At 50.0% G+C, this 57,671-nt stretch carries 46 protein-coding genes and 1 pseudogene (1 of these 47 running past the window's edge); 32 read left to right on the forward strand and 15 right to left on the reverse strand.

Annotated features, from left to right (window positions below):
* The first annotated feature begins 110 nt into the window (after positions 1-110).
* Positions 111-347 (forward strand): hypothetical protein, encoded by a 237-nt coding sequence (locus FD07_RS04725; protein WP_020089083.1) that lies wholly within the window; start codon positions 111-113, stop codon positions 345-347.
* A 319-nt stretch (positions 348-666) separates the two neighbouring features.
* Complete coding sequence (locus tag FD07_RS04730) at positions 667-1,644, forward strand: linear amide C-N hydrolase (RefSeq protein ID WP_020089082.1); 978 nt, start codon at positions 667-669, stop codon at positions 1,642-1,644.
* 117 nt (positions 1,645-1,761) lie between these two features.
* On the opposite strand, the gene FD07_RS04735 is transcribed toward FD07_RS04730, so the two are convergent.
* Positions 1,762-2,748, reverse strand: a complete 987-nt coding sequence (locus FD07_RS04735) for a YdcF family protein (protein WP_020089081.1) — start codon at positions 2,746-2,748, stop codon at positions 1,762-1,764.
* A 116-nt stretch (positions 2,749-2,864) separates the two neighbouring features.
* Here FD07_RS04735 and FD07_RS04740 point away from each other — a divergent pair, with 116 nt between their 5' ends.
* A complete protein-coding gene (locus tag FD07_RS04740; RefSeq protein WP_020089080.1) occupies positions 2,865-3,488 on the forward strand; it encodes a glycoside hydrolase family 73 protein in 624 nt (207 codons plus the stop codon).
* Positions 3,489-3,619: 131 nt separating this feature from the next.
* Here FD07_RS04740 and FD07_RS04745 read toward each other — a convergent pair whose 3' ends face one another.
* Positions 3,620-4,939 carry a serine hydrolase gene (locus tag FD07_RS04745; RefSeq protein ID WP_020089079.1) on the reverse strand — a complete coding sequence of 440 codons (1,320 nt, stop codon included), beginning with the start codon at positions 4,937-4,939 and terminating at the stop codon, positions 3,620-3,622.
* Between the two features lie 410 nt (positions 4,940-5,349).
* On the opposite strand from FD07_RS04745, the gene FD07_RS04750 reads away from it, so the two are divergent.
* The 3 genes from FD07_RS04750 to FD07_RS04765 all read left to right on the forward strand — a co-directional run bounded on the left by FD07_RS04750 (position 5,350) and on the right by FD07_RS04765 (position 8,650).
* Positions 5,350-6,117, forward strand: coding sequence for a TerC family protein (locus tag FD07_RS04750; RefSeq protein ID WP_020089078.1), 768 nt, complete (start codon positions 5,350-5,352; stop codon positions 6,115-6,117).
* Between the two features lie 216 nt (positions 6,118-6,333).
* Positions 6,334-7,158 carry a hypothetical protein gene (locus FD07_RS04755; protein WP_020089077.1) on the forward strand — a complete coding sequence of 275 codons (825 nt, stop codon included), beginning with the start codon at positions 6,334-6,336 and terminating at the stop codon, positions 7,156-7,158.
* A gap of 628 nt (positions 7,159-7,786) precedes the next feature.
* Entirely contained in the window at positions 7,787-8,650 is an 864-nt protein-coding gene (locus FD07_RS04765) for an NAD(P)-dependent oxidoreductase (RefSeq protein ID WP_020089075.1), read from the forward strand.
* 150 nt (positions 8,651-8,800) lie between these two features.
* Here FD07_RS04765 and FD07_RS04770 read toward each other — a convergent pair whose 3' ends face one another.
* Complete coding sequence (locus FD07_RS04770; RefSeq protein WP_020089074.1) at positions 8,801-9,103, reverse strand: type II toxin-antitoxin system RelB/DinJ family antitoxin; 303 nt, start codon at positions 9,101-9,103, stop codon at positions 8,801-8,803.
* 320 nt (positions 9,104-9,423) lie between these two features.
* Here FD07_RS04770 and FD07_RS04775 point away from each other — a divergent pair, with 320 nt between their 5' ends.
* Positions 9,424-9,849: a hypothetical protein gene (locus FD07_RS04775; RefSeq protein ID WP_020089073.1), complete on the forward strand. Its 426-nt coding sequence runs from the start codon at positions 9,424-9,426 to the stop codon at positions 9,847-9,849.
* A gap of 76 nt (positions 9,850-9,925) precedes the next feature.
* Here FD07_RS04775 and FD07_RS04780 read toward each other — a convergent pair whose 3' ends face one another.
* The 4 genes from FD07_RS04780 to trpX are packed head-to-tail and all read right to left on the reverse strand — an operon-like array spanning position 9,926 to position 13,025.
* A complete protein-coding gene (locus FD07_RS04780; protein ID WP_020089072.1) occupies positions 9,926-10,357 on the reverse strand; it encodes a GNAT family N-acetyltransferase in 432 nt (143 codons plus the stop codon).
* Between the two features lie 10 nt (positions 10,358-10,367).
* Positions 10,368-11,138, reverse strand: coding sequence for an ABC transporter ATP-binding protein (locus tag FD07_RS04785; RefSeq protein WP_020089071.1), 771 nt, complete (start codon positions 11,136-11,138; stop codon positions 10,368-10,370).
* Positions 11,131-12,030: an ABC transporter permease gene (locus tag FD07_RS04790; RefSeq protein ID WP_020089070.1), complete on the reverse strand. Its 900-nt coding sequence runs from the start codon at positions 12,028-12,030 to the stop codon at positions 11,131-11,133. Before FD07_RS04790 ends, FD07_RS04785 begins: the two co-directional genes overlap by 8 nt.
* On the reverse strand, positions 12,030-13,025 hold the full coding sequence (trpX, locus tag FD07_RS04795) for a tryptophan ABC transporter substrate-binding protein (RefSeq protein ID WP_020089069.1): 996 nt from the start codon (positions 13,023-13,025) through the stop codon (positions 12,030-12,032). The genes FD07_RS04790 and trpX overlap by 1 nt, the downstream gene beginning before the upstream one ends.
* Before the next feature lie 1,343 nt (positions 13,026-14,368).
* On the opposite strand from trpX, the gene FD07_RS04800 reads away from it, so the two are divergent.
* The 7 genes and pseudogenes from FD07_RS04800 (at position 14,369) to FD07_RS04830 (ending at position 22,907) form a co-directional block, all read left to right on the forward strand.
* The gene (locus FD07_RS04800; protein ID WP_027825939.1) at positions 14,369-15,256 is read left to right on the forward strand and encodes a DegV family protein; all 888 of its coding nucleotides are present in this window, start codon (positions 14,369-14,371) and stop codon (positions 15,254-15,256) included.
* 676 nt (positions 15,257-15,932) lie between these two features.
* Positions 15,933-16,904 (forward strand): ABC transporter substrate-binding protein, encoded by a 972-nt coding sequence (locus FD07_RS04805; protein ID WP_020089067.1) that lies wholly within the window; start codon positions 15,933-15,935, stop codon positions 16,902-16,904.
* A 19-nt stretch (positions 16,905-16,923) separates the two neighbouring features.
* Complete coding sequence (locus FD07_RS04810) at positions 16,924-17,892, forward strand: ABC transporter permease (protein WP_020089066.1); 969 nt, start codon at positions 16,924-16,926, stop codon at positions 17,890-17,892.
* Entirely contained in the window at positions 17,822-18,592 is a 771-nt protein-coding gene (locus FD07_RS04815; protein WP_020089065.1) for an ABC transporter ATP-binding protein, read from the forward strand. The genes FD07_RS04810 and FD07_RS04815 overlap by 71 nt, the downstream gene beginning before the upstream one ends.
* 1,006 nt (positions 18,593-19,598) lie before the next feature.
* Entirely contained in the window at positions 19,599-20,936 is a 1,338-nt protein-coding gene (locus tag FD07_RS04820) for an APC family permease (RefSeq protein ID WP_020089063.1), read from the forward strand.
* Positions 20,937-20,994: 58 nt separating this feature from the next.
* Complete coding sequence (locus FD07_RS04825; protein ID WP_020089062.1) at positions 20,995-21,777, forward strand: cyclase family protein; 783 nt, start codon at positions 20,995-20,997, stop codon at positions 21,775-21,777.
* 20 nt (positions 21,778-21,797) lie between these two features.
* Positions 21,798-22,907 (forward strand): annotated as a pseudogene (locus FD07_RS04830) (5-methyltetrahydropteroyltriglutamate--homocysteine S-methyltransferase).
* 429 nt (positions 22,908-23,336) lie between these two features.
* On the opposite strand, the gene FD07_RS04835 reads toward FD07_RS04830, so the two are convergent.
* Positions 23,337-24,029 carry a CPBP family intramembrane glutamic endopeptidase gene (locus FD07_RS04835; RefSeq protein WP_020089060.1) on the reverse strand — a complete coding sequence of 231 codons (693 nt, stop codon included), beginning with the start codon at positions 24,027-24,029 and terminating at the stop codon, positions 23,337-23,339.
* A gap of 673 nt (positions 24,030-24,702) precedes the next feature.
* Positions 24,703-25,086, reverse strand: a complete 384-nt coding sequence (locus FD07_RS04840) for a VOC family protein (RefSeq protein ID WP_020089059.1) — start codon at positions 25,084-25,086, stop codon at positions 24,703-24,705.
* Positions 25,087-25,301: 215 nt separating this feature from the next.
* On the opposite strand from FD07_RS04840, the gene FD07_RS04845 reads away from it, so the two are divergent.
* Both FD07_RS04845 and FD07_RS04850 read left to right on the forward strand, forming a co-directional pair.
* The gene (locus FD07_RS04845; RefSeq protein ID WP_033388736.1) at positions 25,302-26,825 is read left to right on the forward strand and encodes an ABC-F family ATP-binding cassette domain-containing protein; all 1,524 of its coding nucleotides are present in this window, start codon (positions 25,302-25,304) and stop codon (positions 26,823-26,825) included.
* 90 nt (positions 26,826-26,915) lie between these two features.
* Positions 26,916-27,509 carry a L,D-transpeptidase gene (locus FD07_RS04850; protein WP_020089057.1) on the forward strand — a complete coding sequence of 198 codons (594 nt, stop codon included), beginning with the start codon at positions 26,916-26,918 and terminating at the stop codon, positions 27,507-27,509.
* Positions 27,510-28,106: 597 nt separating this feature from the next.
* On the opposite strand, the gene FD07_RS04855 is transcribed toward FD07_RS04850, so the two are convergent.
* The 3 genes from FD07_RS04855 to FD07_RS04865 form a co-directional block, all read right to left on the reverse strand.
* A complete protein-coding gene (locus FD07_RS04855; protein ID WP_020089056.1) occupies positions 28,107-29,018 on the reverse strand; it encodes a proline-specific peptidase family protein in 912 nt (303 codons plus the stop codon).
* A gap of 577 nt (positions 29,019-29,595) precedes the next feature.
* Positions 29,596-32,034: a Xaa-Pro dipeptidyl-peptidase gene (locus FD07_RS04860; RefSeq protein ID WP_020089055.1), complete on the reverse strand. Its 2,439-nt coding sequence runs from the start codon at positions 32,032-32,034 to the stop codon at positions 29,596-29,598.
* A gap of 362 nt (positions 32,035-32,396) precedes the next feature.
* Positions 32,397-33,797: an APC family permease gene (locus tag FD07_RS04865; RefSeq protein ID WP_020089054.1), complete on the reverse strand. Its 1,401-nt coding sequence runs from the start codon at positions 33,795-33,797 to the stop codon at positions 32,397-32,399.
* Between the two features lie 716 nt (positions 33,798-34,513).
* Here FD07_RS04865 and FD07_RS04870 point away from each other — a divergent pair.
* From FD07_RS04870 to FD07_RS04915, 9 genes are all read left to right on the forward strand, one after another.
* Positions 34,514-34,939 carry a bis(5'-nucleosyl)-tetraphosphatase gene (locus tag FD07_RS04870; protein ID WP_020089053.1) on the forward strand — a complete coding sequence of 142 codons (426 nt, stop codon included), beginning with the start codon at positions 34,514-34,516 and terminating at the stop codon, positions 34,937-34,939.
* Positions 34,929-35,489, forward strand: a complete 561-nt coding sequence (locus FD07_RS04875) for a nucleoside/nucleotide kinase family protein (RefSeq protein WP_020089052.1) — start codon at positions 34,929-34,931, stop codon at positions 35,487-35,489. Before FD07_RS04870 ends, FD07_RS04875 begins: the two co-directional genes overlap by 11 nt.
* Before the next feature lie 84 nt (positions 35,490-35,573).
* Positions 35,574-36,041 (forward strand): Fur family transcriptional regulator, encoded by a 468-nt coding sequence (locus FD07_RS04880; RefSeq protein WP_020089051.1) that lies wholly within the window; start codon positions 35,574-35,576, stop codon positions 36,039-36,041.
* Positions 36,042-36,727: 686 nt separating this feature from the next.
* The gene (locus FD07_RS04890; RefSeq protein WP_020089049.1) at positions 36,728-37,261 is read left to right on the forward strand and encodes a hypothetical protein; all 534 of its coding nucleotides are present in this window, start codon (positions 36,728-36,730) and stop codon (positions 37,259-37,261) included.
* 20 nt (positions 37,262-37,281) lie between these two features.
* A complete protein-coding gene (locus FD07_RS04895) occupies positions 37,282-38,229 on the forward strand; it encodes a DUF6681 family protein (RefSeq protein ID WP_020089048.1) in 948 nt (315 codons plus the stop codon).
* Positions 38,230-38,766: 537 nt separating this feature from the next.
* Positions 38,767-39,507: an amino acid ABC transporter ATP-binding protein gene (locus FD07_RS04900; protein WP_020089047.1), complete on the forward strand. Its 741-nt coding sequence runs from the start codon at positions 38,767-38,769 to the stop codon at positions 39,505-39,507.
* Positions 39,508-39,527: 20 nt separating this feature from the next.
* Positions 39,528-40,364, forward strand: a complete 837-nt coding sequence (locus FD07_RS04905) for a transporter substrate-binding domain-containing protein (RefSeq protein ID WP_020089046.1) — start codon at positions 39,528-39,530, stop codon at positions 40,362-40,364.
* Positions 40,361-40,999, forward strand: a complete 639-nt coding sequence (locus tag FD07_RS04910) for an amino acid ABC transporter permease (protein ID WP_020089045.1) — start codon at positions 40,361-40,363, stop codon at positions 40,997-40,999. The genes FD07_RS04905 and FD07_RS04910 overlap by 4 nt, the downstream gene beginning before the upstream one ends.
* A gap of 19 nt (positions 41,000-41,018) precedes the next feature.
* Positions 41,019-41,672 (forward strand): amino acid ABC transporter permease, encoded by a 654-nt coding sequence (locus tag FD07_RS04915; protein WP_027825936.1) that lies wholly within the window; start codon positions 41,019-41,021, stop codon positions 41,670-41,672.
* A 686-nt stretch (positions 41,673-42,358) separates the two neighbouring features.
* Here the strand turns inward: FD07_RS04915 and hflX are convergent.
* Positions 42,359-43,636 (reverse strand): GTPase HflX, encoded by a 1,278-nt coding sequence (gene hflX, locus FD07_RS04920; RefSeq protein ID WP_020089043.1) that lies wholly within the window; start codon positions 43,634-43,636, stop codon positions 42,359-42,361.
* A gap of 568 nt (positions 43,637-44,204) precedes the next feature.
* On the opposite strand from hflX, the gene FD07_RS04925 reads away from it, so the two are divergent.
* The 7 genes from FD07_RS04925 to FD07_RS04955 all read left to right on the forward strand — a co-directional run bounded on the left by FD07_RS04925 (position 44,205) and on the right by FD07_RS04955 (position 54,887).
* Entirely contained in the window at positions 44,205-45,836 is a 1,632-nt protein-coding gene (locus FD07_RS04925; RefSeq protein WP_020089042.1) for a peptide ABC transporter substrate-binding protein, read from the forward strand.
* A 566-nt stretch (positions 45,837-46,402) separates the two neighbouring features.
* Positions 46,403-48,028: a peptide ABC transporter substrate-binding protein gene (locus tag FD07_RS04930; protein WP_020089041.1), complete on the forward strand. Its 1,626-nt coding sequence runs from the start codon at positions 46,403-46,405 to the stop codon at positions 48,026-48,028.
* Between the two features lie 998 nt (positions 48,029-49,026).
* The gene (locus FD07_RS04935) at positions 49,027-50,655 is read left to right on the forward strand and encodes a peptide ABC transporter substrate-binding protein (protein WP_020089039.1); all 1,629 of its coding nucleotides are present in this window, start codon (positions 49,027-49,029) and stop codon (positions 50,653-50,655) included.
* 192 nt (positions 50,656-50,847) lie between these two features.
* Positions 50,848-51,777, forward strand: coding sequence for an oligopeptide ABC transporter permease (gene opp3b, locus FD07_RS04940; protein WP_020089038.1), 930 nt, complete (start codon positions 50,848-50,850; stop codon positions 51,775-51,777).
* Between the two features lie 11 nt (positions 51,778-51,788).
* Positions 51,789-52,814, forward strand: coding sequence for an ABC transporter permease (locus tag FD07_RS04945; RefSeq protein ID WP_020089037.1), 1,026 nt, complete (start codon positions 51,789-51,791; stop codon positions 52,812-52,814).
* A gap of 13 nt (positions 52,815-52,827) precedes the next feature.
* Entirely contained in the window at positions 52,828-53,928 is a 1,101-nt protein-coding gene (locus FD07_RS04950) for an ABC transporter ATP-binding protein (protein ID WP_020089036.1), read from the forward strand.
* Complete coding sequence (locus FD07_RS04955; RefSeq protein WP_020089035.1) at positions 53,928-54,887, forward strand: ABC transporter ATP-binding protein; 960 nt, start codon at positions 53,928-53,930, stop codon at positions 54,885-54,887. The genes FD07_RS04950 and FD07_RS04955 overlap by 1 nt, the downstream gene beginning before the upstream one ends.
* A 663-nt stretch (positions 54,888-55,550) precedes the next feature.
* Here FD07_RS04955 and FD07_RS04960 read toward each other — a convergent pair.
* Together FD07_RS04960 and FD07_RS04965 are read right to left on the reverse strand one after the other, a co-directional pair.
* A complete protein-coding gene (locus FD07_RS04960; protein WP_020089034.1) occupies positions 55,551-56,210 on the reverse strand; it encodes a histidine phosphatase family protein in 660 nt (219 codons plus the stop codon).
* Between the two features lie 613 nt (positions 56,211-56,823).
* Positions 56,824-57,671 carry the final stretch of a cation:proton antiporter domain-containing protein gene (locus tag FD07_RS04965; protein WP_020089033.1) on the reverse strand. Its footprint extends 1,009 nt past the window's final position, so 848 of the gene's 1,857 nt are visible here — the last part of the coding sequence; its start codon lies beyond the right edge, outside the window; the stop codon is at positions 56,824-56,826.

The following is a 57,671-nucleotide window of genomic DNA, read 5'->3' on the forward strand; positions in this document are numbered from 1 at the left end:
CACTTCAATTTTAAATCGGGCAAGTTTAAGAAAGCCTTATGGTTGACTCCCACAACCATTGCGGTAAAGTAGAAGACCTCATAACTAACTAAAAGAAAGAACGTGAATCCATGACAAAGCACCATCAAGCCTACCAGAGTCCCTACGCAGCCATGTTGACGCCCGAACGATTCGACTTAGCCCTCAAGCTGGCGGCACAGTATCATCTCGATGCTAGCCAAATTATGTTTGCTTACTTAGAGATTACGGCAAACGTCGCTGAACCGGCGAAGGCTGTCACTGACCGCCAAAAAGAAATCGATGAACGGTTTCAAGCTTTCTTAGAGGATGCAGCTAAGCCACTTTAATTGCTGTCGCAGTCGTTTTCACGTAAACTTAATTAACTAGATTAATCTTGTTTTGAACGATTAGTTGACTCAGATTGCGCCTCCGAGCCGGTAAAAATCGGACTGGGACGCTGAAGGCGGACGCCTAAAGCCGTAGAGCGGTCTTTAGGCTTGTGGTTAAGCCGCTGAGAATCGCGTCTTGACCGCACCAGTTTCCTAACCGGCGTAAACTCCCACAGCTGAGTCCATTTTCACCACCTGGTAGGGCGCAGTTAACATCAATCATGGCCATTTCAAACTAACATCATGCAATTGATTAAGGAAAAGGAGGGGATTTACCATGTGTACCAGTATCTTGCAAATTGCCAAGGACGGCAGTCACATCTTAGCGCGGACCATGGACTGGTACGCCCTCTACGTTCAGCCGTTGTTCGTGCCCCGTGGCTTTCAGTGGCAGAGTGTCTTTGACAATCACTGGCACACGAACCGCTATGCCTTGATTGGTGGCGGGGGTGCTCACCATAACGAAATCGACGTGTCCGATGGCGTCAATGAGATGGGCTTGAGCGTGCAAAAGTTGACGTTTGCCAATGGTTCTCAACTGGTCGAAAAGCCTACACCAGGGCAAGTTCACCTAGCACCGTACGAGTTTTCCTTTTATCTGCTGGCGAACTTTGCTTCCGTGGCCGATATCGAAGCGCATCTGGATGAAATTCAGCTGATGAGTGGCGCATACGCCGTGAATAACATCGGCGACTCCGAATTACACTTTGCCGTGGTTGATCGCACCGGTCGGACCGTGGTGATTGAACCCACGCACTTTCCTATGCGCATCCGCGAGAACCCATTAGGCGTGGTCACCAACAGTAAGGACTTCGAATTACAGCTCGAACGTCTCGGTCAGTACGTTAACTATACCGATGATTTTGAAGCCGGGACGGTACCGCTGAACGAACCCCACGTTACGACCGGCCGTTTCTCCGGAAAGCCAGTGCCCAGTGGGTCGTTTACCCCTGGTGGTCGCTTCGTCCGCGCAGCCTATTACAAGGAACGCACCGATCTCCCAGCCGATGAGAACGAGGGGATTATCAGTGCGTGGCATCTGCTGGACAGCGTGGCGGTACCTAAGAGCCACCGCTACCGGCCAACCTATTCCGTCTATCGTGCGGCGACCTGTAGTGAATCGCTGACGTATTACTTCCAGCCGTACAATCGCTTGGATGTGGTCCAATTGAAATTAACGCCAGAAATGTTGACGTGGACGGAACCAAAGTTTTATAAAGTTAGTAATCAGCTTAGTGTGACGCCGTTAAATTAATGGAAAGGTGCTGTGATTAGTCGTCACAGCACCTTTTTGATTTTTAAATTTTCCATCGGTGAAAGGATAACTAGTTCAGCTTTAATGCTCGCCAGCCAATCGTCTTTTGGTGCACGCTTAAATCAGCATCCACAGTAAGTTCGTCGCGACCATTCCAATCAGCACGCTTCTGTGGAGTCGCGGATGCAACATGATTAGCGCTAGAAACTCACGGGCCCAGCCAATTGGTAGGTAACCCAGCCGCGTGGGTGCCGGGTAGCCACCCACGTGTAGGCGAAGGTGTTGGGCAAGTAGACGGGTGCGAAAGAGGTGGTAGCCGTTAGTGATTAGCACTACTCGGCCTCCCTGGTTGGGCAGTTGCCACCAGAGTTTTTGGCTGTTCAGCAGATTAGTTCGCGTATTTGTGGCCGCCGTCTCTTGGATAATTAGGTTGGCCGGATAGCCGTGGCGTTCGAGATAGTCGGCCATCGCAGCGGCTTCACTGGTCGTTTCATCCGCGCCCTGGCCCCCACTGACAATGAGGGTTACCGGGTGATTCTGCCGACTGGCAAAGGTGAGGGCGGTATCAAGTCGTGCTCCTAGGACGCGGCCAATCTGGTTGCCGTTGCGCAGCCCAGCTCCCAGAATCACGAGAGTGTCGGCGTGTCGGGCACGAAAACAGATGGCCCGCAGGTAACCGATGGCGCTGGCTCCAAAGAGTACGCCCAAGTAGAGGCTAAAGGCGGGGATGAAGCTCAGCCACGGCCAAATGGTATTGTCGAAGGTACCGTGACTCACGGCGTACAGCCACGCACCGCCAAGGATTAGCCAGAGCCAGATACCGGCGATGAGGCCAAACGTCAGGCGTTCTCGTTTGCGCACAATCAGGCTGGGCGTACCAATAATTAGAAACAGCGTGAAGAGGCCCCAAGCACCGATGGCCAGAGTGATTAGTTTACCCAGATCGGCCAGTGGCACGGCCCAAGAATGCTGTGATAACGTGGCCAGTAGCGTCATTAAACCGCCACCCAACACGGTGATCACTGCACTGTTCAGACCGTGGGGATCCCAAATAGTCAGTAAAATGATTAGAAAAATTATAGCAGCACTGGCACTCAGTAACATGGAAATCTCCTTTCTGGGTAAAGTTTAAGTTTTGTTGAGGGTTTGGATAATTAATTCCATCTAACGAAAAACTCGTTATAATTGAGAACATTATAACTGAGATTGGAGGAATCCGGGTGCCTAAGCGTCGAAGAACGAAAAGAAAATCGACTCATAACCCCGCGACCGCTACCTGGATCTTCGTCATGGTCCTGTTGGTTCTCGGTGGCGGGCTGTTAGTGCGCGGTAAGATCAAGACTGAGATTCAGTCGCAACGCATTGCTCAGACGGATACGGGCATCACTGACAACGAGACGGCTGCTCAGAAAAAGTTTATCGCAAAAATGGCGAAACCAGCAGTCAGGGTTTACCGGCAAAATGGTCAGGTCTTACCCAGTATCGTCATTGCCCAAGCCATCCTGGAATCCAGCTGGGGAACATCTGGCTTGTTCCAGCAGGCCAATAACCCGTTTGGGGTGAAGGGGGCTTATGAGGGCAAGTCAAAGTCGTTTTGGACCAATGAATACGTCAACGGTAAGAAGATTTCGGTCCGGGCCAACTTCCGTGACTATCCCAACCTGACGGCGGCTATTTTAGACCACGATGCGTTGCTCAAACGTAGCTACTTCAAGCAGACGGTGACCGATTACAAGACAGCGGCCACGTTATTGCAGAATAACGGGTATGCCACCGATCCGAGCTACGCCAAGAAGTTGACGAACTTGATCGCCACTTACAATTTAAATGACTATGACACTTAAATGATACAACAAACGAGGCAGTACCGGCATTGACGCTGGTACTGCCTCGTTTGACGTTACTTGCCAAATGGATTGAAGTCTTCTAAGCAACCGATACTTAACGCGGCTACCGCCATAAATGATACGCCACGTTAGTTTTCGTCGTAGTATCGTGCAAGGTCGTAGAGCGTCTCGGCCAGATTGTTCATCGGCGTGGTTGGCGCCTGGTTGGCAAAGAGGATGACGCCGGATTTGTTGCCTTCCGATCCGTACAGCGCGGTTTCGTAGCCCGCACCGCTAAGGGTTCCGCGGACGCGTTTGATACTGTGCTTATAGTGATACAATCCACCGGCATAGTTTAGCTTGTAGTCGTTGGAGAGATCGTAATACTGATTAGTCGTCAGGATCTTGCCATTACGCAAGCCTTGTTGAATCTTATAGTAGTCGGCTGGTGTCGAGTAGTAATTACCAGCGCCTAACAGCGATGAAACCAACTTCTGTGAGGCGTTGTTGGTGTTATTACTCTTGCCATTGGTAAAACTGTAGCCGGTCGCGATAGATCCACTGCGCGGCAGGTTATCCCAAGAATAGGTGTTTTTGAGCCCCAGTGGCGCAATGATTCGTTTCTGGACCAGCTGGTCATAGGTTTGACCGGTCACCTTGGAAGCTATTCCGGCGAGCAGGGTATAGTTAGCGTTGGTGTAGTTAAAGCTCCCATTGCTGCCAACTCTGAGCTGATTCAAGGTGTAGTTGATCTCGGCGGATTGCGTCTTGAGAACGCTGCTGGGCGTGGACTCATCCATGTCGATGCCCGACCGCTGATTGAGCAGCTGGCGAAGCGTCATCTTGTTGCTATTCTTAACACCAGGGTAGTACTTGCTGAGCTTGTTGTTCAGCGACAGCTTACCTTGGCCAGCGAGTTGTACGATAAGCGCGCCGGTCATCACCTTTTGAAGCGAGGCGATGGGGTAAATGGTGTTGGCTGAGTTCAGTGTCTTCGTGGCGGCATCGGCGTAGCCGACATTGACGTTGCTGGCACCGTTCGTGTAGTTATTGAATAGCATGGCGCTACCTTGGAAATGAGCATTGTTCAGCAGTACCTTCGCATTTTGACTGCGACTGAACTTCTGCAATGCCCGTACGTCGACCCACCCAATTTTGTCACCATACCACGAGAACTTGGCAAACTGCACGCCATTTGAGAGAGTTGCCACCTGGCTGACTTTCACAAACCGGTGTTGCCAGTTCTTACCACTGGCGTCACGGGTCTTAGCCGACCGTTGGGTGTAATAGGGTGCGTAGTAGTAGATACCATCGTTACGACTGCCTTGATTGACGAAACGTGCGTTGTAACTGGTGTTCTTGGTGCTCTTGATCCCCAGGTAGCTGCTAGCGTCGGCGGAAATCGTCGGCAGGCTACCAGCAAACGCACACGCGAGAGTTAACCCCAAAATTGTCACAATTTTCTTCAAAATTTATCATCCATTCCCTTAAAGTCGGTCTAAGTTTCCCCAAATGCCAGTCTCATATTAACGCGCCTCGGTCATATTTTCAATCGTTTATTTGATGAACGAGTTAAGTGGCCTAACCAACAGATTAATTGGTTATGGGGCACAGCGAATAAATGAGTCGCAAGTTAAGGGGGAGTGTGGTAAACTTATCCAGATAAAAATAAGTTTATAATCAGTGTCGATGTGTGTGGCTGGTGGGTTTTGACTCGCTGGCATGCGCCGGTCGACCCACGCGTGGACTTGTTTTTGCCAACTGCTGAGGACCAAGTAGCGGAAATGGTTGTGGCTATTAATGGATTCCTAGCAGAAACAATCTTAATAACTTTCAAGCTAAGGAGCTGAAGCTAGCGTTGTTACACTTTATAGGCCAAATGTATGGCCCATTCTTTGATCTTCATAACTGGGAAACCGTGATTACTTCTGGTAATGACTGGCTGATTATCTTCTCACTGGTACTGATTGAGTGCCTGTTGTCCGTCGATAACGCCGTAGTTCTTGCAGCGCAGACACAATCGTTACCGACCCGTAAGCAACAGGAAGAATCTCTGTTCTACGGGATCTGGGGGGCGTATATCTTCCGGTTCATCATCATTGGGCTGGGTGTATACCTCATTAATTTCTGGGAAATCAAGGTCGTTGGGGCACTCTATCTGGTCTTCCTGGTCTTCCAATACTTCAGTAAAACGCGAGTCAAGCACACGCGTAAACTGGTTAAAGACAAAAAGAAACGGCTCTTGCCGTTGTTCTGGTCGGTCGTATTGCAGATTGAAATGATGGACATTATCTTCTCCGTGGACTCCGTGCTGGCATCGCTGGCAATTTCCAACAATCCGGTCATCGTGTTGATTGGGGGCTTGATTGGGATTCTTGCCATGCGGGGTGTCGCAGAGGTGATTATGAAACTCATGCGGCGGATTCCGGAGCTGGAACCGATGGCGTATATCTTAATCGGCTTGATTGCCGTTAAGTTGTTCATCTCGATTCCCGCTATCGACATCGAGATTCCGGCAACCTTGTTTGGAATCGTTGTGATTGGCGCCATTATCTTGACGTTGATTATTCATGTGATCCGCAAGCGGCAGCAACCACAAACCAAGGCTGAGGGCGAAAAGAAACCATCAAATTCAACTGAATCTTAACAAACGTGGACCTGAGATAAATTCTCGGGTCCTTTTTTTTTGCCATTGAAACGGGTGATACCAAGGTATTGGCTGGTTGCAGCGATTTTTGTAAGGTATTTGACACATGCTTTTAAAATTTACAGTGTATACTGAATTTTGGAACAGAGTAGAAAAAGGTTCTTCAGGGGTACGTGTTACATCGATTACGTTAACAATCATACGGGAGGAAGCAAGATGAAAGTACATGTGAAATGGTGGCTGGCCGCAGTGGTTGGTCTGACCATTGTCGGCGTTGGAGCAACTACGGCCAACGCTGCAACTAGCAGCAAGTATTTAACGGGGAACGTCGGCTACGTGCGGACCAAGAAGGCCATGTACGTCGGCATTTATAAGAAAACTAATGGTAAATACAAGCAAGTTAAGGTTAAGAAGAACACACTGTTGAATGCCGAGAGCATTATGTCGATGGATGATGGTCACGGTGGTGTGAAGACAACCGCACTGTTTACGTATGGTGTGGTCAACTATAAGCGAGCTAAGGCACTCAAGTATAAGAATATCGCGACAATTCCGTTTACCAAGGCTAACTTCAAGTACGTGACACTGAAGGCACCGATTCGAACGCAAGTCTTCTTGAACGGTAAGGGGTATACGGCCAATAGCACGAATATGGCGGCCGAGCCAACACCAGGGTTCTATCTGACGCTGGACAACTACTTGCAGTACTACAGCAAGACGGCGATGGCTAAGGCGCCCTTTCTGTTTGGCGCACGCTGGGCAGGTTCGACCAAAGTATACAAGCCGACACGTTCAGTGAAGGTGTCGAAGGTGACGGTCAAAGGAAACACAACTAAGATCGACTACAACAAAGCGTTAAAGGGGCTGCCTAACAAGAGGCTCAGCAAGGGACACTACCGACTGACAATCACCAATAAGAAGACGACGGGGAGCCTGGGAATCAATCCCACTGACGATACTTTTGATGCGTTTGCCAGTTGGACGAACTACACGGTTAATGGAAAGGCCTATCACTTCGGCGAGGTTGAATACGGGAACTAACTGGTTTTGCTCGCCTGCGGTTGCCAGAGATTCTGCCGCTGTGGGGAACGCCTGCAGCCGAAGGGCGGGCTTTCGGCTCGGTTTGAAACCTCGCGAGGTTCATGCGAGTTTCCAAACACGTCCCACGCTGTAAGGCCGGGAAGAAACAAGCCCCGGTCTAACAGCGACGTCACGGCTGGCGCCATCTCTGGCCTCCTCCGGCTAAACAGTTTGTTTCCCTAACGGCAGAGGCTAGTTAGCAAACTCTTAACTTTGAATTAGATGTCACCCAGCAAGTAGTTACGTTGGGTGATTTTTTTCGTATGCAGATGTGCTTTCGAGAAGTTGGCCTGATACTAATACCAATGTAAATTTCGATGATTTTGTCTCAGTTTTTCAGCGGAAAACTTGGAAAATCGTATTAACCATTAATTAGATAGTAGGATGATATAAGTGAGAAGGCAGACATGATTGTTGTGATATGAGGGAATTGAGAAGGTAGAAGCTACTTTTACTCGGGAGATTTGACTTGGCGATAAGTTGTCAATTTTCGTAGGATTCGTGGTTAAATGTGACCGACCGTTTCTTACCCGGCCCAGCTGACAACGTGGTACCATAGACTTCAAATAGCTCAAGGAGGCAACCGCTTATGCAAATTGGATTTATTGGCACCGGCGTCATGGGGACTGGCATCGTATTGAATTTACTGAAGGCCGGCCAGTCGGTAGTCGTGTACAATCGAACGAAGGCCCACGCCGCAACGGTTTTGGATGCTGGGGCAACCTGGGCAGAGACGCCCGCCGCTGTTGCCCAGCAATCCCAGTTGGTGATGACCATGGTTGGCTATCCCAGTGATGTCGAGGAAGTCTACACTGGAGATCAGGGTATCTTCACTGGCATTCAGGCTGGGAGTATCGTGGTAGATATGACCACGAGTACCCCAGCGCTGGCGGTAAAATTGACTGGTTTGGCTCACGAACACGACGTGCAGGCACTGGATGCGCCCGTCTCCGGTGGGGATGTCGGTGCCAAGAACGCTACCCTGACGGTGATGGTTGGCGGTGATCAAGCCGCTTATGATCGCGTATTGCCCGTCTTTCAACAGGTAGGACAACGCGTGAACTACTTCGGTGGCGCTGGTAAGGGGCAACACACTAAGATGGCCAACCAGATCATGATTGCCGGAACGATGACCGGCCTGACGGAAATGCTGGTTTACGCCAAGGCGGCTGAGCTGGACTTGCCACAGGTCTTGGAAACCTTAAGCAGTGGCGGAGCCGACAATTGGAGCATGGACAACTATGTGCCACGGATTTTAAAGGGTGATTACACGCCAGGGTTCTTCGCCAAGCATTTCCTCAAGGACTTGCGGATCGCGCTGCAGGAGGCCGACCGCATGGGACTGGATTTGCCAGCAACCAAGCAGGCCAAGTTACTCTACGAGGCGATGGTCGACGACTTTGGCTTGGGGAACGATGGGACGCAAGGATTGATTAAGACTTATGAACATTAGGTTTTGAAAGGGTGGTGCAACGGGCTTCGGCCTGTTGCATCTTTTTTCATAGCGTCGGTTAAAATCCAATCAAAAAAAGTTCTCTGTAATTAGAGGACTTGTCTTGATTAATATAATTCTAGAGTGGGGAATAATTGTGCAGATACGCTTCTAGGAGTTGTCGGATGAATCGTCGTTTTCGAGCTCGTAAAGGTGCTTCATGAATTCATCAGCCGAGTTAAACTCCGTTACGTTGCCATTCTTAACATCTTCTAGTGCGCCAGCTAAATCGATGGCTACAGAATCATTGGTTGGCTTGAAAGGTAGACCGTTTTCTTTAATCATTTGGGAAATGAACAGATTGACTGCTGTGGTGAGGTCGATACCCATGTCGTTTGCGACCTGTTCGGCTTTCTTTTTCTGGTCGGGGTCCATACGAATAGTTACTAACACCTGTTCTGACTTTTTCGTCATCTAATTATCTCCAATCCGTGGCATATAGTTTGAGACTATCACCATTTGACTTGGAAACATAGCAAAAAGATCTAGCAGGATTGGTGAAATATCTTTCGGTTTCATAGAATAATCGAATGTCCAACAAATGGTTTAATCATATTGTTAATTAAGGGCGTAGATGGTACTCTTAATTTAAGCAGTCCGTATGGGTGGACTAGATTAAGTTACGAACCGCAATTTAATGAATTACACACCATGAGGCGGCAGAAATCCAATAACGTGGTATAACATTTTGCCAGGATAACACCTGGTATTTCAGACGGAACAGGGGTGGTCGTATGGTGAGAAAGTATCTTTTGGGAATCTTCCCGTTTGCCTTTATCTTTTTCATTCACAATCTCAATACGCAGACGGGAGCATGGTCGATAGCCCTTTCCTGGTGGAATGGGTATCTTGTGTTGAGCTATCTCGTTTTCTTCCCACTCCTGTACGATCGGGCACGGCAAATGCTTAACGGATCGGTCGATATCGGCAAGAAAATCAAGAAGACAATGAACGCCGATCAAGAGGCGATGAAGATGGGGTCCAATTACGGGAATACGGGTCACATGGGATTCGCTCGGATCGGGGATGCCGATGCCAAGGAAGGCTGGTTGCTCCGGTGGGGGATGAGTCTGATTATGCGGCTCTTTCTGATTCTGGCGGGACCGTTTGTCTGGGCTTTTCTGTGGGGCAAGCGTTGGTGCCAAACGCGCAAACACTAAACACTATAATAAATCTAAAAATGGCGTCGATGGATTTCCTACTGCTGGAAAAGTCATCGACGCCATTGTGTTTAAATTATAAGTCTTTATGCAGGATAACTACGGGTGCTCCATCTTCATCGAACGGGCCTTCATTGACCGCGTAGCCGCACCGTTCGTAAAATGCCTGGGCACTGACCTCACCGTGGATAACGCCGGTCGAGAAACCATGCTCGCGCGACCAATCCTCGGCGGCCGTCAGCAGGCGTGTGCCTATGCCTTGACCACGCAAGTCCTGACGGGTGCAGACCCGGCCGAATCGCATCTCAGTTGGCGATTGGGGCTCTAACCGCAGCGTGGCAATGGGGTGAGTGGCGTCCTGGTACAGCGTCACGTAGACCCGGTCGCTGGTATCGCGGTCGTCAAACTCAATGTCGCGGGGAATCCCCCGTTCGGTGACGAAGATGGCTTGGCGTAGCGACAGGGCGGCGGCCCGGTTGAAGGGTTCGTTTGAAATAACGAGTTCCATGCAAGGCCTCCTATTCGATCTCAGCGAAGAAGCTGTAGAGTTTCTCCGTGGTCAGAGCGTCCTTTTCGGCACCGGCGACATCGAAGGTGACCTTGCCGTGGTGGAGGACAATCAGTCGATTGCCGTAGGTCAGGGCGTCTTCCAAGTGGTGGGTGATCATCAGGCAGGTCAGCTGTTCCTCTTGCACCCGCTCGTTGGTGAGGTGCATCAAGTCTTGGCTGGTCTGCGGGTCGAGCGCCGCCGTGTGTTCGTCCAGCAGTAAAACCTCTGGACGTTTCAACGTCGCCATCAGGAAGCTCAGCGCCTGGCGTTGGCCCCCGGAGAGGTTCCCGGTCGCTGTCGTCAGTCGTTCATCCAAGCCGTTGTGCATGGTGGCTGTGATCTTCTTATAGCGGTCGAGTTGCTTGTTCAGGTGGCGCGGCGCTAACGTCCGGCGTTGTCCGCGTCGTTCAGCCAGCAATAGGTTTTCGGCCACGTTCATTCGCGGAGCGGTCCCTAGCTTGGGATCCTGGAAGACCCGCGCCAGAAAACGTGTGCGTCTTTCCACGGATTCGTGAGAAATGTCTTTGCCGTTGAGCAGAATCTGACCGCTGTCAATACTGAGGTCGCCCCCGATAGCGTTGAACAGCGTGGACTTTCCGGCCCCGTTAGACCCCAACACGGTGATAAAGTCGCCGGCATTGATCGTCAGGTTGAGGTGGTCAAGAATCATGATTTCTTCGGGCGTGTTGCGGTTGACCTTCAACACGACATTTTTCAATTCGAGTAATGGTTTAATCATTAGTATCCAGCCCCCGTTTCAAAATATGCTTGAAGTTAAACGTCTTCTTGAAGACTGGCAACATCATGCAAAGTGCCAAGATGATGGAAGATAACAGGTTAAGATCGTTGGCGCTGAAGCCCAATTTGAGGACAATCAGCAGGACGAAGCGGTAGAGGATACTCCCGAGGGAGACCGCTACCAGTCGTTGATTCAGCGTTAAATCACCGAAGGCCACTTCCCCAATGATGATGGAGGCGAGGGCAATCACGATGATTCCAATCCCCATGTTAACGTCGGCATACCCGTTGTTTTGGGCAACCAGTGCGCCCCCAAAGGCAATCATACCATTGGAGACCATTAGGCCCATGATCTTCATGTTATCCGTGTTGATTCCAAGGGAGCGGGCCATCGTCTGGTTATCTCCGGTAGCGATGAAGCCTTGGCCCAGTTGCGTTTGCAGGAAGTAGATGACAAGTCCCGTGATGATGACCATGACCAGCGTGCCTAGAAAGACACTGTCAAAGTATTGGGGCAAGGAGGCGAGAAAGTGGTTCTTAAATAATGTGGATTTTCCCAGTAAGGAAACGTTGGCCCGACCCATGATCCGTAAGTTGACGGAGTAGCAGGCGGTCATGACCAGGATTCCGGCCAGTAATATTGGAATATGACCCTTGGTGTAGAGCAACCCAGTAATCAGGCCGGCAATGGCACCAATGGCGAAGGCCAGGAGTGTTGCCAGTAGGGGATTCATCCCGTTACTGATGGCGGCGACCGCGGTGGCCGCACCCAGTGGGAACGTCCCTTCAACGGTCATATCGGCAAAGTCGAGAATTCTAAAGGTGAGGAACAACCCTACACCCAGGACGGCCCACAGCAGGCCCTGTCCAATAGCAGATACAATTAAACTCATTAGCGGTATACCTCCCCGTGTTGTTTGGCTTCCTTAACGACCGAGTCCGGCAGGGTAATCCCTAGCTTCTGTGCGGTCTTCAGATTGATGGTCATTTCACCCTTACGTACGAAGTGAATTGGCGTATCGGCGGGCTTCTTGCCCTTTAAAATAGCGGCGGTCATCTTACCCGTGGTCACGCCCAACTTGTATTGGTTGATGCTCAACGTGGCGAGTCCACCAGCCTTGACCATGGTGTCGACGGCTGGGAAGACGGGTACCTTTTTCGCAGTAGCCGTGGCGACCAGCGTTTGCATGGCGCTCGCAACGGTGTTATCGGTCGGCACGTAGACGGCGTCGACCTGACTCACCATTTCCTGGCTGACCTGGTTCAAGTCGTTGGTGTTGGCGATGGAGTAAGCCTTTAGGTCAACGTGTTCCTTCTTGCAAAGGGCGGCGAACTGGTGATACTGGGCCGTTGCCGAGTCATCAGACGAGGTGTAAATGATCCCCAGCGTCTTCATGTTGGGCATGATCTTCTGGATCAATTTGAGTTGCGCAGCCAGTGGCGCTTGGTCGGAGACCCCGGTGACATTGTTGCCAGGGTGATTGTTGTTCTTAACCAGATGAGCACCCTCAGGATCGGTGATGGCCCCCAGAACGACGGGGGTGGTGGAACTGGCGTTAGCCAATGCCTGAGCGGCCGGTGTGGCAATTCCAATCATGGCGTCGGCGTCTTCGTTGACGAAGCGTGCGCTCATGGTTTTCAGATTACTCTGGTCGTTTTCGGCGTTTTGAAAATCAATCTTGATGTTCTTACCCACGTGATAGCCCTCTTCGGCTAGCCCGTGGATGATGCCCTTATGAATGGCATCTAGCGCAGGGTGGGAAAGCAATTGGAGAATTCCGACAGTGGGAACCTCTTTGGTGGTCGCCGCTTCCTTGTGGCTTTCGCTAACAAAGGCGAAGCCGAGAAAAACCACGAGGATGGCGATGAGTCCGTATAGTCGTTTCATGGTGCAATCAACCTCAATTCTCTATAGTAGGTGCTGGTTTAGGGTACTTTTGTTTTTGTAGATAATTATTGACGAAAAATAGCGTTAGCTTTCATCTTGGCAGAGATGGTTTGACGATGGAAGGATTCTGCCTGTGTGAGTCAAATTACGTAAAGTTGTCGTGAGTCGGATGGTGACTGTATGTAAGTTGGTGGGACTGAGCTTGATTAGGGCAGGTGGTACTTGATGGTGGGATTGGTTTGAACCTTCTCTCTAATGCGACACAGCCGAAACGTGCTACGCAAGGCAGACTCCTGTGCTTAACCCCGATAAGGAAAAAGCCAAGCCCGGGCTTTTATCCTTATCGACGTTAATGCTCGGAGTCTAATCACCTTGCTCCGCACTCTTTTAGCCTCTAATGCGACATAGCCGAAACGTGCTCCAGAAGGCAGGCCCCTGCGCCTAACCCCATTAGACAAAAAATCCAGGCCCGGATTTTGTACCTAATGACGTTAATGCTCAGGACCTAAGCGCCTTCTTACGCACTCTTTATCAAAAAAAGAGCACCCAGTCCGGCTGGGTGCCCAAGAAAAAGGCCCGCATTGCCGGATAGAAGACATCCGTGCGGGCTATTGCATCAGAAAGTTAGCCGGCGCAGATGCGAAAATCGCTCTGGGAGCTCAAGTCGCATCTACAGCGATGACGACTTGATTACCGGCTTTGCCAACGTCCATTAAGTTGAATGCTAGACATTTGCATATAAACTTTCCTTCCTTCCGTTTCTCGAATAAATTTAGTGTACGGCATTGCTGAAAAACCGTCAACCATAATTTTCAATTTTTGGTATACTGGACTTTAACGATTGCGCAACTTAAAGCAGAAATTTCAGAGATTGAGAGGCTTGTTGTTGGTGAATCCAGGGCCGTTAATCACTTACCTTCGCAAGAATAGAAATTCTGGTGACAACACCATTGGTAGGATTCGAGAATGAAACTATCGGGATGGTGTGGCAATAGATTATTTTTAATGGTGAGCGATGGTATGGTTGGTGGCAGCTCCATATGATTGGAACAATATAAAAATGAAAAACTAGTGTAGCCGGAGGAGGCCAGGGATGGCGCCAGCCGTGACAGCGACGTTAGACCGGGCGATTGATTCTTCCCGGCCTTACGTCGCAGGACGTGTTTGGAAACTCGCGGAATTTTGCGAGGTTCCAAACCGAGCCGGAAGCCCGTACTTTGGCTGTAGGCGTTCCCACAGCGGCAGAATCCCTGGCAGCCGCAGGCGACAATTGTTAGCATGTATTCAATAAAGTAACTAAATCGTAAAAAGATGTTTGAACCTCAAGGAGGTTGCCAGAAATTATGAAAATAGCAGTTATGACCGATACTTCGGCCGGCATCGACTTTGCCGAAGCCGACCAGCGCCACATCACTTTGTTGCCGGCACCAATAATGTTTGGTAACCGCCAATACCACGAATATAAAGACCTCTCAACAGCGGATTACTATCGGTTAATGCGATTGGCGAAGACCAAGAAAGTGGTGCCGACCGCACCTCAGCTCTCGATGAAGACGATTGAAGCGGCCTGCCACGGCTTGGTCAAGCAGGGCTACACCGACGTGATCATCGTGGGCCCGTCACTGGGAATCTCCGGTTTCGTGAATACGTTGGCGGCGTTTGCCGAAAGTATCGAGGCCATTCATGTGTGGCCATGGGATTCACGCGGTATCTTAACCGTCATGGGCGATCAAGTCCGATTAGCGGCGGAGTTGGTTAACCGCGGTGCCACGGTCGATGAAGTTTTTAGTCAGCTGACTTTATTACGGCAGACGATTCACAGCGTTTTCGTGGTGGACTCGATCAAGCCGCTGCTGCGAACGGGGGAAGTCAACCCGACTGGTCCCGGCAGTACGCCACTACACGCGGGCAAGCCGATCTTGAGTTTTGAACCGTCCGGTAAGATGCGGTATGCCGGCAGTACTTTGCGGTGGCGTGGAGCCCGCGGAGACTTTCTCGACGATCTTGCGGTGGACTTGGCCGCAACGTATCCAGTCAGGGCCACTATTTTAAATGCGGACCAACCCGAGGCAACATCTCGGTGGTTGGCGGCCGCACAGGAACGGTTCCCCACAGTGAAATTTGATGTGGCGTTGATTGGTCCTAGCTTCGGTGTGCACGTGGGGGATGGCGCGATGGGAATGGCGTGGTCACAGGATTTTCAGAGCTTGATTCCTGATAATGAGAAATAGATTAGAAATTTAGGGTTGACACCGATATTTTTTAATGGTTAACTAGTAATTGTAAATTGATAAATGAAAGGAACTTCACTCATGAAGCAAAATAACCTCACTCATTTGAATAGCCAATTTGCCTTTAGCTTCTTCTTTAGATAGCGTTTGTATTCAGCATCCTTGGATACGAACGCGCCGCTCAATTGCGTTCGTATCTATCGATAAGCTAAAGTTTTTCAACATGACTTAAGCGCCAGATAGATACGGGTATAATCTATCTGGAGAAATAATATCGGGCCCGATAACACCAGGTAGATTCTACTTAGAATCTGTCTGGTGTTTTTTTGTTTAGAGCGTGAAGGCGGGCGGTAGGTCCTGAGCATTAACGTAGCTAAGTGCCCGCTCGGTGGAACCGAGCCGGTGCTTAGCTGGGTTAAGCGCAGGGACCTGCCCGACTGAACGCGTTTCAGAAGCAGCCAGGACCGACAAAGCGGACGCGCTGAGCCAGTCCAAGGCTTACCAGCTTCTAAACAGTCAGTTGATCTAATCCGTGGGCGGAATTTATCAGCACTACCGGTAAATTCCAGTATCATTTATCAACTAAATCCAAACATTTCTGATAACTATTAACACATACAAAAGCGCCACCACAACGGTCAGCACGGCTGGCCAACATACCTGGAGGGAATCGATTATGAAAAAATTATTACTGACGAGCATTGCATTATTAGGATTGGGCTTAACATTAGCGGGCTGCTCCAGCAAGTCCGATGCTAGCAGCAAGAGCACCTTGAACGTGGGGATCTTACAGGTTGTGCAACACGGTTCGCTCGATGAGGCGCGGCAAGGATTCAAGGCCGGTTTGAAGCAAGAACTCAAGACCCATCACAAGTCCGTGACCGTAAAATATCACTACTTAAATGCGCAGGGGGACCAAGCCAATTTAAATACGATGAGCCAACAATTGGTCCAACAAAAGAATGATTTACTGTTAGGTATCGCAACGCCAGCCGCTCAAGCACTGGCCAAGAAGACCAAGACCACGCCAACGTTAGTCACGGCCGTCACGGATCTGAAGTCAGCCGGGTTGGTCAAATCCAACAGCAAGCCACAGACCAACGTCAGTGGGACCAGTGATTTGACGCCGGTTGGTTTACAACTGAAGCTGTTGGCTAGTATGAGCAAGGGTAACAAGCCTCTCGGTATCATGTACAACTCTTCCGAAGAGAACTCCGTATTGCAAGTCAACTTGGCCAAAGCATACGCCAAGAAGCACCACATCAACGTCAAAGTCGTCAGTGCTACTAGCACCAACGATGTGACCAGCGTGCTGGCCGGCTTAGAGGGTAAGATTTCCGGCCTGTACCTGCCAACCGATAACCTGATGGCTAGTGCGATGAAGACCATCGGCCAAAAGGCTAAGGCCGCTAAATTACCCGTTGTGACCGGCTCGATTGAAATGGCGCAAGACGGTGGGACCGCAACTTACGGCATCAACTACTACGACTTGGGGAAGCAAACCGGGAAGATGGCTTACGCCGCACTGGAAAACAACAAGAAGCCCCAAACGACGGCCGTTCAAACCTCAAAGAAGCTTCACATGTACATCAACAAGGCCAATGCTAAGGCAATTGGCTTGAAGACCAGTCAGATTCAAGAACCGTAGACAGAAAGGGAGATCAGTTATGTTAATCACTAGTATTGGCCAGGGCCTACTCTGGGCGCCACTCGCTATCGGCGTATTCATTACATTTCGTATTTTAGATATTCCCGATTTGACCACAGAGGGGAGCTTTCCCCTTGGCGCGGCCGTGACGGTCAGTGCGATGGTTAGCGGCCAATCTGCACTAGTGGCCAGTCTGTTAGGCTTCCTGGCTGGTTGTCTGGCCGGGTGGGTGACCGGCGTGTTGGACACCAAGCTGCGGATGCCTTCACTACTTGCTGGGATTTTGACAATGACCGGGTTGTACTCGATCAACATGCACGTGATGGGGAAATCCAACGTGCCCCTGTTGAATCAGCGGGTGTTGACCAGTTACCTGCCGGCTACATGGTCCGTTGATTTACAAACGATTATCGTGGGTGCCGTCATTACCGGGGTAGTCATGGCAGCCTTGATTTGGCTGTTCAAGACCCGGCTCGGATTGTCCCTGATGGCGACCGGAAATAATTCGGCAATGAGTGCGGCCAACGGCATCTATACCGACCGAATGGTGATTATCGGTTACATGGTCTCTAACGGTTGCATTGCCTTGTCGGGGGCTTTGATCGCCCAGAGCAATGGGTACGCCGACATTGGCATGGGAATCGGCACGATCGTGATTGGGCTGGCCTCAGTCCTCGTGGGGGAGATCTTCCTCCGCGGTCGGCAAATGTGGGTGCGGCTGACCGCCATGGTCGTTGGGGCCATCATTTACCGGTTCCTATTGACCGTCGCCATGGGCTTAGGTTTCCCAGTCGACGATCTGAAAATTCTTTCCGCAGGCATCTTGGTCGTTGTGATCTGCCTGCCACTGATTCGCAATAAATACCAGACGAAGCAACAGTTGAAACGTTATCTCACACAGATTGGAGTCGATTCGCATGCTACAGCAAACAGCAGTCTTAGGCGTCAAGCACCTTCAGAAGGTCTTCTTTCCCGGGACGGCAAATGAGCGCCACGTTTTAAAGGACGTCAGTCTCACGATTGAACCTGGCGATTTCGTCTCCGTCATTGGGAATAACGGGGCGGGGAAGTCCACGCTGCTCAATACGATTGCGGGCACACTGACGGCCGATGCCGGAGAACTCACTTTGGCGGGGCACCGCATCACGCGCAAGCCAATTGCCTACCGATCACGTTGGTTATCACGGGTCTTCCAGGATCCTAAGATGGGGACGGCGGGGGAACTAAGCGTTGCGGAAAACTTAACGTTGGCGGCGAAGCATACGGGGAGCATGAGCCTTCACCGTTACCGTCATCGCGGCCAGACCGAAGCATATCAAGAGTTGTTGCGGCCACTGGATATGGGATTAGAGAATCGGTTGACGACGCAGGTGAAGTATTTATCTGGTGGGCAGCGTCAAGCACTCTCCCTGTTGATGGCAACGCTGAGCCAACCCCAACTGTTGTTGCTAGATGAACATACGGCGGCGCTGGATCCCCAGACGAGCCGCAAGGTCATGGACTTGACGCAAACTATCGTGGCAGAAAACCAATTAACCACGATGATGATCACCCACAAAATGAGTGATGCGTTGACCTATGGTAATCGGTTAGTCATGGTTCAAGACGGTCAGATCAAGCTCGACGTCCGTGGCGAAGAGAAACAAAACTTACGGCAGGAAGACCTGTTGTCGATGTTTGTGGAGTAATCGATGGCCTAACGTGGGGTGAAGCTGTCGCCTGCGGCTGTCAGGGATTATGCCTGCTGTGGGGACCGCCTACAGCCAAAGGTCGGGCTTCCGGCTCGGTTTGAAACCTCACTATGAAGCGTGAGTTTCCAAACGCGTCCCATGGCCTAAGAACGGAAGAACCTCCGTCCTAATGCCATCGTCACGGCCGGCGCCATCCCTGACCTCCTCCGGCTAGGATAGCTGCTATTCAGGATAGTCGATCGAAATGATCTGTGAGATTTTAAACGGTGGTTGGCCATACCAGCCTCAAGCGTTGTTGTTGACTCACTAAACCATAAGTTGAGGTAGATCATTGCTGGCGAAAGCCCCTAACCGGGACGAATAGGGAAAGCTTGTGTCCCATGACTCTCCTAGGTTAGAAACTGATGTGAAAATTGTCTTGACAATTAGAAAGGAACTCATTATTATCTAATGTATTGAGTCGTTGCGCAACGAACTTTAAAAAGAAAACAGTAAAAATGTCGCGAGAAGAAGAGTAGCCATCAAGTTTCCTTTCAAGAGAGCCCCCGGCGGTGTGAACGGGCAGGGAAGTACGTGGTGAAGATGAGCTTCGAAATGACCGGTGTTGGTGCAAGCTAACATCGCGGAAGGATCCGTTACCATCCCTGGTATCAGTAGTGTACCGTTGAGGCGTCAATACAGTTGACGCGAACAAAGGGTGGTAAAGCGATAGTTCGCCCCTTAAGCGTTGTTTTAAACAACAACGTTTAGGGGGCGAATTTTTTTGTCCGCTGATTCAGCCGGGGCGTCACAAAAGCCACGGTACCACGGTAGTAACGAAGAGTTGCTGGTGATGACCAACTGCAGTGGTGGTCACCGGATTTCCGTCTAGAGAGAATTGATTTGCGCGCTAATGGGATAGCGTAGGGTTGCTGAACTTCAGTATATCGGACTGTTTTGCTATTTCAGCGGCGGTGCTACATCGTTTAACCGCAATAAAAAATCTGCATAAGAAGATGACGTTATGGAAAGTACTACTTCAGAATTAAAAGTCAGTTTGTCCACGAAAGATTTAGTGATTTACGGGGTAACCTTCATGATTCCCGTCGCACCGTTGGCCTTCTATGGATCGTTCCTGACTCCGGCGAATGGGATGGTTTCGTTGGCCTACTTGGTGGGGATGATTGCCATGCTTTTCACCGGCTTCAGCTACGCGACCATGGCCGGAAGTTATCCGTTCTCCGGATCCGTGTACACCTATGTTCAGCAGGGAACAACGGCTGGTCTAGGCTTCATCAGTGGTTGGGGTATCGTCTTGGACTATCTGTTGATCCCGACGATTACCTACTTAATTACGCAATCGTTTGGTAAATCTCTTATTCCCGGAATCCCTGGTTGGGTGTGGATCGTGGCGCTAGTGCTCTTTAACACCGTGATTAACATCTTGGGTGTCAATATCGTAACAAAGATCAGTTGGGCCTTGATTGCTTTGCAGGCCTTTGTCTTACTGGCCTTCGTGGTGGGCACGGTGACCGCCTTGATTCAGGGAACAATTCATCCTAATGTGGTGGCCTTTTACAATCCCGCACACTTCAATTTCCAGGGAGTGCTGCAAGCTACAGGAATCGTTATTGTCAGTTACTTAGGTTTTGATGCCGTCAGCACACTGTCCGAAGAAGCTGAGAATCCTTACCATTCCGTGGGCCGCGCGATTATTCTTTCCATCGTCAGCATTGGTTTGCTCTTCGTCTTCATCACCGCGCTGGCTGGGTTCGTTGCTCCAGATTATCAGAATCTGAATTCCAATACGGCTTTCTTAGGCATTCTCGACAGAGTTGGTGGGGCTTGGCTCGTCAAATTAGCCGACATCACGATTATTCTCTCCTTTGGTTTCGCCAGTGGGCAGGAGGGGCAGACCGCCGTTTCACGAATTCTCTACGCCATGGGGCGTGACGGCGTGTTACCAGCCTCACTAGCTAAGTTGCACAAACGGTATCAGACACCGGTCGTGGCCATCGTCTTGGTTGGTTTGGTTTCCTTGGTATTGTCGTTGGCGCTGTCTCAGAATATGGTCTCCAACTTGGTGAGCTTCGGTGCCCTGTTTGGCTTCATGGTCCTGAACTTGTCAGTGATCTGGAAGTTCTATATCACTGGTCAGCACAGTACTGTTGGTGACTTTCTGAAGCACTGTCTGTCACCATTAATTGGTTTTGGTGTGAGTGCCTGGATTTTCCTGAACCTGTCGCTGGATGCCAAATTAGTAGGTGCTTCATGGTTAGCCGTGGGGCTCGTCATTCTTTTAGTGAAGACACGGTTCTTTACCGTTCGGACGCCTAAATTAGACTTTACTAGCAAGGATTAATGTGAATTTAAAGCTCCGTTAGCTTTGCAGTAACAATCAAATATTGGAGGACTATTCTATGACAAAAATTAATGATTCTAAAGTGACAGTTGAACCCGTAAATTCGCCAGTTTCTCAAGTGGTAACCGCACTAAAGGACTTTAAATGGGTAGATCTAACCCATACCTTTGGACCGGACAGTCCACGTTTTCCGTCATTTGCCAAGCCAAAATTCAAGACGATCTTTACTCATGCAGATGGTTTCTTCGTTAAAGAGTACACATTTCCTGGGCAATTCGGCACCCACATTGATCCACCCATTCACTTCGATGCTCATCAGGATAAGTACGTGGAAGATTTGGATTTGAAGGAACTCGTCTTGCCATTGATTGTGATTGACCGCTCAGCTGCCGTCACAAAGAGTGCCGACGCTTCACTGAGTGTGGCCGACATCAAAGCGTGGGAAGCTAAACATGGTAAGATTCCGGCAAATTCCTTCGTTGCCTTACGCACTGATTGGGGTAAACGTTGGCCAAGTCAGGAAAAGTTCGAAAATCTCGATGCTAAAGGGCAGGCCCATTATCCCGGCTGGGACCTTGATGCGTTGAAATTTATTTACGAACAACGCCATGTGACGGCTAATGGTCATGAAACCTTCGACACCGATACGGCAGTCAACCAGGAAGATGGGTTAGTCGGAGAATACTACGTCTTGTCACACGGCCACTATCAGGTGGAGTTGTTAGACAACTTGGACTTAGTTCCAGCCACTGGCGCCTACATTTTCATCTCCGTACCTAAGGCAGAAAAGGCTCCCGGGTTCCCTGTACGGGCATTCGCGGTGGTACCGGACGCTAAGTAAATTAGAAGGAGGGATGATTGATGACTGAGACAACGACGGTAAAATTTCCGACGCATTACGATGTTGTAGGGAGTTTGTTGCGGACGCCAGCGTTGAAGGAGGCGTTAGCTCAATTTAACCGAGGTGAATTGACGGCAACAGCATTAAAGGTGGTTCAACGCGCCGAAACCCAGAAGGTCGTGGCTAAAGAGGTTGCCCTAGGACTACGGTCTGTTACTGATGGCGAGTTCAATCGAAATTGGTGGCATCTCGATTTTTGGAAACACCTGACTGGTATCAGCGAGCATTTCAAGGAGTCCATTTCCTTTGCCGGTGGGGGTAACAAGCTCCACACCGCCCAGTTGGTGGACCGAGTGGCGTTCAACCCCGACCATCCATTCTTTGATGACTATCAGTATACACAGTCGTTAGTGCCAGCAGGGGTCAGGGTTAAACAAACCATTCCATCACCAACGTTATTGTTCGGAGCCAATTGGCACGATGTCTACGATGATTGGGACAACTACCTAAGTGACTTGGCTCAGGCGTATCACGAGACCATCCTGCATTTCTACGCATTGGGCAATCGCTATTTACAGTTGGACGATACCAATTGGGCGTACCTTATCAGCGAACTGAATGCGACCGAGGACAATCCGGAGGCTCATGCCAACTTCGAGAGCCAAGCCAAGGATGCTGTGGCTTTGGTGAATGCTATCCTCAAAGACTTGCCGGATGATCTGACAACGACCACTCATATTTGTCGGGGAAATTTCAAATCAACTTACGTCTTCTCCGGTAGTTACGATGTGGTTGCGGAATATTTGGGTCAGCTGAATTATGACGGCTTATTCCTCGAGTATGATAGCTAACGAGCCGGTGGCTTTGAACCACTTGATGCGATTTGGCAAAACAATGTTCATAAGCGCTTGATCTTAGGCTTGGTGACGTCAAAGACACCAGAGCTGGAATTAGCCTCATCACTGGAGTCACGTTTAAATGAGGCCGCGCAGCACTTACCGCTAGAGAATCTTGGCTTGTCAACGCAATGTGGCTTCGCGTCTTCTACGGTGGGTAACCTCCTCACACAAGAGGAGGAGTGGCAAAAGCTACGGCATGTCATTGCGGTGGCAGACCAGGTGTGGTCGTAATAAATGAGAATGGACAAAGGACAATCAGTTTTAAGCAGAACTGGCAATATAGATTTGGAGATACCCAAAGAGCCTGAGTTGCCTCAGACTCTTTTTGCGCGGCGTAACCAAAGCTATTAGTTTGTCTTAACTCGTGTACGGCACCTTCCCCGATATGTGGGAGTTTGCTTTCTATCACGCTGATAATGTTCTATACTATGGCCAGATTCTAAGGTAACCTAGTTTTAGGGAGCTTGACGGAATCCGCATGTAAAGTTGAGCGAAGCGTTTGTAACCTTTGAGGTGACTGGTCCCGCGAGACGGTCATCACTGGGTACAAGAAAAAACGTCAAGGACGCGCGAACCACGACTACTAGGAAATTGTGGGGAAGCGGCCGTACATAAATAAAGGACTGGGGCATTTGGCCTCAGTCCTTTATTTGTGTTGTGTCAGATTAAAGATAATGCATTGTTTAAAAAGTGAAGTGTCATGTCGTAGCGAACATCGCGGAAATGCAGGTAGCTATAGCCCAGCACCCAGCCCAACGCGGAGTACATAATCAACGTTGGCGTGAAGCTGGATACGTGCATGAAGCCAAAGATGATTCCCGAGATAAAGATGCCGAGAAAATTCATCAGCCGGGTATTCTTACTGAAGAAGTAGTTCAGGAAGATGCCACGGAAGATGAGCTCTTCAAAGATCGGCGCCAGCAGAATCGCATAGGCCAGGTTCCAAAATGGGAGTTGTGTGACCTGTTGGTTGATGGCCGTCTGGTTGGCGGGGCTAGGTAAAATGTGGGTGGCAATTAAGATTGACCACGAATACTGAATCGTCAGCATCAGAATGAAGAAGCCAATCAGCTGGCTTACGGTCTTCCCAGTGAAAGGGGTTCGACCGAAGTTGCGCGGGTTGTTTTGTTGCAACTGTTTCTGATAACGCCAGGTGATAAAGCCCAGCAACAGCCCGGAGTAGATCAGCATCATACCGATCGCTCGGTTGGGGCTACTCCCGTGGCTGGCTTGTTGGGTCGCCAGGGTGAGAAAAACGCTGTCGATGAGGTACAACAGTAGGAATCCTAGCCACTTGAGGTCACGTAGAATCCAGTCAAGCAGCCAGTTGATCCCCTTATTCCAAGAGTTCATTCAGGCAATCCTCCAATATTAGGTATTTCAGTTTTGCTTGGTGCGGTTAAGTTGGTCTTTGTCAGCGCCTTACCGGGCGACACAAATAGCCTGGAACGCCTGGGCGGACGCTTAAAGCCAAGGAGCAGTCTTTAGGCTTGGTTTTGAACCTCTGCGAACCGAGTTTCAAAACCACCAATTCTCTAAGCGACAAGTCGCTAAGTGAATTCCCACGGCTGAGGCTATTTGTGCCGCCCTCACGGCTTACGTAGTGGTCGGCGCAGATCAACAGAATTACATGTAAGATTGGCGTCGATCGACTTATTTGTGCGGTTCGGTGAAATTTTTGAATTCACAATTTAAGTAAGCCTATTTTAGTGAGTACGACGCCCATCGGAAATCACATTATCGCGGTAGCATGATAAATAACCGACTATCTTAATGGCTAACGACTACCAAGAGCCGGAGGAGGCCAGGGATGTAGCCGGCCGTGACGATGGCGTTAGGACGGGTGCTAGGTTCTTCCCGGGTTTACAGCATGGGACGAGCTTGGAAACTCGCGATTTTCAGCGAGGTTTCAAGTCGAGGTGAAATACCGATTCTCAGGATTTCACCGGTCCCCACAGCAGGCGGAATCCCTGGCAGCCGCAGGCGGCACGCTAAAGCTCACTGATCTCTAAAACAATGTTGCCAGTTATTTATCATATTTCCCGATTTCGATGAGGTTTTCGTCGGGGTCGCGGACGTAAACGGACGTCATTGGGCCCAGTGCTCCCTGCTTAGGAAGTGGTCCATCCACGATTTCCACCGCGTAGTTGGTCAAGTGGGACAGGATGTTTGCCAGTGGATCGGTCGCGATGATGGCGAAGTCGGCGCCACCAATCGTGGGGTGCTTGGCGACCGGCAAATGGGGGGCGTCAGTCTGTTGGAAATTGATCTTTTGTTTGCCAAGTTTAACACCACGGCGACCATCGTCAAATTCGATGATGGGCAGGTCGAAAACCTCGTGGTACCAACGGACGGAGCGCTCGATGTCACTAACAGTTAGGGTTAAATGGTCAATGTTACGAATATTCATGAAAGTTTCAGTCCTTAGCAAGTAAATTTTCACTATTATAGCATAGTTTTCAGGAAAGGCCCTAAGCGGTGAAGTTGACGAACCCGGGCGTTTCGTGGTAAGTTACTACTTATATATTAGGTTTGGGATGAAGCCTTGACGTCGTCGGGGCTTTTTCTGCGTGAGAGAAGAAGGGAAGGATACACGTGCCATTACTACAAGTTGACGACCTGAGCATGAGTTTCGCTGATAAGAAGCTCTACGAAGGGGCCAGTTTTACCCTAGAAAAGGGCGAACACATGGGTGTCGTCGGGCAAAACGGGGTTGGTAAGTCAACCTTAATCAAAATTATTACGGGACAAGAACTCCCACTGACCGGAGAAGTGAAGTGGCAGAAGAAGACCCACGTGGGTTATTTGGACCAGTATGCCGATATTCCAGAAGGCATGACGCTGATCGACTTTCTGCACACCGCTTACGCCGATCTCTATGAAATGAACGACCGGATGACGGCCATGTATACGGAATACGCCGAGAGCATGGATGATAAGCTCTTAGAACGAGCCGGCCGGATTCAAGAGGAACTCGATGCGCGGAACTTTTACGACGTTGAGACCGAGATTGAACGGGTTATTTCCGGGCTAGGCTTGGATGACATGGGTCGCGACCACGAAGTTGCCAACATGTCTGGGGGCCAACGGTCAAAGATTATCTTGGCCAAGCTGTTGTTGGAAACGCCAGATGTGATTCTACTGGACGAACCGACTAACTACCTGGATACGGCACACATCGACTGGCTGGAAGATTATCTGAACAGTTTCGATGGGGCGGCTCTGATTGTTTCCCATGATTACGACTTCTTGCAAGACGTCACCAACTGTATCATCAACGTGGCGTTCGGTCGGATCACCAAGTACCGAGGAAACTTCAAGCAGGCCATGCGGCAACGGGCTGAAAAAGAAAAGGCCCAACAACGTGAATTCGATAAACAACAGGTCGTGATTGAAAAGGCCGAACGCTTTATCCGTAAGAACAAGGCCGGGTCCAAGTCGACCATGGCCAAGTCACGGGAAAAGATGTTGAACCGGTTGGACCGGGTCGATCCACCTTCCACCAACATTCAAGCCCACTTCGATTTCCCTTATCAGGAAACCGGCTCGCAGAATGCCCTGGTCGTGGACCAACTGTCCGTTGGGTATGATCGGCCATTGCTGAAACCAGTGACCTTCTCCGTGACGACCGACCAAAAAGTCGGCCTGACCGGGTTCAACGGGGTCGGGAAGTCAACGCTGATCAAGTCCATCTTGGGCATCATCAAGGCCAAGGGTGGGGAAGCGTCCTTCTCACCATCCGCACGAATCAGCTACTTTAGCCAGGATTTAGTTTGGGATAACAATCGGCAGACACCTCTGCAGATTATCCAGGCGAAGTACGAAAAGCTACCACAAAAGGCTATTCGGACCAAGTTGTCCAAGTGTGGTCTGGATTCCGCCAATGCCATGAAACCGATCGGTGAGCTCTCCGGGGGCGAACAGACCAAGGTCAAGCTGGCGATGATGGAATTTGAACCCGCTAACTTCCTGATCATGGATGAACCAACGAACCATTTGGATGACGAGACCAAGCAAGCCCTGAAGGAAGCTATCAATACCTTCCCTGGCAACGCCATCATCGTCAGTCATGAGGAAAGCTTCTACACCGGATTGGTCGATAAGATCCTGAACGTGGAAAAGCTGAGTTTGAAGAATACACAAAACTAAGATTACGTTTCGGTAAAAAGCGTTCCCTTTTGCCGCTAAATCCGTTACAGTTAACGGTGGGTTGAAATTCAGTAAAAAGGACGGAAAAGCATGAAACGATTCAGACAATTACTCGTTATTGTCGTGTTGGTCGTTGTTGCGGCGGTGGGGATTAACCGCGTCATGCAACATACGTCGGCTGATAAAGCCGCGACCACACGGACGGTCAAGTCAATAGCGAAACCAAAGCCAAAGGCCAAGACGATTGATTGGCGTGCACCTTCCGAAGATAAGGCCTATCCAAACTTAAAGACTTACCCGAATGCTTGGCTGGATGTGAATACCAGTAAGCAGCGGGTCTACGTGAAAAACGGCAATAAGGTGCTCTATACCATGTACTGTTCGACAGGAACGGGCAAGGAAAATGGCACCCCACACGGAACGTATTACATCCAGGCCGAACGTGGCAAGTTCTTCTACAACCAGGGTTCTGGTGAAGGGGCGAAGTATTGGGTCTCCTGGAAGGATCATGGGATTTATCTCTTCCACAGTGTCCCAACGGATAAGGACGGCAATTTCATCGAAAGTGAAGCCAAAGAACTGGGCAAGACGGCCGCGTCACACGGTTGTGTCCGGCTATCGGTCTCCGATGCCAAGTGGGTTTACAATAACGTGCCTTATGGGATGAAGGTTGTGATTCACTAGTACGCTTGAAATCGTGTTGTTAAGCAAATAAAAATGTGATTGTGTTTCCTTCAGGGAGACCAATCACATTTTTTTGTTTGTCTGTTAAAACTATTTTTTATGACGAAAAAGTAACCAAACTAGTGTTATACCAGTCACGACTACGACGGCAATAATACTATAAAATAATAGTTCGCCTACTGCTAATGTACTCAGAAGATCTCCTCCGTATGACTATTGATTAACTAAATTCAAAATAATGATGTCCATGGTCTTACTAAATGTTTCTGTTATCACGGTAATTTTCTAGTTTTACTAGTATTTTTAAGAGTGCGTGAGCGCTCAATTAAATCTAACATGGAATACAGGGATAATCAGCCGTGTAAAATATTTATTTAATAATACTTTTGGCCCTGTATTATTTGCTTCCTAGCCATGGAAACTACCCAATAATCTGGTTTTAGTTAGTCTGTGAAGGCTTGTCCATTTCATTTTATCTGTTAATCGAGGTAGAGAATGTAATATTGCAACATAAACAGTCAGGGTTGGCTAATGAAATTAAAAAAACGTTCTGCGAATTTCTCTTAGAGAAGTCCGCAGAACGTTTTAGGTTAAAGATTAAGCATTAAAGTTGTCATTTTCCACATCGCGGATAAACGTTGCCAAGTGGTCGTAATAGACCGGTGCGTTATCGATCATGTGGTGATGACCACCCTCAGGCGTCGTAACGAAGCGAGAGTGGGGGATGAGTTCAGCCATCTTCTTACCAGTGGCGATTGGCATGGTTTCATGTTCACCGAAAGTCAACAGGGTTGGCACCTTAATTTCCTTCAAGTGGTCACGGAAGTTCCATTCCTTCAGCTTGCCTTTGATGACAAATTCGTTGTCACCTTGGAAGGCGCCGTAAACGTCGGTTGCCATCGTGCTGATCAAGTGGGAGATAGCAGCGGGCTTCTTACGGTCCACGTAGCCATCGTTTAAGATGTCCACGTAACTCTGGTACTTAGGATCGTCATAGTTACCGTCGGCTTCGACCTGCTTCATGTAAGCAACTTGGTCGGCAGATAAGACCGTTTCCCGGATATGGTTAATGCTTTCAACGTATTCGTCAATGTTATCAACCATAGAGGAAATGATGGCACCCTTTAAGTGTTGACCATACTTAGCAGCGTACATTTGAACTAATGCGCCACCCCATGATTGGCCAATCAAATAAAACTTGTCGATGCCTAATTTTTGCCGAACTTCTTCGACTTCATCCAGGAAGTAGTCGTAGGTCAGGTACTTCTTGGCCGTTTCAGGGTCGCTATAGTCGGGTTGGTCGGAATACCAAGAACCAAGTTGGTCGTACATGTGGACCTGAACGTTCAGGCCTTGTGCGGCGAGTTGCTTGGCAGTGTCTTCCCAGTATTCGTGGTTGCCACCGGGGCCACCGTGAAGGGCAAGCAGGTGAATGTCACCAGTCCCTTGGGTATTGGTCCAGAGGTGGTAGCCGTTGTCTAAGGTAATGATCGTAGTGCCTTGTTTCATGAGTAAATTCCCCCGTTTCTAATGAGTTATCCATCGTGCTGGTCAACGTGTTGAACTGCCTTCGGGCCGGTGAAAATGAACCGTGGCGCTGAGGGCGGGCGCCGAAAGCCAAAGAGCGGTCTTTTGGCTTGGCTTTAAGCCACTAAGAAGCGAGTCTCAAAGTCACCGATGCTCTAACCGGCAAATTCAGCCGGCAAGAGCATCCCCACAGCTGAGTTCATTCTCACCGACTCTACGGCTAGTTACGTGTAGACTACTAGCTATTAGCATTGGCCAGCACCGGACAGATGCGTTAGTTAATATTTTATCACTGTACATGTAAATTCGAAACCAAAGATAATTGTGTAGCGAGCAAGTGGTGAAGTTACTTGCCGTGTAAGCCGTGAGGGTGGTGGAAATAAGCCCAGCCGTGGGAGTTCTCTTAGTGACGATTCTTGTCGCTTAGAGAACTGGTGTCAGTGAAACGCGATTCTTAGCGGTTCACTGACAAGGCCAGAGACCGTTCTTTGGCTCTGGTCGTCCGTCCTGGCGTTCCGGGTTATTTCCACCACCCGGTAAGGCGATGCATACGCAAAGTTTACTTCTCAACGAAGGGGATGGTTAGGGAAGAAGCACCCAGCTGGATCGAGTACTGCAAGTCCTGATTTCCGCGGACAGTCATACTGAAGTCGGTCGCGTAGATGACCAAGCCCAGTTGGTGCCCCGCCAACAACCGGTAGTGGGTTGGTTGTAAGGTCACGGATAAATCGTAGAACTGGTTTGGCTTCAACTCGTCCACGTGGTAGGCGTTCGTCCGGTTTTGCAGGTTGCGGTGGCCCTTCGTGATCATCTTCCATGGCGTCGGCTTGGTCGTCTGGAACTCACGCAGGTTATCCTCGCGCCAACGGTAGCCTTCATCGAGGCTGACCCGCAGCGGTGTTGGACTCACGCCAAGGCGTTTAGCATCGCCGTAATCCACAATCTGGAAACTTAACATCCCGACTGGCTGGTTGACGGCGACTTGCAGCTTCACGGTTGGCTTGCCATCTAAGACCAGGTCGTCCTTTAAGACGGCGGACTTGAAAATCAAGCGGTGGCCGAACATGTCGTTATGTTTGTCACCGAGGAGGGCCGTTTGCCAAGCGTCAATGTCCTTGGTGTAGCGCTGGTATTGGGCGACGGGGAGCTGGTCGCTAAAGCTGGTGGCAAATTCCATCGGTTCATGCGTTGTCTCATCGACCAGCTCGTCGTGTTGGAGGTTGAAGACCCGAGTTGGGTTGCTTGGGGCGTCCCAATCGTCCGTAGCGTGCCAGGTCTCTGGGGTAACGTTGTCTTGGATAATGACGTTTGGCAATAACGTTTCCGCCTGGTTGTCGACGCCGAGCAGCTCGTGGGTCAACCAGAGATTGACGATGTCCGTGTAGTCGATCGACCGGAAGGCATTGATGTAGATGTGTTGGCCTTGGTGGAGAATCAACTTCTTCGTGACGGGTAAATAACGAACGGCATTCCACAGATTGTTGACGTTGCGTGGCTTGACGTTCCAGTCGTTTAACCCGTGGACGAGCAGGAGATCCGCCTTGATGTTTTTAACATTCTTCAGGTAGTTCCGGGCATCCCAGTAGGTGCTATAATTGCCAGTCTTGCGATCCTGACCGTGGGTAATAGCGGCGAGGTCAGCCTGCCATTTGGCTTGAATCCGGTGGTAATCGCCGGCCTTGAGCTGCCGACTAAAGGTTTCTTCGGCCAAGACGTCTGTGTCCTCACCGGGGAAGCCACCGGGGGCGATGACCAGGCCACCGTCACGGTAGTAGTCGTACCAGTTGGAAATGGCGGCTTCGGAAATGACCGTCTTGAGGCCTTCGACCCCAGTAGTAGCGGCGGCTGTGGCCAGCGTTCCCAGATAGGAGCGACCGGTCATGGCAACGGCGTGATTACTCCACCAGGCGGGGATGGCTTGGGTTGCGGCCCGGCTGGTGAAGGCGGTACGGTTCCCAGCCAGCCATTCAATGATGGCGATGGTCGAGGTCGTTTCCTCAGGGTCCCCGGTGGTGCGGACACCATCGGAATCCAACGTCCCGATACCGGCGGCGTAAACGACCGCAAAGCCCCGCGCCAGGAAGTAGTCGTTTAGCGTGTAGGATTGTTCGCGCGCAAAGGTTTCCTCGGCGGTCTTAGTGGTCGTTGTCACGGGCCGTGGGTCTGGAATTGGCGTGGTGTCGGGCTGTGCGGTGACATCAGCTAGCGTCAAGTCATTAGGTTGTTTAGGTTCCAAGGGAACGTTGACGTTGTGCATCATTTGATCGCCGGCCTCGTCGTTAGTCCCTTGGTTGTAGGGACTTGCGGTGTAGAGGACGGGGACCTTTAGGCCGGTTTCCGTTTCGGCTGGCCGAATGACCTCGGCTTTCAGCAGGTCCCGCTGGCCGTCATGGTCGGTATCTTGGGGGCTTTCAACGTAAACGACTTCGCGAATCAGCTGGGTCGTGTCGAAGACAGCCTGGGATTTGCCGTTAAAGATCAGAGGCTTCTCCACGCTGGCGTCGTGCACCATTGGGGCGAAGTAACCGTGCGTCGTCAAGTGGTCGAGGAAGGTCTGACCAGTCTTGGTGTGCGTCGTAAGTAAGAGATACCAAGCTTGCTTGAGTTCGGCAAGGGTGAAGTCATTGCCGGCGTGGTCGGCAACGGGGAGTTGAATCTTAGCCATCGCAGCCAGTGGATCAGTCAGCTGGAAGTCCAAGCCCGGTGTGAAACCGAGGCGTTGCAGGGCTAGGTTGTAGAAGCCAGTGACTGAGACCGTTTCGTGCTGGGCCAAGAAGGCCAGCCCATCGAGATCTGGTGTTGCCATTAAGTTACTGAGTTGTTGGTCGACCACGTTAGCCGTGGTATATTCCGGCCAGCTCTTGTCGTAGAAGTCCCGCAGTAAGGCACTGGGACTGGTCAACTGTTGATTAGCAGCGGTTAAGAAATGAATCTGTTCCAACTCGCGCAGGGCATTGGCCGGCTGCGTGGGACGAATAGCAAATTGTTGATTACGCAAATTGATCACCTTCCTGAATAAGTTAAAGGGTCATAGTTTAAGCTTACTTAGCTGACGTGATGACTTTGTCAGGTAAGCATGGTTTAAAAACGTAAAAGTAAAAAACAAATATTAAAATTCCCAAGCAGTTGCCAACCGGCGAAGTGCCAAAAGAACTAGTGTAAGCCGTGAGGGTGGGCAAAATGGACTCAGCCGTGGGAATTATCTTAGTGGTGGTTTTGGCCACTTAGATAATTGGTGACTTTGAAACTTGATTTTCAGAGGTTCAAAGTCAAGTCTGGAGACCGCTCTATGGCTCCAGACGTCCGCCCACCGCGTTCCAGTCCATTTTGCCCACCCGGTAAGGCGCTGAAAACACACAATTATTTTGGCAAATCATCGTTGAGGCGGCTGTGTCGGAGGCCGTAGGTGAAGTAGATCACCAGCCCCAGTGCGAACCAGATCGAGGAGGCAATCCAAGTCTCAGCCGGCAACTGGAGCATCATGCCGAAGCACAACAGACCGGAGACAATTGGCAGTACCGGGTAGCAAGGCACCTTGAACCCAGAATTTTCTGGGAGTTCCTTGATGTGGCGCAACCGGATAATCCCAAAGGAAACGAAGAGAAAGGCCACTAACGTTCCGATGTTAACCAGGTTGGTCAGTTGGGCCAGAGGAACGAAGCCACCCAGTAAGGCGATGACCACGGTGATGACGGCTAAACTGTTCTTAGGCGTCCCGTTGGAGTCGTCGATCTTTCCTAGGAATTTAGGCAACAGGCCGTCGCGACCGATCGAGTAGATCAGCCGAGAGGAACTGTAGATCATGGTGACCATCATGGTAAACATCCCCGCCAGAGCTCCCAGCGAGATGATCCCGGACGTCCAATTCTGGTGAACCAGCGTCAGCGCAAAAGCCACGGGATCAGCCACGTTCAGCTTGGTGTAGTGGACCATCCCCGTAAGGACGACCGCAACCAGCATGTAGAGAACTGAGGCTACGATCAACGTCCCAATGATCCCAATTGGCATGTTCTTCTTGGGATTCTTAACTTCGGCAGCCGAGGCAGAGACCACGTCAAAGCCCAGGTAGGCGAAGAAAACGGTCGAAGCTCCCCGTAGAATCCCTTTACTCCCAAACGGGGCGAAGGGTTGCCAGTTGGCTGGTTTAACGTAAAACATCCCTACCAGGACGAATAAAATAATGATGGCAATTTTGACGATGACGATAGCGTTGTTGATCCGCATCGACTCGCGCATGCCCCGGTTGAGGAGCCAACTGATCAGCAGGACGACGAGGATAGCCACGATGTTCCCGTACGTGCCGTGTGCGGGGTCATAAGGTCCCGTGACGGCTGTGGGGAGGTCTAGGTGGAAACCGGCTAGGAACGAGTTAAAATAGGCCCCAAAGGAATTGGCCACGGCGGCGACCGCCAAGACGTATTCCAAGATCAGAGCCCATCCGAGTACCCAGCCGATGATTTCGCCAAACACCAGGTTGCCGTAAGAGTAGGCGGACCCAGCGACTGGCAAAACGGAGGCGAATTCGGCGTAGCACATGGCCGCTGTCGAACAGACAATGGCCGCTAACAGGAAGGATAAAACGATGCCGGGCCCGCTATACTGCGCGGCGATGGTTCCGGGGAGAATAAAGATCCCAGTTCCGATGACGGCACCGATGCCCAGTGACATCAGATCCTTTGCCGACATTGTTTTGGCAAAGTGCTGGTCACTTTTTAAGTAATTATCTAAGCGTTCGCGGCGAAATATTCGCGAAATACCCATAAAAAGCCTCCTTAATAATGATGATATCTCGGATAGTGTACCCTAGACTTAAATTAAAAGTCAATGAGAGTTGGCAAGAGTTTTACCAAAACCCGATTAAAAAATCCCCACAACCTTGGTTTTCGATATAAAATAGAACAGATATGGTCACAACGGATTTGGTGAGGACTGGTGATTAAGGAGCTGGGTTAGGGACAGAATGACTGGCTGAAAGGCCATAGCGGCGCTGTTTCGGCTGAATAAGCTTACGGATTTTCGGTAAAACCTGGCGGCCGCGGCAGTCGCCAATTATGCCCAACAAGTCAGCTAGAATATTAATGAACTTTTTTTCTGACAAAATCCCCAAATCAAAAGCAGTTCGTGGTATGGTTAACTTTCATTTATATGCGAGAGTAAAGCTAACTGTCAGCTAAAGCTGGTATAGCAAAATAAGGGTGAGGCAGACTTGTGGTTGGTTAGCTGTCTGTCAGCCGCAGGGACGGTGAAAATGGACGCCACTGTGGGAATTGTCTTAGCGTTGGGTTGTGACGCTTAGACAATTGGTAGCTTTGAGACTCGGTCCCTAGAGGCTTGAAGCTAAGCTGGGAGACCGTTCTGTGGCTCCCGGCGTCCGCCCTCAGTGCTCCAGTTCATTTTCACCGTCCTGGAGGCGCTACAAGAGATCCTAACCAGCCATCAAATGGTTGTGAAGAAGTGAAAGAGGAGGCAATTTCATCATGATTACCGAAAATGCAAGTGGTGCCGTCGTATATCGTCTCGTCGACGAGCAGCCACAATACTTATTGTTAAAGAGTGCCACCAGCAACTTCTGGGGCTTTCCCAAGGGTCACGTGGAAGGTAACGAAACCGACATTGAAACGGCCGTTCGTGAGATTCGCGAAGAGACTAGCCTGCACGTGACGATCGACCCCACGTTCCATGCCGACTTGGATTATGATATGAAGAACGGACATCACAAGCACGTGGTTCTTTACACCGCGCAAGTGCCTGCCGATGTCACGATTCACCGACAAGTTGAAGAAATCAGTGAATTCGGTTGGTTTGACTTTTCAACGGCGCATGAGCGCTTGAGTTACCCGAATCTGCAGGACTTGATGACGCAGGCCAACGCCTTCTTAACGGGGGATCGGCATGTCAAATAAAGTATTGGTCATCACCGGGGCGACGGGGACTGGCAAGACCACCGTTCAGGATTACCTGGTCGATGAGTATCCCGTCACCAAGGTAATTACGCACACAACGCGACCACCACGTCAGGGTGAGGTCAACGGTCGTGATTACTATTTTGAGAGTGATGAGAGCTTTCCGAAGAATCATTACCTAGAGTCCGTCTTCTATTCCGGCTACCATTATGGGTCGTCACGTGAAGGCTTGGCGGCTGGTTTCGAGCGGGACCCCTTTGTGGCCATTGTTTTGGATAGTAAGGGCGCTATTACCTACGCACAGGAGTTGGGGGACGAGGCCGTCGTGATCTTTTTGACGGTCAGTCAGCCGGACGAGTTGCTTACACGGGTGACACAGCGTGGTGACGACCGAAGCATGCTCAAACAACGGTTTGCCAGTCCCGAATATCGGCGCGATTTGACCATGCCACTGGCGCTTCAGGGCAAGGCCATTCAGCTGAATAATGATAACTGGCAACAGACTCAGATTAAGTTAGATGAACTGATGAAACGCTTACAGGCAGAATAAGCGACGTCTTGGTTGAGTTTCGTTTGGAAATGTGCGAAACTTACTAGGAATTCGGACTAAATTTTTAAGAGGAGGCCGCCCATCATGGCAGATACGTTGAACGCCGCTGTGGCGATTTTAAGAAAGAATAAGTTTAAGTTGACCAAACAGCGTCACGCGTTGCTGGAGTTTTTGTTGACCAATCAAGGTCACTATACGGATGTGGTGACCGTTGACGCTTATATGCGGACTGAATTTCCGGGGATGAGTCATAACACCGTCTACCGGAACCTGAAGGAATTTGAAGAGGTCGGTATTGTTGAACAGAATACGGAACAGGAACGCACGCGGGTAAAGTACCAGTGTGACTTCCACCATCAACATCACCACCACTTCATTTGTCAGAATTGCGGGAAGGTCACCGAGCTCCAAATGTGCCCGATGGACTTTTTCACGGACCAACTACCGGGCTACGACATCACGGGCCACAGCTTCGAACTCTACGGTATCTGCGCAGAGTGCAAGGCGGCCGGGGTTGTTGCGGCGCCCAAGAAGACGTTGGTCAACAACTAACGAGTTAAAAGTTGTCGCTTGCGGTAGCCAGAGGTTTCGCCTGCTGTGGGGACCGCCTGCAGCCAAAGAACGGGCTTCCGGCTCGGTTCGAAGCCTCACAAAATTTCTGTGAGTCTTCAAACACGTCCCGCTGTGTAAGACCGGGGAGAACCGAGCGCCCGGTCTAACGCAGCTGTCACGGCTGGCTACACCTCTGGCTACCTCCAGCTAGGAAAACTTGTTAATCTGACGTTAGCTGAATGGTCAACGACCTGATTCTCACGAACTTAGGAACTATGATAAGTTGGATGATTCATAAGTGGCCATCTAATCAGCGAGAGTTGTCTTGTGTCAATCGTAAGGAATACAGAAAGAGACTGGATATCCGGTTTTAAAACCTGTTTAAGCCGGAGGAGGTCAGGGATGGAGCCGGCCGTGATGATGGTGCTAAGACGGGAGCAATTCTTCCCGTTCTTACACCATGGGACGAGCTTGGAAACTCGCGGTTTTGGCGAGGTTTCAAGTCGAGGTCCAAGACCGCTTCTCAAGTTTGGACCAGTCTCCACAGCAGGCGGAATCCCTGGCGGCCGCAGGCGAAAGTAAAGAGGTTGTAAACCTTAGGAAAAATTAAAAGAAATTTGAGATTTTTTTGAACTTAACGTGGGATAATAAGAACCATTGAGTTAATTCAGAAGGAGGAATGTAGCATGGCGTACCGGACACCACCCTTTATTACGCCGTTTGCCATCGTTTCAATGGCACTCGCGCTCGGCGCTACCAACGTGGTCACTAATTCCGTGACGAAGACCAATGAAGGGGCTTCACGGACGTCGACGAGTTCATCGCTGGTCGTCAACCAGTCAAATGATTCTAAGAAGAAGGCTAGCGACGACAGTAAGAAAAAGGACTCTGATTCTTCCAAGAAGGACAGCAGCGACTCATCTAACAAGGAGAGTAGCAGTAGTAGTTCCTCGACGGATACGGAAAGCTCTTCAGCAAATTCGACATCCGAAGACAACACGAATAATGGCACAACTACGGGGAACACCGGCAACACGGGGACGACTTCCAAGAAGAAGACGTCATCCAGCACGACGAGTTCAGCAACGACTGATAATGATAATACCGCGAGTGACGACACGACGAACAGTGATGATACCACGGACGATACCGGATCAGGCACGTATAGTCACGCCACGACTTATAACAATACGAATGATACCAACGATACGGGTCAATAACGAAGAAAGGGGGACCGACAATGCTTAGTTTTCTTGATATGGTCAACCATTACCTGGGCTACATCAATGTGAGTGTTAAGATTAAGAACCGCATTTACGTCATTTTGGGCGCATTAGGGGATCTCTACCTGTTTTATATCGCCGTGCGTTATCTCCAAAATGGTCACCCATTCTGGGGCTTATTGATTCTGTTGATTGCCTTGGTACTGCTGTACTTTGTCTATCTCAATACGGTGTACTACTTCACCCAGAAGAAGGCTCCATTCGATATTTCGCCTAAGATTGAAAAGGCGCTGCACATGAAGCCGAAAGAAGCCGAGGAGGACAAGCCCCGACGAACGATGGGTGGTCGGAATATTCCAGCAAATGGCTACTTCGATGAGAAGAAAATATTACCTGGGAAATTAACGTCGACACCAATCGAACAAGCCAACATCCAAAACTTGGCGAGTCGCCTGCAACAAAATCAGTTGTTGCAGATGGACTACTCGGGGTTAGGTGACCGTGAAATTACGGAGCAGGCCCGGCAGACGGGGAAGCCCGTTTACGCTTCGGGTCCCGGCGCTTTGATTCCCTACTTTGACATGCAAACGGAAAACGATCAATTGGTCGTTTACGCCGGCATGAATCAGGCTGAAAAGCAACGCGTCGGTGTGGTCAGCACGGTCGGTCTGCAAAATGTGGCCGATGTTCGGGATCAAATCGAACTGTATTTAGCCAATGCTACGTTAGTCGGGGGTCCTTTCAAGGTTCTCGGCCGGACGTCAGTGATTGAACAGGCCAACGACTTTCAAGTGGCCGTTCAACTGGCATATAAGCATCAGGGTGGCACCAAGCCAGCGCCAACGAGTACTGACCAGATGACCCGTGAGTCTACGGCGACATCACGGCGGGCCCGTTACGACGATGCGCCACAGACGGAGACCGAGTCTGAACCGATGACGCGGACCTCCCGTTACCACCATTAATGAATCAGCATGATAACCGGCACGCTCAGAGATATTCTCTCTGAACGTGCTTTTTTGTACCCATTATTGTTGCTATAGATGCGCTAACGGCCGTCCGAGGCATGACATTGTGACGTCAGTCTGCTACAAAATAGTCAAAGTGGACAGGTGACTTTTCCTAGAGTCGGGGTGGTCGGTAACAGACTATATCGCTGTGAGATAGTGCATAGCTAACATGCTGGTCCCAACTGATGCGAGAAAACCAGCGAACTTGTAAAAAATGTTCGGGTTTTGATAGCCTGAATGTCACGTTTTCTAACATCGCGGTGCTAACTGACAGAAAAATTTTCACGTGAATATCACAGAGGCTTAACCCGTGGTATGACTAACGTTTTTGAGCTTAAACCATCACTGGGGGTGGTTACATATGATGTGTTTATTTTGACCGGGTTATTTTTTTGGTTTAAACTTTAACCTAGACTCAAAAAACACGGAGTAAAATTTCAGGAGTGGGAGTCGCCTTCGGGCAAATACTTTAGTTAGTGGAGGGAAAGACTTATGTCAATGATTGAATTTCACAACGTTGAAAAATACTACGGTAGCTTTCACGCACTGCATAACATTAATCTGACGATTGAGGACGGTGAAACGGTCGTGCTGATCGGACCATCTGGGTCTGGGAAGTCGACGTTGATTCGGACCATCAATGGTCTGGAATCGATTCGCCATGGGCAACTGATTGTAAACGGTCAGGACCTCGCCAACCCCAAGACCGATATGAACCGGATCCGTAAGAACGTGGGAATGGTGTTCCAACACTTTAATTTATACGCCAACAAAACAATTCTTGAAAACATCATGTTAGCGCCAAGAATCGTGCTGCACCGTGACGAAAATGAAAACAAAAAGGTTGCCATGGAAATGCTCGATCGCGTGGGTTTGGCGGACCAAGCGCCCAAGATGCCTTCCCAATTATCTGGGGGGCAACAGCAACGAATCGCGATTGCCCGCTCACTGGCAATGAAACCCAAGTGTCTGTTATTTGACGAACCAACCAGTGCCTTGGATCCCGAAATGATCGATGATGTGCTGAACGTTATGAAGACCATCGCGCGGGATTCCAGTATGACTACCTTAGTCGTGACCCACGAAATGGGATTTGCTCGTGAAGTAGCCAACCGGGTTATCTTCATGGCTGATGGCCGGATTCTGGAAGATGACTCTAAAGAAACCTTCTTCGATGGGCAACCAACGAATGAACGGGCGCGTCAATTCTTAAGCAAGATTATTACACACTAAAACGGGGAGGAACATGACATATGAAGAAGTTTATTCGAATCCTCGGCTTAGTTCTGACCCTGTTAACATTGACGGTGGTCGCCAGTGCTTGCGGCCATAAGCCGCTGTCGCAACGCAATGTGTTGCAGACGGACCGCCAGGACAAGACGATTACTTGGGGTGTCAAGGCGGATACCCGACTGTTTGGGTTACTCGACACCAAGGACAATCAAATCAAAGGTTTTGAAGTGGATCTCGCTACGGCATTGACTAAGCAGATGCTCGGTAAGGATGCCAAGGCTAAATTCATTCAGGTGACGAGTTCAACGCGGATGCCGATGCTGAAAAATGGGAACATCGATGCCATCATTGCTACGATGACCAACACACCGGAGCGGCGGAAACAAGTTGATTTCTCGAAAACCTACTTCTTTGCCGGGCAGTCACTGCTGGTCAAGAAGGGTAGTCGGATCAAGAACGTGAAGGACTTAAACAAACAGAAGGGGACCGTCCTCGGTGTTGTGGGGTCGGACTCCGTGCAAAATGTGGCGAAGGTCGCTCCCGATGCCAAGGTGCTTCAGTTGACCGACTACGCGCAAGCCATGACCGCTTTGAAGTCCGGTCAAGGGCAAGCGTTGACGACCGATAACGGGATTCTTTACGGGATGTCCGTTCAGAACCCTGGCTACGAGGTTACTGGGGGCACGTTCGTTTCCGAACCTTACGGGATTGCAATCGACAAGAACCAGGAGCCATTCAAGGCGTCCGTGAACAAGGCGCTGACGCAGTTGCGTGAGAATGGTGAATATGACAAGATTCTTCACAAGTGGTTCCACAACGTGAAGGGCTTTGACTACAAGGAGGCGGCTAAAGAATGATTCATATCTTTCAAGCATACGGAGGCACACTCCTCTATGGCCTTGGCCAAACGCTATTGTGTAGCCTCATCGCATTGATTTTTAGTCTGATAATTGGGACGTTCTTCGCTTTACTGGAGGAATCACCAAGCAAGATTGGCCGGCGAATCGCGCGGGCTTATATCGAGCTCTTCCGGAACATTCCACTGCTGGTAATCACGATGTTCTTCTACGTCGTCTTCCCGCTATATGTGGTCAAGATGAACGGGTTCACCGCCGGGACGATTGGATTGACACTCTACACGTCTTCCTTTATCGCCGAAACGGTGCGGGCGGGCATTCAGTCCGTCGATCCCGGTCAAATGGAAGGCTCCCGGTCAAATGGGTTTACGTACTGGCAAGCCATGCGCTACGTGGTGTTGCCTCAGGCCTTTCGCTACGTCATCCCACCACTGGGAAATCAATTCGTGAACTTGGTCAAAAACTCTTCGACGTTAGCCTTTGTCGGTGGGTTTGACCTGATGTACCAAGGAAACGTTATCGCCTCAAGCTCACTGGAAACTATGGCGGCATACTCCGCCGTGGGGGTCCTCTACCTGATTATTACGATGCCAATCAGTTACTACATGCGCTACTTGGAAAAGCGGTTAGCTTAAGGGGAGGAGAATCATTATGCTGCAAAATTTTATTGATGCCTATTCTCCCGACAACCTGCGCTACCTGCTCGGGGGCTTATGGATTACGATTCTGGTTTCCGTCGTCTCGATCATTGGGAGTTTTATTATCGGGTCGATTCTCGGTGTGATTCGCTATGTGAAGATTAAATATTTATCGGCGGTCGTTGGATTCATCATCGATGTGATTCGGAACCTGCCACTGTTGTTGATCCTGTTCTTTACCTACTTTGGCTTACCCAACCTGGGAGTTAAGCCGGAGATTATTCCGGCGGCCATCCTCGCCATGACCATCTTTGAGTCCACAATGCTCGCTGAAATCGTGCGCTCCGGGATTCAAGCGGTCGACTCCGGTCAGATGGAAGGGGCCCGAGCTAACGGGCTAACTTACTGGCAAGGTCTGTGGCACATCGTGTTGCCGCAAGCTTTAGTCAAAATGATTCCGGCCATCGTGAGCCAATTCATCTCACTGGTTAAGGACACGTCTTTGGCAACGATTATCCTGTTACCAGAAATGTTGTTCCGGTCACAGATCATTTACGGGCAAAACACCAATTACATTATTCCAATGTTTGTGGCGATTGCTTTGATGTACTTCATCGTTTGTTACCTGCTGTCGCTCCTATCACGCTACTTAGAGAAGCGCCAAGCCTAAGGTTGTGTTAGGGATGTGTTGTAGTGATGTGCCGCCTGCGGCAGCCAGGGATTCCGCCTGCTGTGGGGACCGCCTGCAGCCAAAGAGCGGGCTTCCGGCTCGGTTTGAAACCTCGCGAGGTTCATGCGAGTTTCCAAACGCGTCCCATGCTGTAAACCCGGGAAGAACCTAGCGCCCGGGCTAACAGCATCGTCACGGCCGGCTGCATCCCTGGCTGCCTCCGGCTCTACGTGACAGCTCTGACAAAAGTTATGCTTGGGCTGTGACCGTAGTGCGATAGTTACTGCTAGCCGATTGTTAAGCTGGCGTTGTACTGAACTTTAGATATAAATAAAAATAACCATCGACACATTCGGTTTGAGTGTGTTGATGGTTATTTTGCGTGACGGAGTCTATTGAGAGACTAGTTGGTCCTGGTTACTACCGCGTACGCCGCAGGGGTGGTGAAAATGGGCTCAGCTGTGGGAATTCTCTTAGCGGCGGTATGTGCCGCTTAGAGAATTGGTGTGCTTGAAATTCTGATTTTTGAAGTTCGAGCACAAGCCTAGAGACCGGGCTTTGGCTCTAGGCGTCCGCCCTCAGCGTCACGGTCCATTTTCACCGGCCCGGAGGCCTGATAACGCCTAGTAGTAACCAGGACCAAATAAAAATCATCCTCAACTGATGTGGGGATGATCTTTTTTGATTTATTCAGTAACCACGAATTTCTTGAAGCGGTCGAAGTCAGCCTGTTGTAGCTCAACCTTCAGGGCCGTTCCCTCAGCTTCGTAGTTGGTATCCAGAACGTTGGCGTTTTCGTTTAAGTAAGAGACGATTTCGCCGTCTGAGAAAGGCACCAGGAAGTTGGCGGTGACGTAGTTGTGGAAGACCTTTTCCTTCATTGCCTTGACCAACATGGCAATAGAATCGGAATCCTTGGCTGACAGAATCAGTTGGTCGCCGACGCGGCTAGGATAGCTTGCTTCCGTCAAATCGGCCTTGTTGAAGACCGTGATCATTGGCACGTCGGTCACGCCGATTTCTTCCAGCGTCTTCTCCGTGGTGGCCATCATGGCCTCGCGGTTCGGATCGGCATAATCCACGACCTGAACCAGTAAGTCGGCGCTGGCTGCTTCGGCTAACGTGGAACGGAAGGCCTTGACCAGTTGGGTTGGCAGTTGGCTCACGAACCCAACCGTATCGCTCAACAGCATCTTCTTTTGGTCGGGGAAGACTAACTGCCGGACACTGGTATCCAGCGTGGCGAACAGCATATCCTTCACGAAGACTTGCTTGTCTTCACTCTTCCCGAATTCACGGACGAGGGCGTTCATTAACGTTGATTTCCCAGCGTTGGTGTACCCGACTAGGGCAACGGAAGGTAATTCGTTACGTTCCCGCTGTTGCCGTTGGGTAGCCGCTGCCTGGGTGATTTCTTTGAGTTCGTGATTGACGTGGTTAATGGAACGTTGGATGGTCCGGCGACTCATTTCAGTCTGTGATTCACCAGAACCACGGTTGGTGAAGCCACCGCCACCGCCGCTACCGGTCTGCTGGTCCAGTCGTTGTGAGGCGCTGGTGTGCAGGCGGGGCAGTTGGTATTGTAACATGGCCAGTTGAACCTGTAACTTGGCTTCGCGAGACTGTGCCCGGTTAGCGAAAATTTCAAGAATCAGGCCGGTCCGGTCAATGATTCTGGCCTTCGTCCCGTTTTCCAGGTTCCGAATCTGACTGGGGGTCAGCTCATCGTTGACGATAATGATGTCGACACCATCGTCAGCGACAATTTGGGCTAACTCCTCAACCTTCCCAGTACCAAAGTAGGTCCCGGGATTGGGCTTAGTCAAAGATTGTTGAATCTCTTCTGCCACGGTCATGTTATTGGCTTCCACCAAATTTCTAAGCTCCGTCATGGAGTAGTTAAACGTGGCTTGACCAGCGTTTAGACCAATCGTGATGACGGGTGTACGTGGGGTTTCTTCCAAAAGATCACCCTCCTTTAAAGTCTATGACTTGAGTATAACATGTTTGCTCACTGACGAATAAAGATTAGCTGGGGTAAGTAAGGCCGGCGCAGTCTTGTGGACGGTTGGGGCGAGATGGCGTGGCAGCGGTCGCACAAAATTAATGAACTTAAAAATGCATTATTATTGATATCTCATTTTTAGGTAAAATGACGTGAGCGGGGTGAATAAAAACTAATTGGTAATGAATGCCTATCTGACGGCGTATACAGCTACATTCATTGGTGAATATGAGTTTGATCAGTGGGGGTGAACACAAGGGTGACCTCCAAAAAAGTGAATAAATTTTCAAAAAATTAGAAATCAGTATTGATTCTCATAGAACTTTAATCTACAATGGTTGCTGTTGCTTAGTCAACAGGCAAGTCCCATTTGCGCCGTTAACTTTCGGACAATCGATGATTAGGGTGGTTGTGCGTCGGACATCTTCTGTGAGGGATGTGCGGGCACAATGCCCCGCCGGTCGATGACGCGAGCCAAAACTAACGTCGCAATGTGAGCATTACATATTTAGAGGGGTCGGAATTTTATGAAGGTAAAGTCAATCGTTAAATTAGGAGCGGTGGCAGCGCTGGCAACAGTTTCATTAGCAGCGTGTGGCACTTCTTCTAGCAGTAGCAAGCAGGCTAAGGATCAAACCTTGACCTGGATGGAAAGTTCTACCTTACCAACAATGGATAATTCGCTGGCAACCGATGTCGTTTCCGGTGAAACGTTGAACAACACGGGTGAAGGTCTGCTGAAGTTCGGTAAAAACAGTAGCACCCATCCCGGAGTTGCCAAGAGTTACACCAAGTCTAAGGACGGAAAGACCTACACATTTAACTTGCGGAAGTCTAACTGGAGCAACGGAGACAAAGTAACGGCTCGCGATTTCGTTTACGGGTGGCAACGCACTGTCAACCCGAAGACGGGGTCACAATACGCCTACTTATACGCTGACGTGCTGAACGCCAACGCCATCATGAAGGGCAAGAAGGCCGTTTCCACGTTAGGGATCAAGGCTGTTGGCGACTACAAAGTTAAGGTCACCCTGGTTCACCCAGTCAGCTATTTCCCAACGTTAGTCGCTCAGACGGCTTTCTTCCCACAAAACAAGACGGCCGTGACGAAGTACGGTAAGAAGTACGCCACGAATGCCAAGGATAACGTCTACAACGGACCGTTCAAGCTGACTTACTGGACGGGGACGTCAGATAACTGGACGCTTTCTAAGAACAGCAAGTACTGGGATGCTAAGAACGTGAAGTTGGGCAAGATCAAGTTCAGCGCCGTTAAAGACCCGCAAACCGCTCTGAGTCAATACCAGAGTGGCAAGTTGGATGCCATCTACTTGAGCGGTCAACAACCTAAGAACTACAAGAACGACAAGGATTACCATGCTCGAAACAGTTCTCGGGTCACTTACATTGAATTGAACGAAAAGAAAGATTCCATGATGCGTAACAAGAAGGCCCGTCAAGCCTTGTCTCTGGTCTTGAACCGGAAGCAATTTGTCAACAAGGTTATGGACGATGGTTCTAAGGTCGCTACTGGGATCGTTACCAGTGGTTTAGCTATCCGCAACGGCAAGGACTTTGCCAAGGAAGGCACGATTCCTGCTGCCACGGAACACAACGTTGCTAAGGCGCAAAAGCTTTGGAAGCAAGCATTGAAGGAAACTGGCCGGAAGAGCTACGCATTGACCTTGATGGCCGATGACACTGCCGAAGGCAAGAGCACGACTGAATATGTTCAGAGTCAATGGTCTAAGCTCTCTAACTTCAAGGTTACCAACTCAAACTTGCCATACAAGACCCGGTTATCCCGGTCTGCCTCTGGTCAATTTGATGCCGTCGTTACCCTCTGGGGAGCCGACTTCCCAGACCCAATCACCGACTTGTCACTCTTCACGTCCGACAACACTTACAACAATGGTAAGTGGTCGAACAAGACTTACGACAAGCTGATCAATGATGCTACGACGACGAACGCTAACAAGCCAGCCGCTCGTTGGCAGAACATGGTTGATGCCCAAAAGGTTCTGTTGAAGGATCAAGGGATCATCCCTGTTTCACAAAGTGGTAAGCCACAATTGGTTAAGTCCAAGGTCAAGGGTGTGGTTTACTTCCCTGTCAGCTCTAACTGGGACTTCAGCAAAGCTTACATCGCTAACAAATAATCTGTGAGTTTGTGTCGCCTGCGGCTGCCAGAATTCCGTCTGCTGTGGGGACCGGTGAAAGCCTGAGAAGCAGTCTTTCACCTCGACTTTGAGCCACGCCAGGTTCGGGCGTAGCTCAAAGCTCGTCCCATGCTGTAACCCCGGGAAGAACCTAGCACTCGGGCTAACAGCATCGACACAGCTGGCTCCATCCTGGCATCCTCCGGCTTATGCTACACAGATTAATTGCCGCTCGCCGGTGATGTGGTTATATTTGTTAAATTTTATCGAGATTATTGGGAACTCTCAGAGGTTGTAACTGACTTCTGGGAGTTCTTTTTGATGTTCACTGGGAAGCTTTTGAGGGATGAGTACGGGTAGTGGCGGTCTTACCAGATACATTATCAGCCCTAAATGGTGCCTATTGAAATATTTTTTAGGCGGCAGTAACCCAATGTTTGCGGCATTTGTCGCTATTTTCAAAGTGTAAGATTAAAATTTACTATTGATTCTCATCGTTTTATAATCTAGTATGTTATTCAACGTCATGTCACTTGAGGATAATTTGTGAAGGGGTCGGAATTTATATGAAGGTTAAGTCAATTGCCAAGTTAGGGGCGGTGGCGGCGTTAGCGACGATTTCGTTAGCGGCGTGTGGTACCAGCTCCAACGATAATAAGGCCAAGAATCAAACGGTTCACGTTATGGAGACCTCCGCGTTAGCGTCAATGGATAACGCCAAGGCCACCGACATCATTTCCGGTGAGACACTGAACAACACGGGTGAGGGCCTGTTGCGATTCGGTAAGAATAGTAAAACGCTGCCTGGGTTGGCGAAGAGTTATACCAAATCCAAGGACGGATTGACTTACACGTTTAACCTCCGGAAATCACAATGGAGTAACGGTGAGAAGCTGACTGCTCAGGACTTCGTCTACGCATGGCGGCGGACCGTTGCGCCGAAGACCAGTTCACAGTACGCTTACCTCTACGCCGACATTAAGAATGCGAATGCGGTGATGAATGGCAAGAAGGCGCCAACTGCTCTGGGGGTTGCGAAGGATGGAGACTACAAGTTAGTCGTCACGCTGGCTCACCCAGTGAGTTACTTCCCAACGCTGGTTGCGCAACAATGTTTCTACCCTGTGAACAAGGGTGCCGTTGATAAATACGGTAGCAAGTACGCTAGCAACGCCAAGACCAATGTTTACAACGGGCCGTTCAAGCTGACATCATGGTCGGGGACTTCTGATACCTGGACGCTGACTAAGAACAAGAAGTACTGGAACGCTAAGGTCGTGAAGTTGCAGCACGTGAAGTACAGTGCCGTGAAGGATCCACAGACGGCGTTGAGTCAATACCAGAGTGGTAAGTTGGACATCATTTCACTGAGTGGCCAACAACCAAAGAACTACAAGAATAACAAAGAATTCCATTCCCGGAAGAGTTCTCGGATCAACTACGTCGAACTCAACCAACGGAAGGATACGATGCTGAAGAACACGAAGGCCCGTCAAGCCCTGTCCATGGTTATCAACCGTAAGCAATACGTAAATAAGGTATTGCAAGATGGTTCGACACCAGCAACTGGAATCGTTTCGACCGGGTTAGCTATCCGCGACGGCAAGGACTTTGCCAAGGAAGCAACCGTACCATCAGCAACGGATTACAACTTGGCTAAGGCTCAGAAGTTATGGAACCAAGCTTTGAAGGAAACTGGCCGGACCAGTTACTCACTGACCTTAATGGGTGACGATACGCCAGCTGGTAAATCCGCAACTGAATACATCCAAAGTCAATGGGGGAAGTTGGATCACTTCAAGGTGACGAACTCTAACATTCCTTACAAGACGCGGTTGTCCCGGTCCCAAAATGGCCAATTCGAAGCCGTTGTCAGTGGCTGGAGTGCTGACTTCCCAGACCCAATCACCGACCTGTCCCTCTTTACTACGGGGAACACGTACAATAACGGGAGATGGTCTTCTAAGGCTTACGACAAGCTGATCAATGACGCCACCATTACCAATGCCAACAAGCCAAGTGCTCGGTGGCAGAACCTCGTGGATGCCCAGAAGGTCCTGTTGAAGGACCAAGGGATCATTCCGTTCTACCAGACCGGGATGCCACAATTAGTGAAGTCTAAGGTCAAGGGTGTCGTCTACTTCCCAGTCGGCGCCAACTGGGATTACAGTCGGGCCTACATTGCTAAATAGCGTTTGATCGCCTGCGACAATCGGAGATTCCGCCTGCTGTGGGGACCGGTGAAAGCCTGAGAAGCGGTCTTTCACCTCGGTTTGGAACCTCACCAAAGTACGGTGAGGTTCCAAACACGTCCCGTGATGTAACCCCGGGAAGAACCAAACGCCCGGGCTAACATCACTGTCACTGCAGGTCTCCATCCCCGACTGTCTCCGGCTACATGACAGTAGCAATGTAGTCGCCACTGTATCTTCCCACATCCTATAGTGTTATCGAGAGTTCTCCGAAGCTTAGTTGGCTTTGGAGAACTCTTTTTCTGTTTCAAAGAGATATAAGGTCCTGGGAGCCTGCTGGTGCGTTTGCATAGGATTAGCGTCCATGTGGTAGATAGAGCCAGTCTATCGTCGTTTGGGGGATTTTAAAGCGATTTACGGTGGCTTTTGCGTTCGTTCAGGGTCGATTTCATTTTTAATCAAAAGCAGTGGCAATCTTCTCATAATTCGGGTTCCTCCATAAATTGAATAATATTCATAAATTAATAGCAGGCGAGTTCGGACCATCAGCCGCGAGCGGGCAGGAAGGGCGGTGCGTCTTGACCATTAAAATAGCCGATTATGTTCTTGGCTTTCCTGACTTAACGGTTGAATGTAACGCCGACGTATCAGCAGTTACCTGACATTGCGGTGACACATGGGCTTGGTGATTGCTGTCGGACGAGGTCTATCGGGGAGGTGTGAAGATTGGTTGGTACGGTGACCAATCGAAATGAATGTATAATAGGTAAATATTTATGTAAGCGTTATCTCGGGATTATCGCTAAAATGAGAAAAATTATACTCAAAAATTTTATTTTTGCACAACAAACCCCCGTCCAACAGCGTTTATAACTGTATATTTAAATTTTATTAGTTTTTACCATTGATTTTAATTGTTTTCTAATATACAATTGGAAACATCAAATTTGAGGATGTCAATTTATTTCACTAACAACACATAGAGGGGTTGGATATCAATGAAAATCAATTCGGCAGTCAAACTCGGGACGGTGGCCACGTTCGCGGCAGTATTGCTCGCAGCGTGTGGGTCATCGTCAAGCAGTTCTAGCGAGGCTAGCAAACAAACGTTAAATTGGATGGAAAATTCAGCTTTACCATCAATGGATTCCGCGACAGCAACTGACGTGGTTTCTGGAGAAACTTTAAACAACACCAATGAAGGTCTGTTACGGTTCGGTAAGAACAGTAAGGTTCACCCTGGGGTTGCCAAGAGCTATAAGGTTTCTAAAGACGGTAAGACGTATACCTTCAACTTACGGAAGTCTAACTGGAGTAACGGGACCAAAGTTACGGCAAAAGATTTCGTTTATGCTTGGCAACGCACCGTTAATCCTAAGACCGCTTCACAATATGCTTACATGTACGCACCTGTGAAGAACGCCAACGAAATCATGACTAGCAAGAAGCCAGTTTCTAGCTTGGGAATCAAGGCGGAAGGCAATTACAAAGTGGTTGTCACGTTGACGCAGGCAACGAGCTACTTCCCATCATTAGTTGCGAGTCCCATGTTCTTCCCACAAAGTAAAGCAGTCGTTGATAAGTACGGCAAGAAGTTTGCCACGAACGCCAAGAGCAACGTCTACAACGGGCCATTCAAGTTAACTTACTGGACCGGGACGTCTGATAACTGGTCGTTGAGTAAAAACACTAAGTACTGGAACGCAAAGAATGTTAAACTGAAGAAGATTAACTTCAAGACGATGAAGGATCCACAAACTGCTTTGAGTCAATACCAGAGTGGCAAGCTGGATGCAACTTACCTGAGTGGTCAACAACCTAAGAACTACAAGAATGACAAGCAATACGTTGAACGTAAAGGGGCTTCAACCTTCTACATTGAAATGAACCAACGGAAAGACAGTATGATGAAGAACAAGAAGGCGCGTCAAGCATTGTCCTTGGCAATCAACCGGAAGCAATTCGTCAACAAGGTCTTAGCCGATGGCTCAACGCAAACGAAGGGTCTGGTCTCAACTGGTCTGATGTCTTACAAGGGTAAAGACTTCAACACCGCTTCATACGTGCCAGAAGCTACTAACCATGACTTAGCTAAGGCGAAGACGTTATGGAAGCAGGCACTGAAGGAAACCGGTCGTTCAAGCTACAACTTGACGTTGATGGCCGACGATACGCCAGCTGGTAAGAACACGTTGGAATTCGTTCAAAGTCAATGGTCTAAGTTGGGTAACATCAAGGTTACCAACCAAAGCCTGCCATTCAAGACGCGTTTAGCACGTTCTGAAAATGGACAATTCCAAGCCGTTGTTTCTGGCTGGGGTGCTGATTACCCTGACGCTATCTCCTTCTTGGAAATGTTCACGAAGACCAACTCCTACAACCGTGGGAAGTGGAACAATGCCGAATACAACAAGGACATTGCCGCTGCTGATGGTAAGGATGCAAACAACGAAGCCGCTCGTTGGACGGACTTAGTTGATGCTCAAAAGACGTTGATGAAGGACCAAGGGATCATCCCACTGTACCAACAAGGGAAATCACAACTGGTCAAATCTAAGGTCAAGGGCGTTACCTACTTCCCAACCGGCGCTAACTGGGACTTCAGTAAGGCATACATTGCCAAATAATCGAATCTAATATTAGTCATTACGCGTAAGAGAACGTTATAGTTTTAATCGGGGAGTAAGGATTAACGAAGCAGTTAGTCCTTACTTTTCGATATATAGCAATCATTTATCGTCTTGTTGTTTTCATATAATTCTTGTTAAGCTTAACAACTTAACGGTAACGAATAAGTCTACTGATTGAGAGGTAAACAAATGGCAAAGTACCTAGCAAAGCGGATCTTCTATCTGATCCTGACCTTATTCATCGTTATTACCGTCACCTTCTTCCTGATGAAGTTGTTACCCGGGACGCCACTGACGAACCAAGCCAAGCTGTCCAAGAGCCAGATTGCATTGATTTACCAGCAATATGGGTTGGATAAGCCGGTTTGGCAGCAGTACCTGTTGTACCTAGCAGGGGCCGTCAAAGGTAACTTCGGGACTTCATTCCAGTTCAGTGACCAACCCGTGTCCTACCTGCTCTCTAGCCGGATTGGACCATCCTTACAGATTGGGCTGCAAGCCATGATTGTGGGTGTCATTGTCGGAATCATCATCGGTGCTTTCGGTGCGATGAAGCAAAATACGTGGGTCGACACCACGACGACTGTTGTTTCCATCTTAGGGATCTCAATTCCTTCCTTCGTTCTGGCCGTACTGTTACAGTACTACTTGGGGTTGAAGTTAGGCTGGTTCCCAATCGCCGAATGGGGGGGCTTTATCTACACGGTATTGCCAACCTTAGCGTTAGGCGCGACGCCGTTAGCCGAGTCGGCGCGGTTCGTGCGGACGGAAATGGTCGATGTGTTGAGTTCGGATTACATTGAGTTAGCCAAGGCTAAAGGCCTGAGTCGGATGGGGGTTATTTACCACCATGCGCTGCGGAACAGTTTGATTCCGCTGATCACGATTGTGGGTCCTTTAGCGGTTAACATCATGACCGGGTCGATGGTTGTTGAAAACATCTTCTCCATCCCCGGGATTGGGGAACAGTTCGTCAAGTCCGTCTTGACCAACGATTACCCAACCATCATGGGCTTAACCATCATCTATTCATTCATGTTGTGTGTCGTTCTGTTAGTCACTGATATCCTTTACGGAATCGTTGATCCACGGATTCGGCTTACAGGAAAGGCTAACTAGGAGGTAAATAAATGGCAGATACAGTAAAACTCCCAGAAGATAGCTTTAAGCCCATCACGGCCGATGACCGTGCGGCTTTAGATAGTGAAAAGATTGCGGCACCGTCACTGACCTTTACACAGGATGCTTGGCGGCGGTTAAAGAAGAACCGGGGCGCCTGGGTGTCTCTGATTCTCTTAGGAATCATCTTCTTACTAGCTTTCGGCTCCATCTTCGTTTCACCGCACAATCCAAATGCCGTGAATCCATCATACGCAAACTTACCCTCAAAGATTCCTGGAATTGGGATCAACGGGTTCAACGGAACGCTGGTTCAGGCCGGTGAACGGGTCGATGCTTACAAGCAAGCTGGTGCTACTGGTGTGCATTACATCATGGGGACCGACTACTTAGGGCGGGACTTGTTCTCCCGGGTTCTGTACGGGACACGGATCTCCCTGATCATTGCGTTAGTTGCGACACTGTTTGACCTGACGATTGGGGTGACCTACGGGTTATTCTCCGGTTGGAAAGGGGGACGGGTTGATACCTTCATGCAACGGGTCATTGAAATCATCCTGTCCATTCCTAACCTAGTCGTTATCGTCCTGTTGATTTTGATTCTGAAACCCGGGATGGCGTCGATCATTATCGCCATCGCGTTAACCTCGTGGGTGAACATGGCCCGGCTGGTCCGAGCGCAGACGCTGGAAATCAAGGAGCAAGAGTACATCTTAGCGGCGAGAACGCTGGGTGAAAGCTCGTTCAAGATTGCCTTCAAGCATCTGCTGCCTAACCTGTCGAGTGTCATCATCATTAACACGATGTTTACCATTCCTAGTGCCATCTTCTTCGAAGCCACGCTGTCCTATATTGGGATCGGGATTTCATCCCCGCAAGCTTCGTTAGGGACACTGTTAAATGATGGGCAAAAGAACTTCCAGTTCCTGCCTTATCAGATGTGGTGGCCAGCACTGATCCTATGTATCATCATGTTAGCCTTTAACCTTTTGGGTGATGGGTTGCGGGATGCATTTGATCCGCGGACGAAAGAGTAGGTGAGGTGACGTCATGGATAACGAAAAAGACATTTTAGAGGTCCGGAATCTACAAGTTAACTTCAAGACCTATGCCGGTGACGTTAAGGCCATTCGGAACGTTAGCTTTGATTTACGGAAAGGTGAAACACTTGCCATTGTTGGGGAATCTGGTTCTGGGAAATCCGTTACGACGCGGACCATCATGGGTCTGAATGCGTCAAACGCCGATATTACCAGTGGCTCGATCGTCTACAAGGGGCAAGACCTATTGAAGAAGAGCGAGAAGGAAATGCAAGCCATTCGGGGCCAAGACATCGCCGAAATCTTCCAGGATCCAATGACTTCGTTGGACCCAACCATGAAGATTGGGCGGCAAATTGCCGAACCCTTAATGGTCCACAAGGGTATGAAGAAGGAAAAAGCCTTGGCGCAAGCCTTGGAAATGATGAAGTTAGTCGGGATCACGGATGCTGAAAACCGGATCAACGATTATCCTCACCAATTCTCTGGTGGGATGCGGCAACGGATCGTGATTGCGATTGCGTTGATCAACTACCCCGAGATTCTGATTGCCGATGAACCAACGACTGCTTTGGATGTAACCATTCAGTCACAGATCCTGCATCTGATGAAGGAACTACAAGACAAGATTTCAACGTCGATCATCTTCATCACCCATGATTTAGGGGTGGTTGCCGGAATGGCCGACCGGGTCGCCGTCATGTACGCGGGTAAGATCGTAGAATACGGCACCGTCGATGAAGTCTTCTACAATCCTAAGCACCCGTACACGTGGGGCCTGTTGAGCTCGATGCCAACGTTGGATTCGAGTGGGGATTCCTTACCATCGATTCCCGGGACGCCACCAGACTTGCTGGATCCACCAACTGGGGATGCCTTTGCGGCTCGGAACGCTTACGCATTGAAGATCGATACGGAACAGGAGCCACCGTTCTTCAAGGTTTCCGATACGCACTATGCGGCGACTTGGCTGCTCCATCCTGATGCACCCAAGGTAACGCCACCAGCACAGATCGTTGAACGGCAAGAGAAGTACGCGACGATGCAGAAGGCTTGGTTGAAGACCCAACAGTCAACCACACCAGTTGAAGAAGAGGAGGAACAGCAATAATGGACTACGAAAATGCCGAAAAAATCCTCGAGGTCAAGCACCTCAAGCAGTACTTCAACGTGGGTAAAGCCGATGAAGTGCGTGCCGTTGATGACATTTCATTCGATATCTACAAGGGTGAGACCTTTGGATTAGTGGGTGAATCTGGTTCAGGTAAGACCACCACTGGTCGGGCCATCATTCACCTGTATGAACCAACATCCGGTGAGATTCTGTTTGACGGTAAGAACGTTGATTCCTTTACGAGTAAGAAGGACCAACATGACTTCCGCCAAGAGATGCAGATGATCTTCCAAGATCCCTATGCCTCACTGAATCCACGGATGAAGGTCAAGGACATTGTGGCCGAGGGAATTGATATCAACCACCTCGCCAAGGACGACGCCGACCGGACCAAGCAGGTCGAAGACTTATTGGAAACGGTTGGCCTGAACAAGGACCACTCCAGTCGGTACCCCCACGAATTCTCCGGTGGGCAACGGCAACGGATCGGGATTGCGCGGGCGTTGGCTGTGAACCCCAAGTTCGTGATTGCCGATGAACCCATCTCCGCTTTGGACGTGTCGATTCAGGCGCAAGTCGTTAACTTAATGAAGAAGTTGCAACGGGAACAGGGCTTAACGTACCTGTTCATCGCCCATGACCTCTCCATGGTCAAGTACATCTCCGATCGTATCGGGGTCATGCACTATGGCCGGATGCTAGAAATCGCCGATGCCGACGAAATCTACGCCCATCCATTACACGACTACACCAAGAGTCTGCTGTCAGCCGTTCCAGTACCCGATCCAGAGTTTGAGCGGACCCGGGAAGAAATTGCTTACGACGGTAGCCAAGAAAATGACGGTAAGGAACGTCACTTGGTAGAAATCGCACCACGTCACTGGGTCCGCGCTGCGGAAGATGAAGTCTTCATGTACAAGCAACGTGCCCAGGAAGCATCATTGATTAAGGAATAGAGTGTGGAGCGAGGCGGTAACCGGCTGCCTCGCGGAACACGTTTCGGCAGCATAACCACGAAGAACGCTTTACGAAAGGTCCAAGAGCAATCCAGCTCTTGGGCCTTTTTGCTGTCGTCAAAAGCTAAAGTCAGTCGTCTGCGGCTGTCAGGGACTCCGCCTGCTGTGGGGACCGGTCCAAGCCAAAGAGCGGTCTTGGACCTCGACTTGAAACCTCGCGAGGACCACGAGTTTCCAAGCTCGTCCCATGGCGTAAGAACGGGAAAAATCGAGCGCCCGTCCTAACGCCATCGTCACGGCCGGCTACACCCTGACCTACTCCGGCTAAGCTAAACTTTAACTTTAAACGCTGGCGATCCTAATGTCTGAGGGGGAGTCTATTAGAAATAGTCCTTACACTTACTACCAATGTAATTTTTACAGATCTAGTCGCATGAAAGACGCGACCTTTAGTAGAACTTAATTTTTAAGGTGGCTAGTTGTTCGACTAGCCAAACGTAAATTGGCGTTGAAACCAGCGTTAACTGGCGGGTTCACGAGCATCGAGACTGCGTAGGGTGGGTCCCTGAATGATGACTCGCCGCAACTGCCATTACGCCAAACAAAAAACGCCAAACCAGCGAGTGGTTTGGCGTTCAGTGATTTTATTTGCAAGCGGGGAGCCTAAAGCACGGGACCCTCAGAATTGTTGTAGTAGTCGACGTGATACTGGCCATCGGTGACAGTCAGCTTGGTGATACTGCCGTTGTCGACGGGAACTGAGATGTCGATGTCGGAGAACTTGGAGACCGTACTCCGGATGGTCGTGCTGTGTGTGGCAATCATGATCTTATCGCCATCGTTAGCCGCAGCCACCACGCGGTCGAAGCCGGGTTGAAGGCGAGCCCAGAAGGCAGCGTTGTCCTCGGCATCGCCGTAAGGGTCTTGGGCGTGGAACATGTCCTTGGTCTTCTCAATCGTCAGACCGGCAATCATGTCATCAAAGGTGTGGAACCCCTTGGGACTGCCGACCGTGTGCCAGGTTTCGCCTTCGTCCATCCCCTCGAAGAATCCGAAGCTTTCTTCACGGAAAGCGGGTTCAGTCTGAAGGGCGCTCTGGTCGAGTGAATTAGCGGCAAGGATGATGTCTGCGGTGCGTTGCGCCCGCGACATATCGCTGGCATAGGCTGCCGCAAAAGGAATATCGGCTAGCCGTTCACCGGCGCGTTTGGCATCGGCCAGGCCCTTGTCGGTCAACGGGGCATCGATCCACCCCTGAATACGGAAATACTTGTTCAGAAAGGTTTGGCCGTGACGGACCAAATAAAGTTCAACTGTCGCCATGTCATTCGCTCCTTTAAAATTAAATTACTAGTGGTAGGCGTGACGGTAACCGCGCCTTACCGGGAGCCGCAAATCAATCGTGACGCGGTGGGCGGGCGCCCAGAGCCAAAAAGCGGTCTCTGGACTGACGTTAAAACCTCTGGAAAGCGAGTTTTCAACGTCCCAGTTCTCTAAGCGGTAAAGCCCACCACTAAGAGAACTCCCACGGCTGGATTGATTTGCGGCTCCCTCACGGCTTACATTGCGGGAACCACTTCTAAATTAGCTTAGAAGTTAAAGTTATGCAGTGTGCCATTGTTTATGATTGTTTGGGGAATACTGTGTAACCTTTTATGGAATGCTGATAATGATCTATTCAACTGGATAATGATACCAACAACGAAGTGGTAGATTATTAGCCGGAGAGGGTAAGGTGTCGCGCAGTGACGAGGTTCTTTGCCGGTGTTCTTCCGGCTTAGAACCTGGGCCGGATGGGAGACTTGCGGTCTTTGTAAGGCTCCCATTCGCCTCTAGAGACCGTTCTCTGGCTCTAGAGGGTCGCCCCACAGCGCGACGCCTTGCCATCGTAGGCGGTTAATCGTCCCCGCAAGTTGCGGGTATCATTGTAACAGTTTTAATTGAGAATGCCTAGTTCGCGCCGAATTTCACGAGCCTTTTCCGGCGTGCTCGTGAAGATGATCCGGTCGTTGAACTTCAACATGGTGCTGCCAGTCGGCCGGACAAAGTGACCGTTACGGAAGATTTGACTGATAGTGATGTCACCCACAAAGTCCAGGTTGCGAATCTGCTGGTCGGTGTAGCGGCGGTTGCGTAGCGCCACTTCGTAGACGGCAGAGGACGAGGCTGTCATCATCCGCAGGGTCGTTGGTGCTTCAATCAGGCTCCGGAGCATGGCGATGTTGACGTTTGGTGTGTTGTAGACCTCGATCCCCAGATCGGTCAGCTCGTCCTCCCGTTCATCGAGAACGTTGCGGTCCTCGAAGCGCACGATGACCCGGTTGACGCCGTAAGCCTTGGCCGCCTTGGCGAGCTCGTAATTTTTATTGGCATTAAAATGCCCCAGCACGACGATATCCGCGTCAAAGACGTTCTGGTCCGTGACGTAGTCGGTGTCGAGTGAATCCAGCAGGGACACGTTGACCTCGGAATTGTAGGTCTTGTAGTTGGCTTGTTTGTCGGTGTACATGCTGATGTCATACCAGCTATCCGCCAATTGTTGGGCGACCGGCACCGTTAAGAGGTTGGTCCCAATGAAGTGGACGGTTGACTTTTTCAAGTCTTCAGCTTCAGCGGTATAGCCGGTGTTAAATAAGAGCGGTCCCAGTACACAGGTCAGGATAGCGGCCAACAGGAAGGCGCCAGACTGTTGGCTGGTAACGACCTTCATCGTTTTAGCAACTTGTAAGACGGCCAGGACCATGGTGATTGTGGCTGACGTGATCGCCATTCCAGCAAAGGCGT

The sequence above is a fragment of the Levilactobacillus parabrevis ATCC 53295 genome (genome assembly GCF_001434055.1).
GTDB classification, from domain to species: Bacteria; Bacillota; Bacilli; order Lactobacillales; family Lactobacillaceae; genus Levilactobacillus; species Levilactobacillus parabrevis.

Coding starts and splice junctions, on each gene's coding strand:
- FD07_RS04725 (WP_020089083.1), top strand. CDS start 111: ATGACAAAGCACCATCAAGCCTACCAGAGTCCCTACGCAGCCATGTTG.
- FD07_RS04730 (WP_020089082.1), top strand. CDS start 667: ATGTGTACCAGTATCTTGCAAATTGCCAAGGACGGCAGTCACATCTTA.
- FD07_RS04735 (WP_020089081.1), bottom strand. CDS start 2,748: ATGTTACTGAGTGCCAGTGCTGCTATAATTTTTCTAATCATTTTACTG.
- FD07_RS04750 (WP_020089078.1), top strand. CDS start 5,350: ATGTATGGCCCATTCTTTGATCTTCATAACTGGGAAACCGTGATTACT.
- FD07_RS04755 (WP_020089077.1), top strand. CDS start 6,334: ATGAAAGTACATGTGAAATGGTGGCTGGCCGCAGTGGTTGGTCTGACC.
- FD07_RS04765 (WP_020089075.1), top strand. CDS start 7,787: ATGCAAATTGGATTTATTGGCACCGGCGTCATGGGGACTGGCATCGTA.
- FD07_RS04770 (WP_020089074.1), bottom strand. CDS start 9,103: ATGACGAAAAAGTCAGAACAGGTGTTAGTAACTATTCGTATGGACCCC.
- FD07_RS04775 (WP_020089073.1), top strand. CDS start 9,424: ATGGTGAGAAAGTATCTTTTGGGAATCTTCCCGTTTGCCTTTATCTTT.
- FD07_RS04780 (WP_020089072.1), bottom strand. CDS start 10,357: ATGGAACTCGTTATTTCAAACGAACCCTTCAACCGGGCCGCCGCCCTG.
- FD07_RS04785 (WP_020089071.1), bottom strand. CDS start 11,138: ATGATTAAACCATTACTCGAATTGAAAAATGTCGTGTTGAAGGTCAAC.
- FD07_RS04790 (WP_020089070.1), bottom strand. CDS start 12,030: ATGAGTTTAATTGTATCTGCTATTGGACAGGGCCTGCTGTGGGCCGTC.
- trpX (WP_020089069.1), bottom strand. CDS start 13,025: ATGAAACGACTATACGGACTCATCGCCATCCTCGTGGTTTTTCTCGGC.
- FD07_RS04800 (WP_027825939.1), top strand. CDS start 14,369: ATGAAAATAGCAGTTATGACCGATACTTCGGCCGGCATCGACTTTGCC.
- FD07_RS04805 (WP_020089067.1), top strand. CDS start 15,933: ATGAAAAAATTATTACTGACGAGCATTGCATTATTAGGATTGGGCTTA.
- FD07_RS04810 (WP_020089066.1), top strand. CDS start 16,924: ATGTTAATCACTAGTATTGGCCAGGGCCTACTCTGGGCGCCACTCGCT.
- FD07_RS04815 (WP_020089065.1), top strand. CDS start 17,822: ATGCTACAGCAAACAGCAGTCTTAGGCGTCAAGCACCTTCAGAAGGTC.
- FD07_RS04820 (WP_020089063.1), top strand. CDS start 19,599: ATGGAAAGTACTACTTCAGAATTAAAAGTCAGTTTGTCCACGAAAGAT.
- FD07_RS04825 (WP_020089062.1), top strand. CDS start 20,995: ATGACAAAAATTAATGATTCTAAAGTGACAGTTGAACCCGTAAATTCG.
- FD07_RS04835 (WP_020089060.1), bottom strand. CDS start 24,029: ATGAACTCTTGGAATAAGGGGATCAACTGGCTGCTTGACTGGATTCTA.
- FD07_RS04840 (WP_020089059.1), bottom strand. CDS start 25,086: ATGAATATTCGTAACATTGACCATTTAACCCTAACTGTTAGTGACATC.
- FD07_RS04845 (WP_033388736.1), top strand. CDS start 25,302: ATGAGTTTCGCTGATAAGAAGCTCTACGAAGGGGCCAGTTTTACCCTA.
- FD07_RS04850 (WP_020089057.1), top strand. CDS start 26,916: ATGAAACGATTCAGACAATTACTCGTTATTGTCGTGTTGGTCGTTGTT.
- FD07_RS04855 (WP_020089056.1), bottom strand. CDS start 29,018: ATGAAACAAGGCACTACGATCATTACCTTAGACAACGGCTACCACCTC.
- FD07_RS04865 (WP_020089054.1), bottom strand. CDS start 33,797: ATGGGTATTTCGCGAATATTTCGCCGCGAACGCTTAGATAATTACTTA.
- FD07_RS04870 (WP_020089053.1), top strand. CDS start 34,514: ATGATTACCGAAAATGCAAGTGGTGCCGTCGTATATCGTCTCGTCGAC.
- FD07_RS04875 (WP_020089052.1), top strand. CDS start 34,929: ATGTCAAATAAAGTATTGGTCATCACCGGGGCGACGGGGACTGGCAAG.
- FD07_RS04880 (WP_020089051.1), top strand. CDS start 35,574: ATGGCAGATACGTTGAACGCCGCTGTGGCGATTTTAAGAAAGAATAAG.
- FD07_RS04890 (WP_020089049.1), top strand. CDS start 36,728: ATGGCGTACCGGACACCACCCTTTATTACGCCGTTTGCCATCGTTTCA.
- FD07_RS04895 (WP_020089048.1), top strand. CDS start 37,282: ATGCTTAGTTTTCTTGATATGGTCAACCATTACCTGGGCTACATCAAT.
- FD07_RS04900 (WP_020089047.1), top strand. CDS start 38,767: ATGTCAATGATTGAATTTCACAACGTTGAAAAATACTACGGTAGCTTT.
- FD07_RS04905 (WP_020089046.1), top strand. CDS start 39,528: ATGAAGAAGTTTATTCGAATCCTCGGCTTAGTTCTGACCCTGTTAACA.
- FD07_RS04910 (WP_020089045.1), top strand. CDS start 40,361: ATGATTCATATCTTTCAAGCATACGGAGGCACACTCCTCTATGGCCTT.
- FD07_RS04925 (WP_020089042.1), top strand. CDS start 44,205: ATGAAGGTAAAGTCAATCGTTAAATTAGGAGCGGTGGCAGCGCTGGCA.
- FD07_RS04930 (WP_020089041.1), top strand. CDS start 46,403: ATGAAGGTTAAGTCAATTGCCAAGTTAGGGGCGGTGGCGGCGTTAGCG.
- FD07_RS04935 (WP_020089039.1), top strand. CDS start 49,027: ATGAAAATCAATTCGGCAGTCAAACTCGGGACGGTGGCCACGTTCGCG.
- opp3b (WP_020089038.1), top strand. CDS start 50,848: ATGGCAAAGTACCTAGCAAAGCGGATCTTCTATCTGATCCTGACCTTA.
- FD07_RS04945 (WP_020089037.1), top strand. CDS start 51,789: ATGGCAGATACAGTAAAACTCCCAGAAGATAGCTTTAAGCCCATCACG.
- FD07_RS04950 (WP_020089036.1), top strand. CDS start 52,828: ATGGATAACGAAAAAGACATTTTAGAGGTCCGGAATCTACAAGTTAAC.
- FD07_RS04955 (WP_020089035.1), top strand. CDS start 53,928: ATGGACTACGAAAATGCCGAAAAAATCCTCGAGGTCAAGCACCTCAAG.
- FD07_RS04960 (WP_020089034.1), bottom strand. CDS start 56,210: ATGGCGACAGTTGAACTTTATTTGGTCCGTCACGGCCAAACCTTTCTG.